Annotated in this window: 47 protein-coding genes, 1 tRNA gene, 2 rRNA genes and 2 pseudogenes (2 of these 52 cut by a window edge); 23 read left to right on the top strand and 29 right to left on the bottom strand. The window is 64.0% G+C overall.

Annotated features, from left to right (window positions below):
• Both I6L32_RS08895 and I6L32_RS08890 read right to left on the bottom strand, forming a co-directional pair.
• Positions 1-1,146, bottom strand: partial view of an ATP-binding protein gene (locus tag I6L32_RS08895; RefSeq protein ID WP_216944969.1) — the 5' portion only. The gene continues 240 nt to the left of window position 1, outside the view; 1,146 of the gene's 1,386 nt are visible here — the first part of the coding sequence; its start codon is at positions 1,144-1,146; its stop codon lies off the left edge, out of view.
• 7 nt (positions 1,147-1,153) lie between these two features.
• A complete protein-coding gene (locus tag I6L32_RS08890) occupies positions 1,154-1,876 on the bottom strand; it encodes a response regulator (RefSeq protein ID WP_010675899.1) in 723 nt (240 codons plus the stop codon).
• Between the two features lie 199 nt (positions 1,877-2,075).
• Between I6L32_RS08890 and I6L32_RS08885 the strand changes: the two genes are divergently transcribed.
• Entirely contained in the window at positions 2,076-2,432 is a 357-nt protein-coding gene (locus I6L32_RS08885) for a hypothetical protein (protein WP_010675900.1), read from the top strand.
• 369 nt (positions 2,433-2,801) lie between these two features.
• Positions 2,802-4,796 carry a methyl-accepting chemotaxis protein gene (locus I6L32_RS23505; RefSeq protein ID WP_216944968.1) on the top strand — a complete coding sequence of 665 codons (1,995 nt, stop codon included), beginning with the start codon at positions 2,802-2,804 and terminating at the stop codon, positions 4,794-4,796.
• Between the two features lie 62 nt (positions 4,797-4,858).
• On the opposite strand, the gene I6L32_RS08875 is transcribed toward I6L32_RS23505, so the two are convergent.
• A complete protein-coding gene (locus I6L32_RS08875) occupies positions 4,859-5,272 on the bottom strand; it encodes a hypothetical protein (protein WP_010675902.1) in 414 nt (137 codons plus the stop codon).
• A 132-nt stretch (positions 5,273-5,404) separates the two neighbouring features.
• The gene (locus I6L32_RS08870; RefSeq protein ID WP_216944967.1) at positions 5,405-6,406 is read right to left on the bottom strand and encodes a sensor domain-containing diguanylate cyclase; all 1,002 of its coding nucleotides are present in this window, start codon (positions 6,404-6,406) and stop codon (positions 5,405-5,407) included.
• Between the two features lie 386 nt (positions 6,407-6,792).
• On the opposite strand from I6L32_RS08870, the gene glnK reads away from it, so the two are divergent.
• The 3 genes and pseudogenes from glnK to I6L32_RS23655 all read left to right on the top strand — a co-directional run.
• Positions 6,793-7,131: a P-II family nitrogen regulator gene (gene glnK / locus I6L32_RS08865; RefSeq protein WP_010675904.1), complete on the top strand. Its 339-nt coding sequence runs from the start codon at positions 6,793-6,795 to the stop codon at positions 7,129-7,131.
• A 25-nt stretch (positions 7,132-7,156) separates the two neighbouring features.
• Entirely contained in the window at positions 7,157-8,398 is a 1,242-nt protein-coding gene (locus tag I6L32_RS08860; RefSeq protein ID WP_103859063.1) for an ammonium transporter, read from the top strand.
• 106 nt (positions 8,399-8,504) lie between these two features.
• A pseudogene (locus I6L32_RS23655) lies at positions 8,505-8,635 on the top strand (glyoxalase); the annotation flags it as partial.
• A gap of 303 nt (positions 8,636-8,938) precedes the next feature.
• On the opposite strand, the gene I6L32_RS08855 reads toward I6L32_RS23655, so the two are convergent.
• From I6L32_RS08855 to I6L32_RS08825, 7 genes are all read right to left on the bottom strand, one after another.
• Positions 8,939-9,718, bottom strand: a complete 780-nt coding sequence (locus I6L32_RS08855; protein ID WP_216944966.1) for a hypothetical protein — start codon at positions 9,716-9,718, stop codon at positions 8,939-8,941.
• 54 nt (positions 9,719-9,772) lie between these two features.
• Positions 9,773-11,842 (bottom strand): exodeoxyribonuclease V subunit alpha, encoded by a 2,070-nt coding sequence (gene recD / locus I6L32_RS08850; protein WP_216944965.1) that lies wholly within the window; start codon positions 11,840-11,842, stop codon positions 9,773-9,775.
• Positions 11,843-11,850: 8 nt separating this feature from the next.
• Positions 11,851-15,477, bottom strand: coding sequence for an exodeoxyribonuclease V subunit beta (recB, locus tag I6L32_RS08845; protein WP_216944964.1), 3,627 nt, complete (start codon positions 15,475-15,477; stop codon positions 11,851-11,853).
• Complete coding sequence (recC, locus tag I6L32_RS08840; protein ID WP_216944963.1) at positions 15,477-18,815, bottom strand: exodeoxyribonuclease V subunit gamma; 3,339 nt, start codon at positions 18,813-18,815, stop codon at positions 15,477-15,479. The genes recB and recC overlap by 1 nt, the downstream gene beginning before the upstream one ends.
• Before the next feature lie 232 nt (positions 18,816-19,047).
• On the bottom strand, positions 19,048-19,440 hold the full coding sequence (locus tag I6L32_RS08835) for a DoxX family protein (protein WP_010675909.1): 393 nt from the start codon (positions 19,438-19,440) through the stop codon (positions 19,048-19,050).
• An 83-nt stretch (positions 19,441-19,523) separates the two neighbouring features.
• Positions 19,524-20,210 carry a pirin family protein gene (locus I6L32_RS08830; protein ID WP_049636436.1) on the bottom strand — a complete coding sequence of 229 codons (687 nt, stop codon included), beginning with the start codon at positions 20,208-20,210 and terminating at the stop codon, positions 19,524-19,526.
• 30 nt (positions 20,211-20,240) lie between these two features.
• Positions 20,241-20,573, bottom strand: coding sequence for a hypothetical protein (locus I6L32_RS08825; protein ID WP_041211883.1), 333 nt, complete (start codon positions 20,571-20,573; stop codon positions 20,241-20,243).
• A 257-nt stretch (positions 20,574-20,830) separates the two neighbouring features.
• On the opposite strand from I6L32_RS08825, the gene I6L32_RS08820 reads away from it, so the two are divergent.
• Entirely contained in the window at positions 20,831-21,745 is a 915-nt protein-coding gene (locus tag I6L32_RS08820; protein WP_216944962.1) for a LysR family transcriptional regulator, read from the top strand.
• Between the two features lie 443 nt (positions 21,746-22,188).
• Entirely contained in the window at positions 22,189-22,953 is a 765-nt protein-coding gene (locus tag I6L32_RS08815; protein WP_010675913.1) for a helix-turn-helix transcriptional regulator, read from the top strand.
• 46 nt (positions 22,954-22,999) lie between these two features.
• On the opposite strand, the gene I6L32_RS08810 is transcribed toward I6L32_RS08815, so the two are convergent.
• A complete protein-coding gene (locus tag I6L32_RS08810; RefSeq protein WP_039040129.1) occupies positions 23,000-23,812 on the bottom strand; it encodes a UTRA domain-containing protein in 813 nt (270 codons plus the stop codon).
• A 183-nt stretch (positions 23,813-23,995) separates the two neighbouring features.
• On the opposite strand from I6L32_RS08810, the gene I6L32_RS08805 reads away from it, so the two are divergent.
• The 6 genes from I6L32_RS08805 to I6L32_RS08780 all read left to right on the top strand — a co-directional run bounded on the left by I6L32_RS08805 (position 23,996) and on the right by I6L32_RS08780 (position 29,290).
• Positions 23,996-25,042, top strand: coding sequence for an ABC transporter substrate-binding protein (locus I6L32_RS08805; protein ID WP_010675915.1), 1,047 nt, complete (start codon positions 23,996-23,998; stop codon positions 25,040-25,042).
• A gap of 10 nt (positions 25,043-25,052) precedes the next feature.
• Positions 25,053-25,886: an alkaline phosphatase family protein gene (locus I6L32_RS08800; RefSeq protein WP_216944961.1), complete on the top strand. Its 834-nt coding sequence runs from the start codon at positions 25,053-25,055 to the stop codon at positions 25,884-25,886.
• Complete coding sequence (locus I6L32_RS08795; protein ID WP_216944960.1) at positions 25,886-26,782, top strand: ABC transporter permease subunit; 897 nt, start codon at positions 25,886-25,888, stop codon at positions 26,780-26,782. The genes I6L32_RS08800 and I6L32_RS08795 overlap by 1 nt, the downstream gene beginning before the upstream one ends.
• Positions 26,775-27,551: an ABC transporter permease gene (locus I6L32_RS08790; protein WP_039040132.1), complete on the top strand. Its 777-nt coding sequence runs from the start codon at positions 26,775-26,777 to the stop codon at positions 27,549-27,551. The genes I6L32_RS08795 and I6L32_RS08790 overlap by 8 nt, the downstream gene beginning before the upstream one ends.
• 6 nt (positions 27,552-27,557) lie before the next feature.
• Entirely contained in the window at positions 27,558-28,565 is a 1,008-nt protein-coding gene (locus I6L32_RS08785; protein WP_216944959.1) for an ABC transporter ATP-binding protein, read from the top strand.
• 65 nt (positions 28,566-28,630) lie between these two features.
• Positions 28,631-29,290 (top strand): HAD family phosphatase, encoded by a 660-nt coding sequence (locus I6L32_RS08780; protein WP_041214057.1) that lies wholly within the window; start codon positions 28,631-28,633, stop codon positions 29,288-29,290.
• 23 nt (positions 29,291-29,313) lie between these two features.
• Here I6L32_RS08780 and I6L32_RS08775 read toward each other — a convergent pair whose 3' ends face one another.
• The gene (locus I6L32_RS08775; protein ID WP_161646899.1) at positions 29,314-30,918 is read right to left on the bottom strand and encodes a sensor domain-containing diguanylate cyclase; all 1,605 of its coding nucleotides are present in this window, start codon (positions 30,916-30,918) and stop codon (positions 29,314-29,316) included.
• Positions 30,919-31,028: 110 nt separating this feature from the next.
• Here I6L32_RS08775 and I6L32_RS08770 point away from each other — a divergent pair, with 110 nt between their 5' ends.
• A complete protein-coding gene (locus I6L32_RS08770; protein ID WP_039040139.1) occupies positions 31,029-31,469 on the top strand; it encodes a DUF2214 family protein in 441 nt (146 codons plus the stop codon).
• A gap of 109 nt (positions 31,470-31,578) precedes the next feature.
• Complete coding sequence (locus tag I6L32_RS08765) at positions 31,579-32,478, top strand: DMT family transporter (RefSeq protein WP_216944958.1); 900 nt, start codon at positions 31,579-31,581, stop codon at positions 32,476-32,478.
• Positions 32,479-32,547: 69 nt separating this feature from the next.
• Here I6L32_RS08765 and I6L32_RS08760 read toward each other — a convergent pair whose 3' ends face one another.
• A complete protein-coding gene (locus tag I6L32_RS08760) occupies positions 32,548-33,405 on the bottom strand; it encodes a GyrI-like domain-containing protein (protein WP_182956416.1) in 858 nt (285 codons plus the stop codon).
• Positions 33,402-33,890 (bottom strand): GNAT family N-acetyltransferase, encoded by a 489-nt coding sequence (locus I6L32_RS08755; protein ID WP_010675925.1) that lies wholly within the window; start codon positions 33,888-33,890, stop codon positions 33,402-33,404. Before I6L32_RS08755 ends, I6L32_RS08760 begins: the two co-directional genes overlap by 4 nt.
• Before the next feature lie 152 nt (positions 33,891-34,042).
• Here I6L32_RS08755 and I6L32_RS08750 point away from each other — a divergent pair, with 152 nt between their 5' ends.
• Positions 34,043-35,491 (top strand): catalase, encoded by a 1,449-nt coding sequence (locus tag I6L32_RS08750; RefSeq protein ID WP_216944957.1) that lies wholly within the window; start codon positions 34,043-34,045, stop codon positions 35,489-35,491.
• 901 nt (positions 35,492-36,392) lie between these two features.
• Here I6L32_RS08750 and I6L32_RS08745 read toward each other — a convergent pair.
• A complete protein-coding gene (locus I6L32_RS08745) occupies positions 36,393-36,710 on the bottom strand; it encodes a DUF1496 domain-containing protein (RefSeq protein WP_216944956.1) in 318 nt (105 codons plus the stop codon).
• A gap of 218 nt (positions 36,711-36,928) precedes the next feature.
• Here I6L32_RS08745 and I6L32_RS08740 point away from each other — a divergent pair.
• Positions 36,929-38,140, top strand: a pseudogene (locus I6L32_RS08740) (hypothetical protein); the annotation flags it as partial.
• 344 nt (positions 38,141-38,484) lie between these two features.
• Here I6L32_RS08740 and I6L32_RS08735 read toward each other — a convergent pair.
• Entirely contained in the window at positions 38,485-38,862 is a 378-nt protein-coding gene (locus I6L32_RS08735; protein WP_010675931.1) for a hypothetical protein, read from the bottom strand.
• A gap of 172 nt (positions 38,863-39,034) precedes the next feature.
• Here I6L32_RS08735 and I6L32_RS08730 point away from each other — a divergent pair, with 172 nt between their 5' ends.
• The 3 genes from I6L32_RS08730 to I6L32_RS08720 all read left to right on the top strand — a co-directional run bounded on the left by I6L32_RS08730 (position 39,035) and on the right by I6L32_RS08720 (position 42,577).
• Entirely contained in the window at positions 39,035-40,411 is a 1,377-nt protein-coding gene (locus I6L32_RS08730) for a phosphatase PAP2 family protein (protein ID WP_216944955.1), read from the top strand.
• 9 nt (positions 40,412-40,420) lie between these two features.
• Positions 40,421-41,506, top strand: a complete 1,086-nt coding sequence (ydiK, locus tag I6L32_RS08725; protein WP_201970231.1) for an AI-2E family transporter YdiK — start codon at positions 40,421-40,423, stop codon at positions 41,504-41,506.
• A 366-nt stretch (positions 41,507-41,872) separates the two neighbouring features.
• Positions 41,873-42,577, top strand: coding sequence for an SDR family oxidoreductase (locus tag I6L32_RS08720; RefSeq protein WP_216944954.1), 705 nt, complete (start codon positions 41,873-41,875; stop codon positions 42,575-42,577).
• A 90-nt stretch (positions 42,578-42,667) separates the two neighbouring features.
• On the opposite strand, the gene I6L32_RS08715 is transcribed toward I6L32_RS08720, so the two are convergent.
• The 5 genes from I6L32_RS08715 to I6L32_RS08695 all read right to left on the bottom strand — a co-directional run bounded on the left by I6L32_RS08715 (position 42,668) and on the right by I6L32_RS08695 (position 46,923).
• Positions 42,668-43,789: an agmatine/peptidylarginine deiminase gene (locus I6L32_RS08715; RefSeq protein WP_216944953.1), complete on the bottom strand. Its 1,122-nt coding sequence runs from the start codon at positions 43,787-43,789 to the stop codon at positions 42,668-42,670.
• Between the two features lie 16 nt (positions 43,790-43,805).
• Entirely contained in the window at positions 43,806-44,021 is a 216-nt protein-coding gene (locus I6L32_RS08710) for a hypothetical protein (RefSeq protein ID WP_216944952.1), read from the bottom strand.
• The gene (locus I6L32_RS08705) at positions 44,021-44,914 is read right to left on the bottom strand and encodes an extracellular solute-binding protein (RefSeq protein WP_216944951.1); all 894 of its coding nucleotides are present in this window, start codon (positions 44,912-44,914) and stop codon (positions 44,021-44,023) included. Before I6L32_RS08705 ends, I6L32_RS08710 begins: the two co-directional genes overlap by 1 nt.
• On the bottom strand, positions 44,911-45,810 hold the full coding sequence (gene aguB, locus I6L32_RS08700; protein ID WP_216944950.1) for an N-carbamoylputrescine amidase: 900 nt from the start codon (positions 45,808-45,810) through the stop codon (positions 44,911-44,913). Before aguB ends, I6L32_RS08705 begins: the two co-directional genes overlap by 4 nt.
• Before the next feature lie 132 nt (positions 45,811-45,942).
• Entirely contained in the window at positions 45,943-46,923 is a 981-nt protein-coding gene (locus I6L32_RS08695; protein WP_254203892.1) for an agmatine/peptidylarginine deiminase, read from the bottom strand.
• A gap of 188 nt (positions 46,924-47,111) precedes the next feature.
• Between I6L32_RS08695 and I6L32_RS08690 the strand changes: the two genes are divergently transcribed.
• Entirely contained in the window at positions 47,112-48,005 is an 894-nt protein-coding gene (locus I6L32_RS08690; protein WP_216944949.1) for a LysR family transcriptional regulator, read from the top strand.
• Between the two features lie 72 nt (positions 48,006-48,077).
• On the top strand, positions 48,078-49,979 hold the full coding sequence (gene dhaR / locus I6L32_RS08685) for a dihydroxyacetone kinase operon transcriptional regulator DhaR (RefSeq protein WP_216945139.1): 1,902 nt from the start codon (positions 48,078-48,080) through the stop codon (positions 49,977-49,979).
• A 60-nt stretch (positions 49,980-50,039) separates the two neighbouring features.
• Here dhaR and dhaM read toward each other — a convergent pair whose 3' ends face one another.
• The 4 genes from dhaM to I6L32_RS08665 form a co-directional block, all read right to left on the bottom strand.
• Positions 50,040-50,756: a dihydroxyacetone kinase phosphoryl donor subunit DhaM gene (dhaM, locus tag I6L32_RS08680; protein WP_216944948.1), complete on the bottom strand. Its 717-nt coding sequence runs from the start codon at positions 50,754-50,756 to the stop codon at positions 50,040-50,042.
• Between the two features lies 1 nt (position 50,757).
• Positions 50,758-51,387 (bottom strand): dihydroxyacetone kinase subunit DhaL, encoded by a 630-nt coding sequence (gene dhaL / locus I6L32_RS08675; RefSeq protein WP_005306235.1) that lies wholly within the window; start codon positions 51,385-51,387, stop codon positions 50,758-50,760.
• A 9-nt stretch (positions 51,388-51,396) separates the two neighbouring features.
• Positions 51,397-52,467 (bottom strand): dihydroxyacetone kinase subunit DhaK, encoded by a 1,071-nt coding sequence (dhaK, locus tag I6L32_RS08670; RefSeq protein WP_216944947.1) that lies wholly within the window; start codon positions 52,465-52,467, stop codon positions 51,397-51,399.
• 228 nt (positions 52,468-52,695) lie between these two features.
• On the bottom strand, positions 52,696-54,054 hold the full coding sequence (locus tag I6L32_RS08665) for an NCS2 family permease (RefSeq protein ID WP_010675944.1): 1,359 nt from the start codon (positions 54,052-54,054) through the stop codon (positions 52,696-52,698).
• Positions 54,055-54,260: 206 nt separating this feature from the next.
• On the opposite strand from I6L32_RS08665, the gene I6L32_RS08660 reads away from it, so the two are divergent.
• Positions 54,261-54,593: a cupin domain-containing protein gene (locus I6L32_RS08660; RefSeq protein WP_216944946.1), complete on the top strand. Its 333-nt coding sequence runs from the start codon at positions 54,261-54,263 to the stop codon at positions 54,591-54,593.
• Positions 54,594-54,870: 277 nt separating this feature from the next.
• On the opposite strand, the gene I6L32_RS08655 is transcribed toward I6L32_RS08660, so the two are convergent.
• The 3 genes from I6L32_RS08655 to I6L32_RS08645 form a co-directional block, all read right to left on the bottom strand.
• Positions 54,871-54,947 (bottom strand) — tRNA-Asp (locus I6L32_RS08655).
• Between the two features lie 98 nt (positions 54,948-55,045).
• Positions 55,046-55,160, bottom strand: a 5S ribosomal RNA gene (gene rrf / locus I6L32_RS08650).
• Between the two features lie 122 nt (positions 55,161-55,282).
• Positions 55,283-57,414, bottom strand: a 23S ribosomal RNA gene (locus tag I6L32_RS08645); it runs 757 nt beyond the window's last position.

Here is a 57,414-nt window from a genome sequence, read left to right as displayed (position 1 = left end):
CACCAGCGAGACCTCGGCCCCCCCTGCGTACTTGATGGCGTTGCCGATGAGGTTTTGCAGTACCCGGCGCAGAGTATTGGCCCGGCAGGCGTAGACCTGCTTGCCCTCGGCCAGGCAGGTGACGGGCTGGCCCATGTCGGCATAGTCGTCACACAGGCTCTCCAGCAGGCTGACCAGATCCAGCTCCCGGGTCGCCTCCTGCTGCCCCTCCTCCCGGGCAAAGCTCAGGGTCGCCGCCAGCATCTGCTCCATCTGCTGCAGGGTCTGCTGGAAGCGATCCTTGTCTTCCCCGTCCGCCAGAAACTCGCTGCGCAGCCGCAGGCTGGTGATGGGGGTGCGCAGGTCGTGGGAGATGGCGGCCAGCATCCGGGTTCTGTCCTGCACGAAGCGATCGAGCCGGGTGTGCATCCGGTTGAAGGCCTGGATGGACTCGCGGATCTCGGTGGGCCCCTCCTCGCGCAGGGGCTCGATGTCCTCACCACGCCCCAGCCTGTCGGCGTTGGCCGCCAGTTGCTTGAGGGGACGGGTCGCCCGGCGGAACAGCCAGATCATCAGGCCGATCACCAGGCTCGCCACCAGCAGCAGGTTGAGGGTGGTCTGCCAGGACCAGCTCGCCGTCTCCTTGTCCACCAGGGAGCTGAACTGGAGCCAGCCGCCGTTGGGCAGTTCGATGGAGCCGTAGAGCCGCATGTCCTGGGGCGGCGGCATGCCGTTGCGATCCTTCATCATGCGGTTGTGGTGCTGCCAGGCCCGGCTGCGCTGGATGTCCTGCTTCAGCTCGGCGCTGATCTCCACCGCCAGGGAGGATGGATAGCCGAGCTTGGCCCGCACCAGCTTCTCGAAGCGGGGGCTGCGGTTGTCCGGCTGCAACGGCTCGTCGGCCAGACGCAGCAGCAGGGTCTCGCTGCGGCTCGCCTTGAGGATCTCGTGATAGAGGGAAGGAGGAGAGAGGGAGAGCAGGCGCACCACGGAGATGATGCGCTGCATGGCGTTGCGGCTGTTGACGTAACCGAGGGCCTCCTCCCTGTCCGAGCGGTAGATCTGGATACTGAGCAGCTGGATCAGTACCAGCCCCGCCAGGGCCACCAGCACTATCTGGCCGGTCAACCCCTTGGGCTGCAGCCTGGCGAAGACGCGCTTGATCATGACGGCCTCACTCCTGGGTCACGTCGGCGGCGAACAGGTAACCGCCACCCCAGATGGTCTTGATGAGCTCGGGATTCTTGGGATCCCGCTCCAGCTTGCGCCGCAGTCGGCTCACCAGGGTATCGATGGCGCGATCGAAGGCCACCGCCTCCCGGCCACGGGCCAGATCCAGCAACTGATCCCGGCTCAGCACCCGCTGGGGCCGCTCCAGAAACACCTTGAGCAGATCGAACTCGGCGGTGGAGAGGCTCATCCCCACCCCCTCCTCGTCCACCAGCTCCCGGCGATTGACGTCGAGCAGCCAGCGATCGAAGCGCAGATCCCGGGTCAGGGTCTCCGGCACGGGCAGGCTCTCCGCCTGGGTACGGCGCATCACCGCCTTGATGCGGGCCAGCAGCTCCCGCGGGTTGAACGGCTTGGAGAGATAGTCGTCCGCCCCCATCTCCAGGCCGATGATGCGGTCCGTCTCCTCCCCCATGGCGGTAAGCATGATGATCGGCAGGCGGGATTTGACCCTGAGCTCGCGGCACAGGGTGAGGCCATCCTCCCCCGGCATCATCAGATCCAGCACCAGCAGGTCGAACTCCCGCTCATCCAGCAGCCGCTTCATCTCCTTGCCATCCCGGGCGCAACTGACGCGCATGCCATGCTGCTCCAGAAAGCGCTTGAGCAGATCGCGGATCTCGCTGTGGTCATCGACCACCAGAATATGAGGGCTGCCTTGGTTCATCATCATCTCTCCGTTATCGGGCTGGGGCGATTATACGAAAATCAACCGGGCGGGTTGTGTCAAAGTGTGCCAGCATGCCCCTGTGCCACACTCTGCTACAAAATAGGCTTCTACTGGCAAATTTCAGACACTTCCACGGTGTTTACTGGATACCAAGGCGAAAGAGCCTCTACCCGTACACATCCGACAGGAGTTACCCATGAAAAAGCTGACCAAGACCCTGCTGACCGCCACCCTGATCCTCGGCCTGCCGCTGGGCGCCTATGCCGCCAGCGAGGCGGTCTCCACCGCGCAACCGACCCAGGCCACGGCGACCGGTTGCCCCATGGACGGTACCGGCATGATGGGCGGCAAGCATCATGGCGGCCGCCACGACAAGATGGCCCGCATGAAGAACATGACCCCGGAACAGATCCAGGCCCATCTGCAACAGCGCTACGACAAGATTGAAGATCCGGCCAAGAAGGCGGAGTTCGTGAAGAACCTTGGTCTGCGTGCCGACGGCATGATCAAGCACGCCGAGGTGATGAAGCAGTTCGCAGAAGCAAATCAGTAAGTCGAAGTGATGAAGCAGTTCGCAGAAGCAAACCAGTAAATCGAAGTAATGAAGCCGTTTGCCGAAGCAGACCAGTAAGTCGAGATGATGAAGCAGTTCGCAGAAGCAAACCAGTAAGTCGACGTAATGAAGCGGTTTGCCGAAGCAGACCCGTGATCCGGCGGGGCCCTGCCCCGACACCGGCGAAAACGACAGGGTGGCGCAAGCCACCCTTTTTTTGTCTCCACCCCCCAGTTTTTTCACCTTTTCCTGCCTGGCCGCATCATGTTATGTGAGCGATAACAAACGTTTCACTTTCGAAATAAATCATAATGGTCCCTCACACAACAGACGCGGGCACGATCCCGGACACAGTGGACAGGAGTCGTTATGGGATGGAATCTGGGCACAATCAAGGGGCGCTATACCGCCGTTTTTCTGGGCTTCATGGCGCTGGTGTGCGCCCTGACGGTGATCGGCATCCAGATCTGGATCACCCCCGCCCTGCAAAAAGCGGGGGAGGAGAACGTGGCGCTGCGAGTCGGCGAGATAGCGACCGACATCCGTGACCAGCTCAACGGGGTGCAGACCCAGTCGCGCAGCATCACCCAGCTGGTGGCACAACTGCCGAGCGAGCAGATAGATGCCCAGCTCCCGGCCCTCATCGACCAGTACGGCAACGGCATGGTCTTCGGTGGCGGCATCTGGCCCCTGCCGGACAAGCGGGAGGCGGGACGCGCCAAGTTCAGCACCTTCTTCCACAGGGATGCGTCCAACGCCCTCATTCCCAACACCTACTGGAACTCGGCAGAGGCGCCCAACTATTTCGATCAGCCCTGGCACAAGGCCGGTCAGCAGGCGCCCCGTGGCGTCTGTGCCTGGGCCGCCGCCTACAAGGATGGCGCGAGCCAGCAGCCGAGAACCAACTGCGCCATGGGGATCTACCAGGATGGCGCCCTCTACGGGGTGTCGACCATAGACGTCACCCTGGGCTTCTTCAACGACCTGGTGGCCAAGAAAGAGCAGGAGATCGGCGGTCAGGTGATGATCATCGAGGCTGACGGCAAGATCCTGAGTCGCAACGCCCGTCTGACCGGGGATGTGGTGCTCGGCAACCTCTCCGCCCACGCCGACTATCCCTTCGCCCTCGCCATCAGCGGCCTGCTGGGCCAGGATGCGAGCAAGGGGCAGCTGCGCACCACCTTCCAGGATCAGGGTGAGGAACAGACCCTGCTGATGGAGGCCATCGAAGGGACCCCCTGGCTGCTGGCCGCCGCCCTGCCGACCCGCACCCTGACCCAGGACAGCCGGGATGTGCTCGCCACCCTGGCGAGCATCCAGCTCCCCCTGGCGGGGCTGCTGTTCGTGCTCATGGTGCTGGCCATCAGCCAGCTTGGCAGCCGCCTGCAGACCCTCAAGCTCAACATCGACGCCCTCAGCGCCGGCGACGCCGATCTGACCGCCCGCATCCAGGTCAAAGGGCATGACGAGCTGGACAACATCGCCCTGTCGGTCAACCGCTTCATCGCCTTCCTGCAACAGATGATGGTGCAGGTGACCGCCGCCACCGACCTCATCACCCGCGAGCTGGCACAGCTCGATCAGCAGACCGGGCAGGCCAGGCGGATCCTGGGAGAACACGCCAGCGAAACCGATCAGGTCGTCACCGCCCTCAACGAACTCAGCTCCACCGCCGACAGCGTTGCCCGCCACGCCAACGACTCCGCCAGCTTCACCGAGGCCGCCAACGGTCAGGCGGCCAGCTCCCGCAAGGTGGTGGGGTCAGCCTCCGCCAGCGTGATGGCCCTCATCGACGAGGTGGATCTCGCCGCCGCCAAGGTGCTGGAGATGCAGGAAGATGCCCAGCAGATCGGCAGCGTACTCGGGGTGATCGGCGGCATCGCCGCCCAGACCAACCTGCTGGCGCTCAACGCCGCCATCGAGGCGGCCCGGGCCGGTGAACAGGGCCGGGGCTTCGCGGTGGTGGCCGACGAGGTGCGTGCCCTCGCGGCACGCACCCAGAACAGCACCGCCGAAGTGGGCAGCATGTTGTCACGGCTCACCCAGGGGGTCGCCGAGGCCGTGGTCGCCATGGAGCAGACCAAGCGCAGTTGCCAGGCGGCGGCCGACACCACGGGGCAGGTCACCGGCGGGCTCGACACCATGGCCGACGCCGTGGTGCAGATCCACGATCTCAGCAGCCAGATCGCCACCGCTGCCGAGGAGCAGAGCCGGGTGACCGAGGAGATCAACCGCAACATGGTGAGCATTCGCGACATGCTGAACCTCCTGGTGGAGAACGGCGGCAACACGGAGCAAAGCGCCGCCACCCTGCTGGGGTCCAACCGCCAGTTGCTGGCCCTGGTACACCGCTTCAAGGTGTGAGCCTGAACACCAGACAGCAAAAAGGGGCCCGCGGGCCCCTTTTTCATTCACTTTGCCAGGACTCAGGCCTTGTTGGCCAGGTTCAGGGTCTTCACGGTCTCGCCTTCGAACTTGATGACCACGTTCTTCTGGGCCACTTCGGAGTCTTTCAGCAGGGACTTGGTGGTCTCGGCCAGCAGCGGGGAGGCCTTGTTCAGAGCGTCCAGGTCATAGGTCCACACTTCCAGACCGGCGTCGGTCTTGGTGCTGGCCGGGGCGCCCAGCTTGTCCTTGATGGCCTGCTTGTTGGAGCCGCCTTCCTTGATGTCCAGGGCCTTCTTGATCGCTTCGTTGGAAGCGGTGTCCATGGCGTTGCCAGCCATCTCTTTGGCGGTGCTGGTGACGCTGCTGGTCACGGTGTCGGTCAGGGAATCCATCAGGCCGGCGTGGGCAACCAGAGGCAGGGCGGTCAGGGCAATCAGCAAGGACTTTTTCATGAAGATACATCTCGCAAGAATGAAAAGAGCGCGCATGAAACCAGCGGGATGAATTGGAGTCAAGAAAATCCCTTGGTCAAGCCGTATTCGGGGGGGGGAAAAGCCCCGTAGCGGCTCCGACCAGTGCCCTTGTCAGCCGCTGAGCTGGTCCTTGCCCGCCAGCTTGGCCCGGTAGAGCGCCCTGTCGACCCGTGCCATCAGATGGGGCACCTGCTCGTCGGGGTCGGACTCCACCAACCCGAAACTCAAGGTCACGGGCTCGATCCCCTTGACCCTGGCATGGCTCAGGCGCTGCCTCAGTTTTTCGGCCACCACCCGGGCGTCGGGCAACCGGGTATTGGGAAGCACCAGCATGAACTCGTCCCCCCCCCAGCGGGCCAGCAGATCGATCTCGCGGATGCAGCCCCGGGTCAGCTGCACGATATCGATCAGGGTCTGGTCCCCCACCCCGTGGCCATGGCGATCGTTGATCTGCTTGAAGTCGTCCACGTCCATGGCGATCACGGCAAAGGGCTCCTTGAAGCGCTTGGCGCGCTCATGCTCCAGCCGCACCGCCTGCTCCAGCCGATAGCGGCTGGCCGCGCCGGTCAGGGAATCCGTCTCCGCCAGGCGGCGGTTCTCCTCCACCTGGAACTGCAATGCCTGGTTGAGCCGCTCCAGTTCGGCGGTACGCTGTGCCACCTGCTGCTCCAGGGTGCGGTTTTGCAGCTCCAGCCTGGCGTAGAGTTCCCGCTGGGCGTGGATGTTGCGGTGTGCCCCCACCATCCTGGCGACACTGCCGTCGGGGTTGCGTGCGACGATGCGGCCACAATCCGCCACCCAGAGGTAGTCACCGTTACGGCAACGGCAGCGGTATTCGGCCCGGTAGTCCGCCGCTCGCCCGCTCAGGCAGGCATCGAAGCTCTCCATGACCTGCGCCAGATCGTCCGGGTGGATCAGGTTCTCCCAGGTGAAGACGGTGTTGTCGAGGGAGTGGGGCTCATATCCCAGCATCTGATACCAGCCGGGATAGCGATGGACATAGCCGGTGTTGGCATTCCAGTCCCAGAGACCGTCGCTCACGACCTCCAGCATGCCGCTCATCACGGCCTCGTCGAGGGCCGGTAGCCTTGTCATCTCATTGTCATGCAGCATGAAAACCTTCCTTGTTCTGCTACTCGGCGCCACGGATCCGCTTGTTGACCTGGCGGGAAAACCGGGCCTGCCGGTCGAGCCTTCAAGGGGGCGACTGGCCTCGACACCCCGTCATGACGGGTTATCGGCCAAGTAGCCCTCTTGTTGAACAACAGTAGCAGCCCGCACACTTTCGAGTTTTGCGCGCCGTCACGCTCCCTTCCGTTCTTCTGCCGGCCAGATTGCACCACGGCGGTGCACACCTTTGGCGCAGCCCTGCCCATATTGGGCAAGCCTCGCTGACCAGGGTTGCGATTAATAAGTAAGTGCATGAATAAAAAGAAAAATACTTTTCTGGCGCAATATTTGCCTTTATCTGGGTGAACCACAAGGATTGGGGATATTGCATGAAATTAATCACCGCCATCATCAAGCCGTTCAAACTCGACGACGTGCGCGAAGCCATCGCCAACCTCGGCGTCGAGGGGCTGACGGTTTCCGAGGTCAAGGGGTTTGGCCGCCAGAAGGGGCACACCGAGCTGTACCGGGGTGCCGAATACCAGGTGGATTTCCTGCCCAAGGTAAAGCTGGAGATCGCCACCCTGGCCGACAACGTCGAGCAGATCATCGAAGCCATCAGCAAGGCTGCCCACACCGGCAAGATAGGTGACGGCAAGATCTTCGTTTATGACCTGCAGGCCGCCGTGCGCATCCGCACCGGCGAGACCGACGCAGACGCCCTTTGATACGACTGGAACTGAGGAATACGACATGGAAGAGTTGATCACATCCGTCAGCGAGCTGCGCTATGCACTCGACACCTTCTACCTGCTGATCTCCGGCGTGCTGGTCATGTGGATGGCCGCCGGGTTCGCCATGCTCGAAGCCGGCCTGGTCCGCGCCAAGAACACCACCGAGATCCTGACCAAGAACATCCTGCTCTATGCCATCGCCTGCATCATGTTCCTGCTGGTCGGCTACAACATCATGTACGTGGACAACAGCGCCGGCGGCTGGCTGCCGAGCTTTGGCAGCCTGATGGGCAGCCAGGCGGACGACGCGGGCCACTCCCTGCACGCCGACTTCTTCTTCCAGGTGGTGTTCGTCGCCACCGCCACCTCCATCATCTCAGGTGCGGTGGCAGAGCGGATGAAGCTCTGGTCCTTCCTGCTGTTCTGCGTGGTGATGACCGGCTTCATCTACCCCGTGGAAGGCTACTGGAGCTGGGGCGGCGGCTTCCTGAAGGAGGCGGGCTTCTCCGACTTCGCAGGCTCCGGCATCGTCCACATGGCGGGCGCTGCCGCTGCCCTGGCCGCCGTGCTGCTGCTCGGCCCCCGTCGCGGCAAATATGGCAAGCAAGGGGAGATCTACCCCATCCCCGGCTCCAACCTGCCGCTCGCGACCCTGGGCACCCTGATCCTCTGGATGGGCTGGTTCGGCTTCAACGGTGGCTCCCAACTGGCGCTCTCCAGCGCCGCTGATGCCACCGCCATCGGCACCGTGTTCGTCAACACCAACGCCGCCGCGGCCGCCGGTGTGGTCGGCGCCCTGCTGGTCAGCAAGCTCACCTGGGGCAAGGCGGATCTCACCATGATCCTCAACGGCGCCCTCGGCGGTCTGGTCGCCATCACCGCCGACCCGGCCTCCCCCAGCCCGCTGTTCGCCAGCCTGATCGGCGCCCTGGCCGGTGCCCTGGTGGTCTACGCCATCGTCGCCTTCGATCGCCTGAAGATCGATGATCCGGTCGGCGCCATCTCGGTACACGGCGTCTGCGGCCTGTTCGGCCTGATGGTGGTGCCTTTCTCCAACACGAGCGCCACCTTCGGTGCCCAGTTGCTGGGTGCTGCCACCATCTTCGGCTGGGTCTTTGTCGTCTCCCTCGTGGTCTGGAGCCTGCTCAAGGCCACCATGGGCCTGCGGGTCAGCGAAGAGGAAGAGATGATGGGTGTGGATGTCCACGAGTGCGGCATCGATGCCTACCCCGAGTTTGTCAGCGTCAAATCCAGCATCTGACGAGAGAGGTTGAGTGCGGGGCCGAAGGGAAACCTTCGGCCCCATTTTTTTTTGGCGGCTCAGCGCCCCGTGAAGGCAGGAGGGTTCGCCTGGCGGTAGTGGCTCGGTGCCAGCCCACCTCAAGCTGCTCAAGGGGGCCGAGGTCAAACACCTGGAGGCCCCCGCTGGACCGGCGACGGCTATTACGAAAGTACCTTCCTCGACCCGGAAGGCAACCGGCTGGAGCTGACCATCTAATCCCTGAGTGCTCCCCTCACCCTGCCCTCTCCCAACGGGAGAGGGGATAAAGCGGCACCGGGGATATGATCGCTCACCACACCGGTTCGGTTAACGGCAATACCATCAGCCACGTAGGTTCGATTAGCGAAGCGTAATCGGACGACGTGTTTTCTCCCTTCTCCCCTTGCGGGAGAAGGGTCGGGGATGAGGGGCGGAAAAAAGAGATTTCGCAGTAAACGTTGGGCTTCGCAGGCTCAGCCACAGCCTGCGTTACTGAGAAGAATCTGAAAGCATATGAAAATAAAACACATAAAATATTATCTAGGAAGTAGAGATGTGAAATAGAGATATAAAAATCATTTTCTCATAACATAGCCAAACAAGCAGAGCAATATTTAGTATAACTGGCGTCCAATAATCAAATGACCTCGGCTTACGAAAAAGGCAAGTAAAGTTAGACATAGCGATTATTAGATACATTGTAAATCTAATCTTCATTGATCTTATTCTATGGGATGAATATTGAATATAACCGGCTGATCTTTCATCATTGGATAGGTCATCTGAATTCTCATAAAACCCCCACATATCCTTTAATGATTTTACTATTGCTTTTGGTTGAGGTGAGGATGTTGGGCTTAATTTAATCCAACAGTGTTCCAATACAAATCCATCTAATTTAAACCCTATTATATATGCAATAAAACCTTGTTCCTCATACGATTTAATTCTCACGATATTATTCGATGCATCCATTTCCTCATCAATGACAATATAATTATCGTCGGTAAGTATTTTTGAAAATACCCATCGGGCAAGAAAATTGCCCACCCCCCAAGAGAACGACAATCGACATACTTCCGAGAATTGTTTCCCTGAGTTCAACACATAGCGATATGTTGCGTACAAAGTAAACATAATGTACGCAAATGTTAGGTTGCCAGGGGTTGATGCAACTACTTCCGGCAAACCTGGTATTGATATTTTCGCATCAATGAAGCTTATCCCCAACAAGTGATGAAGAAAACCGATGGAAAATATTATTAAAAGACCTCTTCTACTTTTCGTAAACTCATCATCAAATATTTCATTAATTAACATTACTCACCTTCTATTTATTCGTCTCGCCGATTAGCTAAGCACCACTGATAACTGTCATTCCATTCTATCGCTTCCCCCCAACCTCTCCGCCAATCCGGAATATCGCTCGGTCTTTTTCCGCACGGCCTGTGCCAGCAGGGCGCGATCGCCGTAGAGATCGAGGCGGGCCTTGGCGCGGGTGATGCCGGTGTAGACCAGCTCGCGGGTCAGCAGGGGGCTGGGGCTGTCGGGCAGCACCAGCACGGTATGGGCAAACTCCGAGCCCTGGGATTTGTGGATGGTCATGGCGTAGACGGTCTCGTGGGGGGGCAACCGGCTGGGCAGCAAAGCCCGCAGGGTACCGTCCGGCTGCTCGAACCACACCTTGAGGCGGCCGGTGTCATCGGGCAGACAGAGCCCCATGTCGCCGTTGTAGAGGCCGACCCCGTGGTCGTTGCGCACCACCATCACCGGGCGGCCCGCATACCAGTCGCCGTCACGCTGGATCAGCCCTGCCTTGGCGAGGGCCAGTTCGAGCCGCTCGTTGAGCCCCGTCACCCCGAAGGGGCCATCCCGCAGGGCGCAGAGGATCTGGAAGCCGTTGAACGCCTTGAACACCGCCGCCGGATCCTCTCCGGCCCGGGCCGCCTTGAGGTAGCTGCCGTAACCGGCGACCCCCTCGGCAATCAAGGCGTCGTAAGCCTCCCCCGCCCAGGGGTGCAGGCGGATGTCGCCAAATCCTGCGCCCCAGACCGCCTCCACCGCCGCCCCGTCGCCGCTGTTGCAGGCCCGCGCCAACTGGCCGATGCCAGAATGCTGGTCAAAGCGCCAGCTCTTGGAGAGCAAACAGAGGCTGTCGCGCACGCTGGCCCCCGCTGGCGTGCCTTGCAGGCGATAGCCGGTCTGGCGGGAGAGCCAGTGTGCCTGCGCGGGGCTGATGCCCTGTTCGATAAAGCTGCAGATATCCCCGAGCACGGCCCCCGCCTCCACCGAGGCGAGCTGATCCTTGTCGCCGAGCAGGATGAGGCGGGCGTGGCTCGGCAGCGCATCCAGCAGGCGCGCCATCATGGGCAGGTCCACCATGGAGGCCTCGTCCACCACCAGCAGGTCGAGGTGCAGCGGGTTGCCTCTGTGATGGCGGAACTGGCTGCGCCCCGGAATGACCCCAAGCAGCCGGTGCAGGGTGCCCGCCTCCGTGGGGATGGCCTCCACCCACTCGGGGGGCAGATCCAGGGCCTGCAGGGCAGCGCCGATACTCTCGGTCAGACGCGCCGCCGCCTTGCCGGTGGGGGCCACCAGCCGGATCGCCGGGGCCTTGCCCCCTTGCAGGCCGGTCTCCACCAGGATGGCGAGGAGCTTGGCCACCGTGGTGGTCTTGCCGGTGCCGGGGCCGCCGGAGATGACCGCGAAGGGGCGCGCCGCCGCCGTGGCCGCCGCCAGCTTCTGGCCGTTGCAGCAGAGCGCCTCGGGCACCAGGGTATCCAGCCGCTCCAGCTCGCTGGCCGCCTGGGCGCTTTTTAGCAGGGTCTCCACGGCCGGCCACTCCACCTCATGGGGGAAGACCAGATCCAGGTACTTCTCCACAAAGTGGCGGACGGAGAAATCCGGCGCGAGGCGGGCCTTGAGCAGGGCCCCGAACACCAGGCCGTAGTCGCGGGCAAAGAGGCGCGACAGGGCCGGGGCAATCTCCGGCCATTCGGCCCGTTCACTCAAGGCGCTCAGGTGGCGGGCCACCCCCAGCTCAAAGTCGTGGTAGCGGGTGAGGTAGAGGCGATCCCCCCAGAGCCGCAGGGGCCAGCGGGGGGGCTCTCCCTCCTCCTGTTCGCTCCCCACCAGGGGGCTGGCCGCAAAGAGGGCGGGCCAGCTCGCGGGATCCGCGAGATCCGCCAGCAGATCCCGGCTCTGATCCGGATCCAGCCCGAAGGGGCGCGAGGATCCCTGTCCGTCACCGCCCTGAGCGAGCATCGCCAGCGGCAGGCAGACATGGCCGCGCCCCAGCTCATGGCAGGCGAGCGCGGCCCCCAGCACCAGCTCGGGGCTGCCGCCAAGGTCGGCCACCAACCTGGCAAATTGCAGGTCAAGCTGGCGGATGCGCCCCGCCAGCGCCAAGGCTTTCAGCCGCTCTATCATGGTTTCGCCCTTCATCTCGCCCCTCATGCCTCTGCCTTGTTCGATTTTTCTAAACGATGATCGTCAGACGTCACACCTTTACTAAACAACTCGTCCAGCCCCAGCACCAGTTCCCGGCTGGGCCGGGCATGGAAAATGCCCCCCTGGGGCATGCCGCGCAGGAAGAGATAGAAGACCCCGCCAAAATGCCGGTCGAAATCGTAGCCCGGCAGCCGCAAGGCGAGCAGCCGGTGCAGGGCCAGCGAATAGAGCTGGTATTGCAGATCGTAGCGATGCTCCACCATGGCCCGCTCCAGGGCCGGGCGGCCGTAATCGGCGGGGCTCATGCCAAGGTGGTTCGATTTGTAGTCGAGCAGATACCAGCGCCCCTGCCACTCGAACACCAGGTCGATGAAGCCCTTGAGCATCCCCTGCACGGTGGCAAAACCGAGCGGCTTGCCGCCCCGCGACAGGGGGTCGTGCTGCTGGCAGAGTGCGGTGAGCGCCGGTGCCGTCACCCGCCCCATGGGCAGAAAAAACTCCAGCTCCACCTGTTTGCGCTCGGGGGCCAGATCCCGCAGCCGCACCGGATCCCCAAGGCCGGTCTCAAGGGGGGTATCCAGCACCGCCTCCACCTGCTGTTGCAGCACGGGGGCCCAGCCTTCGTCGAACCCCTCCTGGGTCAGCAGGGCGGCGATGTGCTGTGCCAGCGACTCGCCCTTCGCGTGCTCGAAGTCGATGGTCTCGAACAGGCTGTGGAGCAGGGTGCCGGGACGCGCCCCCTTGGGGAAGGTGAAGATGGAAGGAGCGGGCGCCTCCTCTTCCTGCACGGTGACGGCTGCCTCGGTGGCCACCTCGTCGTCGAAGCCGGGGTTGGCCAGCACCCCCTTGCCGTGGCCGTTGCCCTGGGCCGCGAGCCCGGAGTAGGAGCTGATCCACCAGTCCCGCTCAAGCTGCCCCTGGAACGTGCGCACGGTGGGCTCCCCCGGCTTCTCCGCCTCGGCGGGCAGCGGGGCCGGGCGGGTGAGCGAGGGCTCACCGACGGCCACCCCCGGCAGGGCCTGGGCCAGGTCGGTGAGGGCGGTCGCCAGTGTCCCGGCGTCCCCCTCCTCCCCCTTTTGCAGCAGGTAGCCGATGGCGGTGCGGTGCAGGTCGGTCTTCTCCGACTTGCCCGCCCCGGAGCGCACCGGCGCCAGCCCGAGCCAGGTGGCATAGACCCCCCGGGTCAGGGCCACGTAGAGCAGGCGCAAGTCTTCGGCGAGGCGCTCCTTGTCGGCCTCGGCCAGGGACTCTTCGGCGCCGGTGAGATCGAGCACGGTGCGATTGCCCGCCTCCCCCGTTTCGTGGAACAGGGGGGTGTCGGCGGCGCGGTGGCTGCAAATGAACGGCAGGAAGACCAGCGGGTACTCCAGCCCCTTGGATTTGTGGATGGTGACGATCTGCACCAGCTTGCGCTCGGATTCCAGGCGAAGTATCTGCTCCCCGTCCTGGCCGTTGGGCTGGCTCACCGCCTCCCCGAGCCAGCGCAGCAGGGCGTACTCCCCGTCCAGCTCGCCGCTCGCCTGTTGCAGCAGCTCGCCGAGATGGAGGAAGTTGGTCAGCCGCCGCTCCCCGTAGGGGCTCGCCAGCAGGGAGGCGGCGAGGTTGCGCCCGTGCATCAGGGCCCGCAGCATGGCCAGCACCCCGTGGCGATGCCAGACCGCGCGGTATCCCATGAACTCCTGCACCGCGCTCTCCCAGGCCCGCTCGTCCGAGGCCAGCGCGTCCAGGGCCCTGGCATCGAGATCGAACAGGCCGGTGGCGAGCGCCGCCCGCAGGCTTCGCTCATCGCTCGGGTTCTGGCAGGCGTGCAGGATCAGCAGGATCTCCCGCGCCTCCACCTGGGCCAGCACGCTCTCGCGGTTCGACAGATAGACGGAGGCGATGGCAAGGCGCGCCAGCTCCTGTTGCACCAGCTTGCCCTCGGCGCCGGTGCGCACCAGCACGGCGATATCCCCGGCCCTGACCGGCTCGCTGCCGAGCATCGCCTTGCCCTCCCGGGCCAGCGTGAGCAGGCGATGGATCTCCGCAGCCGTGGCGCGGGCCATCCTGCTCTGGTACTCCCCCTTGTTGAAGGTGGGCTGACCGGTGAGCTGCCAGCAGTGCAGCACGGGGGCGGTCTGCCCCTCGATCAGCAGCGCCCGGCTCTTGCCCTGCGCCTCCACCGGCAGGAAGGGGATGTCCGCCTCGTAGATGAAGGGATCCTTCGCCCGCTCGAACAGGCCGTTGACCGCCGCCACCAGGGCGCGGCTTGAGCGCCAGTTGCGCCCCAGGGTGTAGTGGGCGCTCACATTTCGCCGCGCCTGGATGTAGGTGAAGATGTCGGCGCCACGAAAGCCGTAGATGGCCTGCTTGGGGTCGCCGATCATCAGGAGCGCCGTGTCCTGGTGACCGCCGTAAAGCCGGTGGAAGATGCGGTACTGCTGGGGGTCGGTATCCTGGAATTCATCGATCATGGCGACCCGGTAGGTGGCGCGGATGCGCTCGCACAGCCGCTCCCCCAGGCCCGAGCCGAGCGCCCCGTCGAGATCCCGCAGCAGATCGTCGAAGGAGAGCTGATGGGCCTGGCGCTTGCTCTCCTGCATTCGGCTGCGCACCACCCTGGCCGCCCGCTGCAAGACGAGATCCCGGATGCCGGGTCGGCTCGCCAGCAGGGCGTCTATCTCGCCAAAGAGCGGCAGGGTGGGCACCGTTCCCCCCTTCTTGAGGTTCTCTTCCAGCGCCTGCTGGCCGAAGCGCTCCAGCTCCTTGGGGAGGACGTAGCCGCTGGTCTCGTCCTGCGCCCAGTCGCCAATCTTGGCAAGCCACCCCTCGTAGTTCTTACCGGTGTAACGGCTGATCTGCCCCTCGGTCTGGCGGCGGATCTCGTCCGTCTGCGCCAGCCACCCGGCTTTCACCGCCCCGATGCGGGCCATGGCGACGCTGTGCCGCGCCGCCAGGGTCTCGTCCCCCGCCACCGGGCGGATCTCCAGCTCGTCGTTGTCGAGCCAGCTCCCCATCTCCCGCAGCAGGGCGGCGGGGCTCGGCCAGAGCCTTCGCACCGCCCGGGCCAGGGGCTGATCCACCGGATAGAACTCGGCGCGCCAGTAGTCACTCACCGCCTGCAGCCGGAGCCGGCTGTCGTCGGTCAAAAATTCGGTTTCAAAGAGGGCGCCCGACTCGAAGGCGTTCTGCCTGAGCATCCGCTGGCAGAAGCCGTGGATGGTGAAAACCGCCGCCTCGTCCATCTGCCGCTCGGCGGCCAGCAGGCGACGGGCCGCCAGGTCGTGATCCTCCACCTCCTTGAGCAGCCCAGCTAACAATGGGTCTTTGTCTTCATCGACGACCTTACCTCGCATAAAGGCGAGACGCGCCTCGTGGATGCGGGCGCGGATCCGCCCCCTCAGTTCGGCGGTGGCCGCCTCGGTAAAGGTCACCACCAGGATCTCGGTCACCGACAGGGGCCGCTCGTGGGCACAGGGCTGACCGGCGTCTCCCCCCTCCTCGATTGCTTGTTCGATAACCGGGCCGTGGCCCAGCAAGAGGCGCAGATAGAGGCCCGCGATGGTATAGGTCTTGCCGGTCCCGGCGGAGGCCTCGATCAGCCGCTCGCCATAGAGGGGAAAACGCAGGGGATTGAGCGGGTTAGCCATTATTGCAACTCCTCCAGCGCCTGATGGAGCGGGGTCAGGTGTTCACGGGCCAGCCCCTGCAACTGGGCCAGCACCTCGTCATCGAGTTCCGGGAAGCAGCGGGCGACATAGACGTCCTGCCCCTCTCCCGTCACCATGTAGCCGCCGTTGAAGCGGGCAAGCGCCGCCTTGTCGGCCTCCTCCGGCTTTGCCGGATCCTTCTCGATCCCCTTGAGCCACTCCCAGGCGGTGCTCGGGAAGAAGGGCAGCGGCCGCTTCATCCCCTGGGTCCAGAGGGCTACCAGGGCCGCCAACCTGGGCCGCGCCTCGTCCGCCGCAAGCCTTGGCAGCCGCAGACTCTGTTTGGCATCGAACAGCAGGGTGTCGCCGGGAGCGCTGCTCAATGAGAGGCAAAGGTGCTGGATCCAGGCCAGCAGCAGATCTTTGCCGTTGAAGCTGCCGGGTTTGACCACCAGCGCTCGTCCCTTCTGGGTGTCTATCCAGCCCTGAAGCTGCCCCTGGGCCAGGGCGATGTCGATCTCCACCGCCTGTTTGTCTGCCTCATTGGCCGCCACCCAGGGACGCAGCCGCGCCGCCAGCTTGCCCATCTCGCCGTCCAGATCCTCCAGCAGCAGGCTGCCGAACCAGCCTTGCGGCAGCAGGCCGGTCAGCTGCAACCGTTCGCGCCGTATTTCACTGTCCCCCTCGGTCAGATGGGCGTCCAGCAGCAGCGCCTTGAGCTGGTAGTGCTGCAGGCCGTCCAGCTCGAAGGGCTCGCTGTCTTCGATGGCCGCCTCCTCCAGCTCGAACCACACCTTGAGACGGCGATTGAGGAAGTAACGGGCGGGTTGGCGATAGAAGCGCAGCAGTTCCGCCAGCTCCAGCCCCTGCTCCCTGCCCCATTCGGGAGGCAGCGGCAGCTCGCCGCTCTGGAAGTTGGCGGCCCCCCGCTCCGGGCTCAGGGCCGGCAGCCAGTCGGCGGCATAGGTGAAGAGGCCGGAGCCGGGCTCGGGGTGGAAGTAGGCCGGGCTGTAGGGGGTGAGCGGATGCCGGGTGATGAGGTGCGCCAGCAGTCTGCGCCCCGAGCTCTCGTCGTCGAGCTCCTCGTCCCCCGCCAACACGAAGCCCTGGCGCACATAGTCGATGAGCTCCGCCAGCAGCACAGAGGGCACCTTCTCGCTGTTGTCCTGGGCGCTGAACCCCTGATAGCTGATGTAGAGCCCCTGCTGGGCGCTGAGCAGCGCCTCGAGGAAGAGGTAGCGGTCGTCATCCCGGCGGGATCTGTCCCCGCGCCGACCGGCCACCGCCATCAGATCGAAGCCCATGGGGGGCAGGGTGCGCGGGTAGACGCCGTCGTTCATGCCGAGCAGGCAGACCTGACGGAAGGGGATGGAGCGCATCGGCATCAGGGTGCAGAAGTTGACCTGACCGGCGAGGAAACGCTGGCTGGAGCGGGACTCCCCCAACACGCTGCCGAGGTAGTCCTGCAACAGGTCGGCACTGATGGCCTGCTCGAAGCGGGCCTCGCCGAGCTGGGCCTGCCAGTCGGTGAGCTGGCTGCGGATCAGCTGGAGCTGGCGCTCCTCATCCTCGTCGGCCAGATAGAAGCGATCCAGCAGCGCGTTGAGGCAGGCGTGCCACTCGGGCAGCGGCTGCGCCTGTTGCAGCCGGGGCAAAAACTCGGCCAACGAGTCGACAAACCAGGCGAGCTTGCCCAGCGCCAGCCCCTGCTGCCCCTCGATGTCCGCATAGGGCAGGATCCCGGCCACCGGTTCCCCGTCCCCCATGGCGAAGCCGAGCAGCATGCGGCGCAGGCCGAACAGCCAGCTGTTGCCGGACAGACGCGGCAGATCGAAGCGCTCCGGGTAGCCGTCGTCCAGCCCCCAGCGGATGCCGGTCTCCTGCACCCAGCGCCGCAGCTGGTTGAACTCGTCGTCGTCCAGCTCGAAGCGGCGCAGCACGGCGGGCACCTCGAGAATGGCGAGCAGCTCCCCCGCCCCGAAGCGGGCGTTCGGCAGCCTGAGCAGGGCAAGGAAGCTCTGCAGCAGCGGGCTCTCCTGGCTCGCCGCCCGGTCGGAGATCGCGAAGGGGATCCGGCCGCGGGCGCCGCCGCTTTCCTTGCCAAAGACGGCCTGGATGTAGGGGCCGTAGCTGTTCACGTCCGGCATCATCACCACCACGTCCTTGGGGGTGAGGGTGGGATCCTGCTCGAACAGCGCCAGCAGGCGGTCGTGCAGCACCTCGAGCTCCCGCATGGGGCCGTGGCAGGCGTGGATCTGCAGGGAGCCGTCATCCAGGCTGACGGGGCTCTTGTGGTGGCTGGCATCGAGGCTGAACTCGCCTGCCCCCCGTTCGGCCAGCTCCAGCACGTCCTTCTGGATGGCGCGCAGCAAGTTGGTGTCATCGATATCGACGAAGGCGTCTATTTGAGGCACCTCCAATTCCATCAGCTGGTGCAGGTAGTCGCGCCCCAGCTTGCCCATGGAGGCGAGCAGCGGGTTGGCGGGGCCCTGCAGGGTCTCGAGATCCGTGCCGGGCTTGAGCCTGTTTTCCAGCCGCGCCAGGGTCTTTCTGTCCAGCAGATCCCCCCAGTAGTAGCGGCAGGGGTTGGTCACAAACAGGTGCACCTCCACCTCGGCGCGGCTGCCGAGGGCCAGCAGGGCCTCCACGTAGCGCGGCGGCAGGGCCGAGATGCCGAACACGAACACCCGTCGGGGCAGCTTGCCCGGCAGTTCGGCGCTGCGCGCCAACTCGTGGATAAACTCCTCGTAGAGGTTGGCGCGGTGGTAGCCACTCGGGGAGAGCGCCAGGGTGCGGGCCACCAGCTCGCGCCACAACTCGGGCTGCCAATCCTGGCCGCTGACCCCGGCCAATTCGAGCCCCAGCCCTTCCCCCTGTTCCCAGCGGGCGATCCAGTCCGGCCGGTAGACCAGATACTGGTCGAACAGATCCGCCACCTTCTGGCAGAGCTGCCAGAGGCGCACCTGTTCCGGCGCCTCCCCGTCACTGCCCCCCAGATAGGCCGCGAGGGGCGCAAAGGCGGGTCTGCCGAGCAGGGTGGGCAGAATGGTCATCAGGTGCCAGCTCATGGCTCCCTTGTTGTAGGGGCTCTGGCGCGGCACGTCCGCCAGCACCCGGGTGAACATCTCCCAGATGAAACTCGCGGGCAGGGGAAAGTCGATGTTGGCGGCGATGCCGAACGCCTTGGCCAGCTCCAGCTTGAGCCACTGGGCCATGCCGGGACTCTGCACCAGGATCTGCTCCCGATCGAAGGGGTGGGAGAGCGGAGCCTGCCGGATGCGGCTCACCAGCAGCTCCTTGAGCAGATCCAGCTGATTGGAGTGGTAGAGGGTAAACATGGACGACTCCCGCCAATTTCATGAAGAGGGGGTGCGCGGGGGGACACTCTCTGGCATTCCCGTCACGGCACGCGAATCGGGATTGTCAGGGATCGGGGGATAAGATGCAAAAGGCACTTGTGGCGTCCGGACTGCGCGCCGTCACACCGATGACATCCCCGGGAAGCGGGCACAAAAAAGCCGGTGCGGGGCACCGGCCAAAAGGCGTTGGAAAACTTGAAACGTCAGGGTATTACCAGTGCTTGCCGAGGCGGGCATCCAGGCTGAAAGCCCCTGCACCGGCCGCCGCCAGGGCCAGGAAACCACCGGCCACGGAGACGTTCTTCATGAACATCAGCATCTGCATCTGCTCGGCAGGCTGATAGTGGAAGATGAAGGCGGCCATCAGGGTGAAACCGGCCAGCAGCACGGAGAGGCTGCGGGTAAACAGGCCCAGCATGATGGCAAGACCGCCACCCAGCTCCAGCAGGATCACCAGGGGCAGCATGAACCCGGGCACGCCCATGGCTTCCATGTAACCCTGGGTACCGGCGTAACCGCCGATCTTGCCCCAGCCAGCCATCACGAACATCAGCGCCAGCAGTACACGACCCACCAGCAGTGCCACATCTTTCATCTTGTCCATCGTCATATTCCTTTGCTTACCATCATGGTATTTACAGTGTAAAAGCTAATTGTTAACTCATTCATTTCGCCAAGATTTTTCTATCAAGGCAGGTCAAACAGCAGGGCTTCACTCCCCCTGGAGGCGATGAGCACCCAGCTCGACTCGTCGCGGCTGAGCAGCCCGTCGCCGGGTCGGGCAGCCAGACCGTTGCCGGTCAGCTCCCCTGAAATCATGTGCAGGTAACCATGACGCCCTTGCAATGCCCACTCGAGGGTCTCCCCTTCGGCAAGCTGCAGCCGCCATACGCGGGCCTGCTGGCGGATCCTGAAGGATCCCGCCTCGCCGTCCGGTGACGCCACCAGCGTCATCCCGGGCTTGTTTTCAATCTTCTTCTGCTGATAACCCGGGGTCGTGCCGTGTTCATTCGGCTCGATCCAGATTTGCAACAGGGAGAGCGGCTCGGTCTGCGAGGGGTTGTACTCGCTGTGCCGGATGCCGGACCCTGCGCTCATCAGCTGGAAATCCCCCGCCGGGATCTGCTCGGCGTGGCCGAGGCTGTCCTTGTGCTCTATGGTGCCTTGCAGCACGCAGGTGAGGATCTCCATGTTGGCGTGAGGGTGGGTCGCGAAACCGCCACCCGGCGCCACCCGATCCTGATTGATGACCCGCAGGGCAGAGTGTCCCATCCATTCCGGGTCATAGTAGTGACCGAAGGAGAAGCTGTGACGGGCATCCAGCCAGCCAAAGTTGGCCTTGCCCCGTGCTTCTGCGGCTCTCAATTTCATCATGGTGTGCTCCTCACTGACCAAGTTGGTTCATTAACGCTGGCGACCGTCACCCAGACCGAAGGGGATGCGGTAGCTGCTGCTTTCGTTGCCCAGGCTCACCGTCAGCTTGCCCTGGGTACGGCTCGGGATGGCGACCTGCTGGGTGCCCATCAGGTTGGCGTGGACGGAAGCCAGCAGATCACCGGACTCGTCGCGCACCTCCAGCATGGGGTTGGCCTTGCCGTCCATCGCGGCGGTGGCGCTCCAGTTGACGAACAGCACGCCCGGGGCGGCATTGAAGTCAGCGGGAACGGAAGCCTGGGCGGCACCTGCGGTCATCAGGCCTGCAACGGCCAGCATCTTGATTACGTTTTTCATGTTCATTCACTCTCTTGGGTTTTATGTCATTGCCAAGGCCCCTTGGGCCCGAATCAATGCATCCATGCAAGAGATCATTCAAATACTATGTTGTTCTTTTGCTGACATCAGACATCGTGTTTGGGGATGTCTCAGCCCGGAACTACCTTTTATTTGGCTGCCAGGCGTTCCTGCCTAAGCGTTGATTGAATATTAAAGTGACTTCCCCTAAGTTGTTAGCGAGATAATCTGGTAAACACATTCAAAAAAATTGAAGGTTTGATATGGCCAAGGAATCGAACAAGGAGCGGGCGTTGACCCTGGAGGCGATCCGGGTGCTGGACGCCATCGACCGTCGTGGCAGCTTCGCGGCGGCGGCCGACGAGTTGGGCAAGGTGCCTTCGGCGCTGAGCTACACGGTACAAAAGCTGGAAGACGAGCTGGACGCCATGCTGTTCGACCGCAGCGGCCACAGGACCAAGTTCACCCCGGCGGGCCGCATGCTGCTGGAGCGGGGCCGGGTGCTGCTGGAGGCGGCCGAGCACCTGGTGGGGGAGACCCGGGCCCTCTCCCGTGGCTGGGAGACCGACATCACCATCGCCGTCGATGCCTTGATGCCGGTACAGGCTCTCTACCCCCTGGTGGATCGGCTGGCAGAACAGACCGATACCCGGCTGAGGTTTCGCGCCGAGGTGCTGGCGGGCAGTTGGGAGTGCCTGGAGGATGGTCGCGCCGACCTGTTCATCTCCTCCCTCAATGCCGATATCGCCATGACCGGCATCAAGCACCAGGTGCTCAGGGAGGAGGTGATGCTCTACGTCGCCCACCCCGATCACCCCCTGCATCAGGAACCCGAGCCCCTGGCGGACGAGACCCTGCGCCGCTATCGCGCCATCGCGGTGGCCGACACGGCGCTGCGCAAGCCGGTGCTCACCTACCGCCTGCTCGACAAGCAGCCGCGCCTGACCGTCAGCACCATGGGGGAGAAGCGGGACGCCCTGCTGGCGGGGCTCGGCATCGGCACCATGCCGCAACGCTGGATTGAAGAGGACATCAAGGCGGGCAGACTCAAGGTGATCAGTCCCGAATATCGCCACCAGATCCAGGTCGTGCTGGCCTGGCGGCGAGACACCATGGGCAAGGCCAAGAGCTGGCTGGTGCGGGAGATCCCCAAGCTGTTTGCCGGTCAGGGGGAATAAAGGACTGCCTTCCGGGGTCGGTGGCGCAGGAAGTACCAAAACTGCGCCCCATTCTTGACGACGGGCTCAGATTCGGAGAAAAGAAAAAAAGCGGACCTCTTGCGAGTTCCGCTCAATGCCAGGAAAGAATAAAACCTTGCGGTTAAAAAAACCCTTAAATTGGAAGCAAACAATCGTTTTCTCAACCAGGAAGGTATTGAATCCGATTCGTGTTGAATTATGTGCGATGTAATATGCATCACCAGCAAAATGTTGAAAGGTTGAAGGATATGCACCACCGAGTGTCATTTTCTGCCACCTTGCACCACAACTGGTCAGGCCATTTCCGCCATTATCACCGGGTTACCCTCCTCTGGTTTTTCTAGGTGTCAAAATTTGAGCCCGATACAGACAAACCACTCAATTTCTGACACGACTAAAAATGCAGATAAAGGAATAGTTGCATGACCTACAGCCAGACACTGGCCAATCACATCCTCGACACCCTGAAGAAAACCCTGACCGACAAGGGGATCCGCTATCAGACCCTGGCAGAAGCCATGGGGGTTTCCATCGCCACCGTGAAGCGCATGATGAACAAGCCCTCCCTGCCGTTCGACACTCTGCTGGAGATCTGCCATCTGGTGGGACTCTCCTTCGAAGAGCTGCTGGACCGGACCCAGGATGCCCAGAGCCGCCGGGCCGTCTTTACCCAGGAGCAGGACGAGGCGTTTCACAAGGAGCCGGGGCTCTATGCCTTCCTCGCCAACATCTTCTGGCGCGACAAGACCCTTATCGATCTCAAGCGGGAGTACGGCCTGACCGATGCCTCCTGCTACCTCTATCTGCGCAAGCTGGAGAAGCTCGGCATCCTGCAGCTTGGCATCGACAACAGCTACCACTTCCTCATCAGCGAGCGCATCAGCTTCGAGCAGCACAGCCGCTTCGCCCGCCAGCAGGCGCGCCAGGCCATGTCGGTGCTGGGGGACTATCTGGTGGAGAACATGCACAGGCCCAACAACTACATGGCGCTGTGCCAGCTCCATCTGGGGGAAAGCGAGGCCATGGCACTGATCGATCGCATGAAGGAGTACTGGCATCAGGAGCTCAAGCTCAACCGCCCCGCCATCGGCCAGCGGGAGGGCAGCAAGACCTACACCATGTCCCTGCAACTGGCGGACTGCGGCTACCAGAGCTTCGACGATCTGATCCCCAACATCGACAACTGATCCCGGTGGATCCTGCGGGATCCGCCATGTCAGTGCTAGAACGCCGCTACTCTGCCAGTTGCACCTGCCGCGCGCCGGTGGCGAGCGGTTGCAGTGCCCGGGTATCCAGGCAGATGCGGATGGCGTCCGGTCGCCAGTGCTCGATGTCGCAATCCACCAGCTTCCCCTCCTCGTCATGATTGACCCGCACCAAGCGCAGCACGGCGCTCCCCTGGGCCAGGTTGAGGGCGCGGGCTATCTCTCCCCGGGCCGCCGACGGGGTGATCTCGAGGCTCGCCCAGCCCTGGCCTATGCCATAGCGCTGCCGGTAAAGCTCGGTGAGGGAGCTGGCCAGAGGAGCGCTGGCGATGCCGGGGAAACGGCTCGCCAGCAGGTGATGGCTGACGTGCAGCACAGGGCGACCGTCGATCAGCCGCTGGCGGCGGATCTCGTAGAGCGGCGTAAAGGGTTCCAGACCCATCCAGCGGCACAGTTCACTGCTGGCAAGCTGGTTGCCATGGGCCAGCACCCGGGTCTCGGCGGTGCGCTGCTGCTCGCCAATCCACTGGTGAAAGTGGGTGTGGATGGCGGGATCGTAGGTGAGGCGAGGCGGCGCCACGAACCAGCCGCGCCGCTCGGCCCGGTAGATGAGGCCGTCCGCCTCGAGGCTGGAGAGTGCCTCCTTGATGGTGATGCGGGTGGTGGCGAAGCGCTCGCTCAGCGCCCGTTCGGCGGGCAGCTGCTGCCCCGCCGCCAGGTGTCCGCTGCCGATATAGCGGCGCAGGGTCCGGCAAATCTGTTCGCACTTGGAGGGTGTGCGGCCATCGGCCATCCCCTGTTCACTCAATCGCTCTGTCACTGTCACATCCCTGTCGGTCATTCGGGTTTGCACACCACTGGAGTAGACCAGAGGTTGTCGACCCCGAGTTGTAACCGCCCCTGATGACAGCGCCATGACAGGGCGATTGTCACGAAACTGCCATCAAAGCGCCCCGCCACCGTCATATTTCCCCTCTAGCATCCCTCTCGAACCTTAACTGACCTAGTCCAGAGGGATGGGATGATGAAAAGCGTGATCGCAAGTGCACTGGCCCTGGTGGCCATCAGTCAACCGCTGTTTGCCGCCGAGAACATCGCGGATCTCGAAAAAGCCGCCCGCGGTGAAGGCCAGCTCCAGAGCGTCGGCATGCCGGACAGCTGGGCCAACTGGAAGGATACCTGGCAGCAGCTCGGCAGCATCTACGGCATCAAGCATCAGGATACCGACATGAGCTCCGCCCAGGAGATCGCCAAGTTCGCCGCCGAGAAGGCCAATGCCACCGCCGACATCGGTGACGTGGGCGGCGCCTTCGGCCCGGTGGCGGTCAAGCAGGGGGTCACCCAGCCCTACAAACCCTCCACCTGGGCCGACATTCCCAACTGGGCCAAGGATGCGGACGGCCACTGGATGCTGGCCTATACCGGCACCATCGCCTTCCTGATCAACAAGGATCTGGTCAAGGCCGCCCCCACCAGCTGGCAATCCCTGCTGGGTGGCGACTACAAGGTGACCCTGGGTGACGTGGGCGTCGCCTCCCAGGCCAACAACGGCGTGCTGGCGGCGGCCTATGCCACCGGCGGCAGCGAGAAAAATCTGAAACCCGCCCTGGATCTGTTCGGCAAGCTGGCCAAGCAGGGCCGTCTGTCGCTGAACGACCCGACCATCGCCAACATCGAGAAAGGCGAAGTGGAAGTGGGGGTGCTGTGGGACTTCAACGCCCTCAACTACCGCGACCAGATCGACCCCAAGAAGTTTGATGTGGTGATCCCGAGCGACGGCTCCGTCATCGCCGGCTACACCACCATCATCAACAAGTGGGCCAAGAACCCCAACGCCGCCAAGCTGGCGCGGGAATACATCCTCTCCGATGCAGGTCAAATCAACCTGGCCCGTGGCTACGCCCGCCCCATCCGCAGCAACGTGACCCTGCCGGATGACGTGAAAGCCAAGCTGCTGCCGGCCGAGCAGTATGCCAATGCCAAGCCGGTGCAGGATCACGCCGCCTGGGAGCAGAGCTCCAAGGCCCTGCCGCGCCAGTGGCAGGAAACCGTCATGATCAACATGCAGTAAGGAGTGGCCAGTGCAACACAAGGTGATAGTGGTACTTGTGGATGGCCTGGCAGCAGAGGTAGCCCATTGCATGGGCTACCTCTGTGGCATGGTGGAGGCAGAGCGCGGCCTGCATACGACCCTGAGTGCCGCCCTGCCCTCCCTCTCCCGCCCTCTCTACGAGTGCATCCTGACCGGCGTGCCGCCGGTGGCGAGCGGCATCACCCACAACGGGGTGACGCGCCTGAGCCAACACGACTCCATCTTCCATCTGGCCCGGGCCGCGGGTAAACGCACCGCTGCGGCGGCCTACCACTGGGTGAGCGAGCTCTACAACCAGAGCCCCTGGCTGGCGGTCCGCGATCGCTTTACTCACGATGAACAGTTGCCCATCCAGCACGGCTGCTTCTACTGGGATGACGGCTACCCCGACAGCCACCTGCTGATGGACGGCGAGTGGCTGCGCAGCCAGTACGACCCCGATTTCCTGCTGATCCACCCCATGGGGGTGGACGATGCGGGCCACCAGTTCGGCCTCCATTCCCGCCAGTACCGCAATCAGGCGCGCCGCATGGACAGCCTCTTGGCCGAGCTGCTGCCCCAGTGGCTGGCGGAGGGGTATCAGGTGGTGATCACCTCGGATCACGGCATGAACAACGATCTCAGCCATGGCGGCACCCTGGCCGAGGAGCGCACCGTGCCGCTCTGGCTGTTTGGCGATGCCTTCGTCGAGCGCTGGCCGGATGGGGTGGCGATCGCCCAGACCCAGCTCTGCGCCCTGATGGCGGATCTGTTGGGAGTTCCCCACGACAAGCCGGCAGCCCCCCCGCTGCTCAAGGCGGCCTTTATGCGCGAGGTGCACTGATGATGCCTGCCACCACCGAGATCCTCGCGGATCAACAGGTGAAGCCACGCCGGGTGCGCCGCCACTGGCTGCCCGTGCTGGTGCTGCTGCCCTTTGTCCTCTTGATGATCCTGTTCCAGCTCGCCCCCATGGTGTGGGTGCTGGTGGGCAGCGTCCAGACCCCTGATGGCTGGGGTTTCGACCACTACCGGGAGATTTTGAGCTCCCCCTTCTACCTGCAATCCTTCGGCAACTCGTTGCGCATCGCCGGCATCGCCAGCCTGGCGGGGCTCGCCATCGGCACCCTCGGGGCCGCGGCGCTGCGCCACAGCGGCGAGCGGGTCAAGCGGGTGCTGCTGGCCTTCGTCACCATGACGGGCAACTTCAGCGGCGTGCCGCTGGCGTTCGCCTTCATCATCGTGCTCGGCATCAATGGTGCAGTGACCCTGCTGCTCAAATCCTGGGGCCTCATCGATGGCTTCAACCTCTACTCGGGCAGCGGCCTTATCCTGATTTACACCTACTTCCAGATCCCCCTCGCCCTGCTGCTGCTCTACCCGGCATTCGACGCCCTGCAGGATGAGTGGCCCCAGGCCGCCGCCCTGCTTGGCGCCAGCAAGGGCCAGTATGTGTGGCACGTGGCGCTGCCGGTTCTGACGCCCGCCTTGCTCGGCACCCTGATCATCCTGTTTGCCAACGCGGTGGGAGCCTATGCCTCCGCCTACGCCCTCACCACCGGCAACTTCAACCTGGTGACCATCCGGGTGGCCAGTCTGGTCTCCGGCGACATCTTCCTCGAGCCGAATCTCGCGGCGGCGCTGGCGGTGATCCTGATGGTGCTGCTGGGGGTGGTGACAGCCGCCAACCAGTGGCTGCTGAAAAAGAGCTATGTGAACAAGGGGCAATCCCATGCATGATTTGACGCCGCGCTGGCCCAGATGGGTGCTGGGGGCGCTGGTCGCCACCCTGCTGCTGCCGCTGCTGGCTACCTTTCTCTACTCCATCTCCACCCGCTGGGGGGCGACCCTGCTGCCGGATGGCTTCACCCTCGACTGGTATCTCAAGCTGTGGGGCGATCCGCGCTTTCTGGCGGCCTTTGGCCGCAGCCTCCTGGTCTGCTTCGCCACCCTGTTGCTGGGGACCCTGGTGCTGGTGCCTACCGTGCTGGTGGTGGCCTACTACTTCCCCAGGCTGGATCCCTGGATGAACCTCTTGATCCTGCTCCCCTTCGCGGTGCCGCCCGTGGTCTCGTCGGTGGGGCTGCTGCAGATCTACGCTGACGGCGTGCTGCCCATCATCGGCACGCCGTGGATCCTGATCGGGACCTGGTTCACCGTGGTGCTCCCCTTCATGTACCGGGCGCTGGCCAACAGCCTGCAAGGGGTGCCGCTCAAGGATCTGATGGATGCCGCCCATCTGCTGGGGGCGAGCAGTGCCCGCGCCTTCCTGCTGGTGGTGATCCCCTGCCTGCGCAAGGGGCTGCTGGCGGCACTGTTTCTCTCGCTCTCCTTCCTGCTCGGCGAGTTCGTGTTTGCCAACATGCTGGTGGGCACCCGTTACGAAACCCTGCAGGTCTACCTCTACAACATGCGTGCCACCTCGGGCCACTTCACCAGCGCACTGGTGATGAGCTACTTCCTGCTGACCCTGCTGCTCACCTGGGCAGCCAACAGATTTCATCGGTGAATCAACATGTTCCATCTAGAAGTGAATCAACTGCACAAATCCTACGGTGACACCAAGGTGTTCGAGGGGATTGAATTCGGCATCCGCAAGGGGGAGCTGGTGACCCTGCTCGGCCCCTCCGGCTGCGGCAAATCCACCCTGCTGCGGGCGCTGGCCGGGCTCACCCCGGTGGATGGCGGTCAGGTGCGGGTAGCCGGTGAGGAGATCACCTGGCAGGCACCCCAGAAGCGGGGCATCGGCATGGTGTTCCAGAGCTATGCGCTCTTCCCCAACATGACGGTGTGGGACAACGTCGCCTTCGGCCTCAAGATGAAGCCCCAGCCGGGGCGGGATCTCGCCGCCAGCGTGCAGGAGGCGCTAGAGCTGGTGGAGCTGACTGGCTTCGAGCGCCGCTATCCGGCCGAGCTCTCCGGCGGCCAGCGCCAGCGGGTGGCCCTGGCCCGGGCTCTGGTGGTGCAACCGCGGATCCTGCTGCTGGATGAGCCGCTCTCGGCGCTGGATGCCCGCATCCGCCGCAGCCTGCGCCAGCAGATCCGCGAGATCCAGCAGCGCCTCGAGCTCACCACCATCTTCGTGACCCACGATCAGGAGGAGGCGTTGACCCTGTCGGATCGGATCTTCCTGATGAACAAGGGCTCCATCGTCCAGAGCGGCACGCCGGAGCAGATCTATACCCGTCCCGCCAGCGAGTTCGTGGCGGGCTTTATCGGCAACTACAACCTGCTGGGTGGCGAGCAGGCCAAATCCCTGTTCGGCCCGCGCTTTCGCGGCAAGCTGGCGCTGCGGCCGGAGTCCATCACCCTGCTGCCCGCAGGGGCGGTCAGCCACGAGCCCAGCCTGCCCGGCATCGTTCGCCAGCAGCAGCTGCTCGGCAACGTCATCCGCTATCAGGTGGAGTGCGAGGCAGGGCTGTTGACGGTGGATTGCCTCAACCGCCGTGCCGGCGATCTGCTGCCGGTAGGCAGCGCCGTGACCCTGGTGGTGGCCCGGGATCAACTCTGTGAGGTAGCATAACGCCATGAATCCCATTCATTTTTCAGCCAGTACCCCGATGCTGGCAGCCAACCCGAGGAGCAGCCATGGCCCTGGCACTGTTTGATCTGGACGAGACCCTGATAGCGGGGGATTCCGCCAGCCTCTGGCTGGAGTACATGGTGGCCCAGGAGCTGGCCCCGGCGGGCATGGTGGCCGAGGAGCAGGCCATGATGTCCCTCTACCACCAGGGCAAGATGGACATGCACCAGTACATGGCCTTCACCCTGCAACCGCTGGCAGGCAGGACGCGCCAGTGGCTCGACTCCCTCTGCACCCGCTTTGCCGAACAGGTGCTGCGGGAGCGCCTCTACCCGGAGGGGCTGGCCCGCATCGAGTGGCATCGCCAGCGTGGCGACGAGCTGGTGCTCATCTCCGCCTCCGGCGAGCATCTGGTGGCCCCCATGGCGCAGATGCTGGGGATGGATCACTGCGTGGCCATCCTGCTCGACGAGGAAGCCGGCATGTTGACCGGCCAGACCCGCGGCACCCTGAGTTTTCGCGAGGGCAAGGTGGCCCGCATCAACCAGCTCTTTGCCGGAAAGGAACACCTCTGGCAGGGGAGCTTCGGCTACAGCGACTCCCACAACGATCTGCCCATGCTGCGGGCGGTGAGCCATCCCCATGCGGTCAATCCGGCCCCCGCCCTGCGCCAGTGCGCCGAGGAGCTTGGCTGGCCCCTCTGGACCTGGCAGTTGCACCCTTGATCCGCGCAATGAAGAAGAGGCCCTCAGGCCTCTTCTTTGCTCAACATGCCATCCCCTGAGGGCGAGTCGTCCCGGGGAGCCAGGGGATCCACCATGTAGATGCGATTCTTGCCGTCACCCTTGGCGCGATAGACCTCGGCATCGACCATGGTCAACAGGCTCCTGGCCCCAAGCCCGGGGGCACTCGCCACCAGGCCGCCGCTGAAGGTGATCCCAAGACCGGGTTCACGCCAGTGCAGGGAGGCCACCCCAATCCTGTACTGCTCCAGCAGCATCTGGCAGAAGTGGATGTCCGGATTGGCGAACAGCACCACCAGCTCTTCCCCGCCATAGCGGCATACCCAGCCATGATCCCCCAGCAGCTTGGCGCCAAAACTGGCCACCCGCTTGAGCACCACGTCCCCGGTCTGGTGGCCATAGGTGTCATTGATCCGCTTGAAACCGTCCAGATCGATCATGGCCAGGCAGAAGCTGTCCTGATCGAGCAGCAGCCGATTCAACCGCTCGTCGAAGAAGCGCCGGTTGTAAAGGCCGGTCAGCTTGTCGAGGTTCGCCTGCTGGCGCACCTCGTGATAATCCTTGCTCACCTCCGCCAGTTCGGCATAGACGTGCCTGAGCTCGCGCATCCCCCCCTGGTGCACCTCGTCAGGCTGGGTCCGGCTGGCCCGGATCACGGTGGAGATCTCGTCCAGCATCCGCCTGAAATAACGGGACCAGATCAGTGCCAGCACCATGTAGAGCACGCTGGCCAGCACGATGATCCCGAGCACGTTGAGGGAGGCACTCGCCACCACCGCCTGAATGCTGGAGGCGGGCAACACGCTGATCAGCACCCAGTTGTGGTCCGGCAGGCGGCTGTAGGCCACGAACTGGCGAGACGCCTGATCCAGGAAGATGCCGTCCTCCCCGCTGAAGCGGGAGAGCCAGGTCGGGTGCGTCATGGGCTTGAGCAGTTGTGAGGGATCGGGGTGGGCCAGCACCTTGCCCGACTGGTTGACGATCATCTGGTAACCGCTGTTCCACTGCCGGTTCAGCTGGGCGGAGAAGGGGGCCAGGATGGCATCCACCGCGAAGACCCCCCGCACCTTGCCCTCCTTGTCGGTGATGGCCCGCGCCAGGGCGATCACCAGCGTGCCGTTGGTGTAGTCGTAGTAGGGTTCGGTCCAGACCATCTTGCCCACATGCTGGCTGGCCAGCTGATACCAGGGGCGCACCCTGGGATCGAAGTCCGCATCCGCCTGCCATTCGGGGTAGATCAGCATCTGGCGCTCGGCGGTGCCCACATAGATGTAGATGAGATCCGCCATCACCCCCTTGTAGAGGCGCCACTCCCTGAGATAGGAGTCGGTGTTGCGCAGACGGGGGCCGCTGATGTCCTCCACCTTGACCTGGTCGTAGATGAGGGAGAACTGACGCTCCATCTCGTTCAGGTAGGGCTCGATGAAGACGTGGCGCAACTGGTGATTGGTGGCGAGCAGGCGCTGTTGCAGCTCTCGCTGCAGGCTGCGCTCCATGTGCAGGTAGTAGATGGCGCCCAGCATCAGGACGGGAATGAAGAGCAGAAGCAGGCCCAGGCGCATCCGTGCCACCAGGGACCAGGTCTTTTTGGAGACTGCTCGCTTATCCAACCCTGACTCCATGCTATCCCCTGACATCGTGTAGTGTCAGAATATCAGCCCCACCTGATGGCGTCCAAAGGGAAGCGCATCATGTGGCCAACGAGAAGGAACTGGCCTGGATGTTGAAACCGGAACTGCTGACTGCCCTCCATTACTGCGCCGTGATCACCCTGACCGGTGCCATCACCTCGGAGTATTTCCTGTTCCGGCGCGGCATGTCCATCGAGCAGGTGCGCAAGCTGCTGCTGGCTGACAGCCTGGCCGCCCTGGCCCTGCTGCTCATCTTCATCACGGGCGTGCTGCTGGTGGTCGCCCATCCCCAGCCACCGGCCATCCTGCTTGCCAATCCGGGTTACCGCACCAAGCTGCTGATGTTCTTCGCCATGGCCATCAGCTTTGGCTACCCCAGCCGGCTGTTCCACCACTGGCGCCGATCCTTGCGCCAGGGACGGGCTCCCCTTGTCTCCACCCAGCAGCAGTTCTGGGTGATCTGGATCCTTAGGGGCAACCTGCTGCTGCTCGCCCTGCTGCCCCTGCTCGCCAAGCTGGCCAGCCGCTGATCCTGCCCTCGCCCGGCAACAAATGGCTGACGACAAACGCCCCTTCTCGCAGGTATCGTAATGGCGGGGCCCGAGTGCCGCCGAGACTCTTTCTCAGGGATGATTCCGTATGCGTTCAAACATGATGTTATTGATGGCCGCCGCCATCTGGGGGCTGGGCTTCGTCGCCCAGCGTCTGGGGATGGATCACATGGGGCCCTTCACCTTCAACGGCCTGCGCTTCCTGCTGGGCGCCCTCTCCCTGCTGCCGCTCTTGTGGTGGCTCAAGTCACGCCAGCCGCCCCAGCCTGCCGGTGATCACCGCCTGCTGCTGACCGGGGGTCTCATCGCCGGCACCGTGCTCTTCTCCGCCGCCTCCCTGCAACAGGTGGGACTGCTCTACACCACGGCCGCCAAGGCGGGCTTCATCACCGGTCTCTACATCATCCTGGTCCCCGTCATCGGCCTGGCCCTGCGCCACAAGACCGGGGCCAACACCTGGATTGGCGCCCTCATCGCCATGGCCGGGCTCTACTACCTCAGCGTCACCGAGGAGTTCACCATCGGCTACGGCGATCTGCTGCAAGTGATCGGGGCCCTGTTCTGGGCCGTGCACCTGCTGGTGCTGGATCACTACTCGAACCGGGTCGCCCCCATTCGTCTTGCCGGGGTGCAGTTCGTGGTGTGCGGCCTGCTCAGCCTGGCCACGGCCTTCGTCATCGAGACCCCGACGGCGAGTGGTGCCGTGGCGGGCTGGCAGGCGCTGCTCTACGCCGGTCTGGTCTCGGTCGGCATCGGCTATACCCTGCAGGTGGTGGGGCAGCGCGGTGCCCATCCGGCCCACGCCGCCATCATCCTCAGCCTGGAGACGGTGTTCGCCGCCATCGGCGGTGTCCTGCTGCTGGGGGAATATCTGGACGAACGGGCCGTGGTCGGCTGCGCCCTGATGCTGGCGGGGATGCTCATCTCCCAGATCCGCCTGCGCTGGTGGTGGAAGTCCCGCCGCAACAAGGTGCCCAGCCAGTCCTGATATCTGCGGTGGTCATTGACCCCAAATAAAACGAGGCGCCCTTGGGCGCCTCGTTTTATTGCCGCCTGCCTAGCGCACGCTGGAGCAGAAGCTCACGTCATCCCGCAGGGGGTCATTGCTCACGCTGTGATAGAGCTCGAAGCAGGGGCCGTCCCCAAAGGCGAGCCCAGCCGCAACGATCTCGCCAATGTGCTCCTGCCAGCGCTCCCCGTACTGGCTGCGATCCGTGATGAGGTAGCGGGACTGGGCGTAGCGTCCGGCGGGGATGTGCTGGATCTCCACCTCCCCCGCCCCCAGGGTGCCCACCGGCACGCTGATGCCGATGTCGGTGCGGCACTGGGCCGGCGGCGTCACCTCGGGGTTGTCGTGGTAGATGAAGATCCACTCTCCTCCTTCCAGGCCACGGGGCGCGGCCCACTGGTGAAGGCGATGGCAGACGGCGTCATACCCTTCGCCATAGGGGCCGGTCACGCGGACATAGGCCAGGGTGCGGGCGTCCATCTCGACGGTGTTCATGGTGTTGCTCCTTGCTGATGAGTGGCCTTCAGCATAAGGGAGTACCCCTTGCCATGCGTGTCCTTCCTTGCGATCCAGGTGTCCATTCTTGCCCTTGTCGCGGCGAAACGCCCCTGGGGTGCAACCATAGTGGCGGCGAAACGCCTTGGCAAAAGCCTGGGAGCTGCCAAGCCCCGCCCCCAGGGCGATGGCGGTGACGCTGGCATCGGTGTAGCAGAGCTGCCAGGCCGCCCGCTGCATCCGCAGGCGGCGGCACATCTCGCCGGGGGCCTCCCCCACCACGGCGGTGAACACCCGGTGGAAGTGGTAGAGGGAGAGGCAGGCGCGACTCGCCAGCGCCTCGATGGAGAGATCCGGATCCTGCTCCAGTGCCCTCAGCACCGGCGTCAGGCGCTCGCGATAGTCGATCATCGGCGCACCCTGGCCATGTAGAGGGCATCCACCAGCACCCCATGACGCAGGCCGTAATCCCGGGCTACGCCCTCCTCCACAAAGCCCGCCTTGCGATAGAGGGCCAGGGCCGCCTGATTGTCGGCCCAGACCGTCAGCTCCACCCGCGTCAAGCCGAGCCAGTTGTCCGCCAGATCCAGCGCAGCCTGCATCAGGGCGGTGCCCACCCCGCGCCCGGCCCAGTCATCGTGTACCGCCATGCCGATGCTCGCCACGTGGCGGCGGCGGGGGGCAGGCTCCACCATCAGGACCAGCGCGCCCGCCACCTCCCCCTCCCACTCCGCCAGCAGGCTGTAGATGCCATCCCGCGGGGTCAGCTTCTGCTCCCACTGCTGCAGGGAGGGGAAGGGAAGTTGCAGGGTGCCCGCCTGGGCATGGGGCATGGCGTGAAGATCCCGCAGGGCGGCGGCATCTTCCGGCCCGGCGCGGCGAATGGTGATGGACATGAGACCTCCTGATTGGCTGAATCCCATCTTGCCGCAAGGCTGGCGTCTGTTTCCACCCCCATCAGCGAAACCAATCAAAGGGTTAGGCACACTCCATTGGAGCCGCTCCCCCACTTCCCCTAGTCTGGCGACTCATCACAAGGAGACCCGCCATGACCGACAAGACCCTGCGCAGCGCCAACGGCGCCCCCGTCGTCGACAACAACAACAGCCTCACCGCCGGCCCCCGCGGCCCCGTCCTGATGCAAGACATCTGGTTGATGGAGAAACTCGCCCACTTCGACCGCGAGCGCATTCCCGAGCGGGTGGTGCACGCCAAGGGCTCGGGCGCCTACGGCACCTTCACCGTGACCCACGACATCAGCGCCTTCAGCAAGGCCGACCTGTTCAACGCCGTCGGCAAGCAGACCCCGGTGTTCCTGCGCTTCTCCACCGTGGCCGGCGAGAAGGGGGCCGCCGACGCCGAGCGTGACGTGCGCGGCTTCGCCCTCAAGTTCTACACCGAGCAGGGCAACTGGGATCTGGTGGGCAACAACACCCCGGTGTTCTTCATTCGCGATCCCCTGAAATTCCCCGACTTCATCCACACCCAGAAGCGGGATCCCCGCACCAACCTGCGCAGCGCCACCGCCGCCTGGGACTTCTGGTCCCGCCACCCGGAATCCCTGCATCAGGTCACCATCCTCTTCAGCGATCGCGGCATCCCCAGGAGCCTGCGGGAGATGAACGGCTACGGCAGCCACACCTTCAGCTTCATCAACTCGGCCAACGAGCGCTTCTGGGTCAAGTTCCACTTCAAGACCGAGCAGGGCCACAGCTTCTACACCGATGAAGAGGCGGCCACCGCCGTCGGTCAGGACAGAGAGACCAGCCAGGCAGATCTGTTCAACGCCATCGAGCAGGGCGACTTCCCGCGCTGGAAGGTCTATGTGCAGGTGATGCCAGAGGCCGAAGCCCAGACCTACTCGATCCACCCGTTCGACCTCACCAAGGTGTGGCCCCACAAGGACTACCCGCTCATCCCGGTGGGCGTGCTGGAGCTCAACCAGAACCCGGACAATTACTTCGCCCACGTGGAGCAGGCCGCCTTCACCCCGGCCAACGTGGTGCCCGGCATCGGCTTCTCGCCGGATCGCATGTTGCAGGGGCGGCTCTTCTCCTACGGTGACACCCAGCGCTATCGCCTCGGCGTCAACCACGGCCTGCTGCCGGTCAACGCCCCGCGCTGCCCGTTCCACCACGGCGCCCACCGCGACGGCGCCATGCGGGCGGACAGCAACGGTGGCGCCAGCCCCAACTACCAGCCAAACCGCTTCGGCACCCAGCAGCCGAGCGAGCAGCACGAACCGGCCCTGAGTCTGGAAGGGGCTGCCCTGCACTACGATTTTCGTGACCATGACAGCGACTACTACAGCCAGCCGGGGGATCTCTTCCGCCTGATGGGCGAGGGGCAGCGCGCCCGCCTCGCCGCCAACCTGGCCCGCTCCCTCATCAATGTGGAGGATGACGCCATCGTCACGGCCCAGCTCAGGCACTTCGAGCAGGCCGACCCCGAGTACGCCAAGCGGGTCGAGCTGGCCCTGGCCGCCCTGCAGCGCTGAGTCGCAGGCAGCCAACCTCTGCAAAAGCAAAACGGGGGCCTGATGGCCCCCGTTCTCGCATGACGGTCTTGATGAATGAAAAACGCAGCCCAGGGCTCCGTTTTTCCATGCCGTATCCATCCCGGAAGCAGCGCCCTCGCGCTTCCCTCCCTTGCCAACAAGGGTTTGTACCGCCAGCTCACGGCGGCAACGACGTTGTGCACTGGCAGAGCGGCACCATTATCCACCTGTGGTAATAAACCTGCCTGCGGTAATGCACTTCTAGTCAGCAATAAAAACGGAGCCCGAGGCTCCGCTTTTCAATGCCGTATCCATCCCGGCCGCTGCGCCCTCACGCGCTTCCCGTACCCTTGCCAACAAGGGTTTGTACCGCCAGCTCACGGCGGCAACGACGTTGTGCACTGGCAGAGCGGCACCATTATCCACCTGTGGTAATAAACCTGCCTGCGGTAATGCACTTTTAGTCACCAATAAAAACGGAGCCCGAGGCTCCGTTTTTCAATGCAGTATCAATCCCGGACGGAACGCGCTTCGCGCTCTTCCCGCTCCCTTGCCAACAAGCGTTTGTACCGCCAGCTCACGGCGGCAACGACGTTGTGCACTGGCAGAGCGGCACCATTGTCCACCTGTGGTAATAAACCTGTCTGTAGTAATGCACTTTTAGTCACCAATAAAAACGGAGCCCGAGGCTCCGTTGTTCAATGCAGTATCAATCCCGGACGGAACGCGCTTCGCGCTCTTCCCGCTCCCTTGCCAACAAGCGTTTGTACCACCAGCTACTGCGACGACGTTGTGCATTGGAAGAGCGACGAGCCATTGCTTAGATCCCAGTCAAGAGAAGAAAGAGCCGCATTATGCGATAGAGATCACGCCCGTGTCTGTAGCTGGATCAAGAAAAGGCTCACTGGCCCACCCGGATCGTCCGCTGGTTGCCCTCCGGTTCACCACTCTGTGACGGCGTCGTCACCTCTCGCCAGATCAGGGGACCATTGGTCTCCATCGCCTGTTGCGGCGCGCACTCCAGCCAGAGCTCCCCCTGCTGGATACGGGCCCCCTGGGAGTATTTCTGATCCTGATACCAGCACACCCGCTCGGGCAGCGAACCAAGGGGCAGCACCAGCTCGGTGCCCACCGAGTGGCTGAGGGAGTTGGACGCCGGGGCGGCCAACGCGGGGAAGAGCCAGCCAAGGGCCAGCAGACAACCTGCACAACGGATCATGGGAATTCCTGTCACGGGGGAGTGAAAGTGTAGAGCGACCAGCAGAGCCCTCGACTTGACCAATAAATGTCGGCTCATCTGGCATTCCGGAAGCAATATGATAGCCTGCCTGCGCCCGCAAAGGCCTGTCAGGGCTCTGCCGTGGGCCCCCACCGGCATCGCCGGGTGCGGTAATGAATAACCCTTAATAATCAGGTAATTAACTGGATATGTTGTCAATGCGTATCATGCTGTTGCTCAAGGCTGCCTGCCTGAGCCTGATGTTGTCCGCCTGTGTCGCCCCCCTGCTGATGATGAGCCCCACCAGCCAGCTGATGTGGGCCCTGCTCAAGCCGCTGGTCGGTTTCGATCCGAACGAGGCCAACCTGTTCGAGCAGCCGCTGATCAAGGACAGAATGACCGCCATGCTGGGGCCCAACTACGAGAGCACCATGCAGCTGCTCAAGACCGCCGACGAGCTGCAACAGGAGGGGCCGCTCTTTTACGTGGTCTCCCGCTACGCCCCGGTGCCGGACGTGGCCAAGCAGGCCGGCATGGTCTGGAACGCCGACACCAACCAGCTCGCCGTCATGGTGCAAAAAGGTGACGGGGCGACCCAGGTCTTCGGGGAAAACCTGACGGCCGCCACCCCGACCTGGCCCAGCGCCATGCAGGGCTGGCAGTCCCAGGCCACCCCGGCCGCCACGGCCCTGACCGGTGCCGGTCAGGGGCTCACGGGCGCTGGCAGTTCTCTGCTGGGCACCATGATGGGGGGACTGCAACAGAGCGCCAGCAAGGCCCTGTCCGACTCCACCAGACAGGTGATCGGCAGTGCCGCCACCACGGCGCAGCAACAAGCCACCAAGGCGGCGAGCGACAGCGCCAAGCAAGCTGCCAGCAGTGCCGCCACCACGGCGCAGCAGCAAGCCGCCAAGGCGGCGAGCGACTCGGCCAAGCAGGCCGTCAGCAGCGCCGCCACCACGGCGCAGCAACAAGCCGCCAAGGCAGTGAGCGACAGTGCCAAGCAGGCCGTCAGCAGCGCAGCGACCATCAGTGCCGCAACCACGGCGCAGCAACAAGCCGCCAAGGCAGTGAGCGACACCACCAAGCAGGCCGTCAGCAGTGCAGCGACCATCAGTGCCGCCACCACGGCGCAGCAGCAAGCCGCCAAGGCGGTAAGCGACAGCGCCAAGCAGGCCGTCAGCAGCGCAGCGACCATCAGTGCCGCAACCACGGCGCAGCAGCAAGCCGCCAAGGCAGTGAGCGACAGCGCCAAGCAGGCCGTCAGCAGCGCCGCAACCACGGCACAGCAGCAAACCGCCAAGGCAGCGAGTGAGAGCGTCAAGCAGGCCGCCAGCAGCGCAGCGACCATCAGTGCCGCAACCACGGCGCAGCAGCAAGCCGCCAAGGCGGTGAGCGACAGCGCCAAACAGGCCGCCAGCAGTGCCGCAACCATCAGTGCCGCGACCAGTGCGCAGCAGCAAGCCGCCAAGGCGGTGAGCGACAGCGCCAAGCAGGCCGTCAGCAGCGCCACCACTACAGTGCAGCAACAAGCCGCCAGCAGCGCAGCGACCATCAGTGCCGCGACCAGTGCACAGCAGCAAGCAGCCAAGGCGGTGCAGCAACAGGGCGAGAAGCGGGAAGCGACCTCCGGCACCCTGAGCGATCAGGCCAGGGCGGATGCCGAAGCGGAGCTGGAAAAACTGCTTAACTGACTTTTTTAAGCGTCATGCCACCATAAAAACAGGCCATCACATGATGGCCTGTTGTTTATCTGACCCGTGGCAGGGGAAGATCAGAAATGGCGGTCCTGCTCGGTGGGCTTGGCACCCTTCTCTTCGCTGTGCTCGATGGCGGTGCGGATAAGGTCGACGCCGGCCCGGATGATCAGCACCCCCATGTTGACCAGCTTGACGCAGACCCACATGAAGGTGATGAGCAGGATCAGCTTGAGCACCGTCTGGAATGCCTCCAGGAAGTTCTGCTCCAGCTGGGCGGTGAGCCCGTTGGCGCTGCTCATCAGCCAGGTGTACACCTCACGCACGAAGGGGATCCGGCTCGGCATCTCCAGCACGTCCAGCGCCGCAGGCAGGGCCTGGAAGATGACGATGCTGCCAAACAGTATCAGGATGACGCCGATGGCAATCCCCAGAAAGAAACCGAACTGTCGCATGAAGAGCCCCACAATGTAGTGAATGAGAAGAACAATAGCCGCCAATACTAGGGACTGCCCGCGCAGACGGCAATCCTTGCGTCCCCGACAGGGTCGGTGCCCCCTGCAAGCCATTGCCCGGCCGTCTGATTTCTGTGACCCTTGTCCCCACTCCTTGCCCCTGGGTGTCATCATGTTTCGAGTCGTCTTCTGCCTGCTGCTGTTGCTGGGCGGTGCCCTGCCCGCCTCCCGCGCCGAATCCCCTCCCTCTGCGGCCGCCTGCGTGATCCGCCACCAGCAAGGGATCCTGCTGGTGCAGGACAGGCTCTCCTCGCGCTACAGCCTGAGCGGCGGTTACATCGACAGGGGGGAGACTCCGGAGCAGGCGGCCCTGCGCGAGCTGTTCGAGGAGACCGGCCTCCAGGGTCGCGTCACCGGCGAGCTGGGGCGCTGGCAACGGGCAAGGGTGTTCGCCTGCCAGACCCTGGAGCCCCTGCGGGTCCAGCGGGGGACGGGGTTTGTCTCCCTGCTCCAGGCCCCGGATCTCGGTGGAGAGATCCTGAACGCCAGGCTGATCGCGGCCGCCGACCTTCCCCCTGACCAGCGTCGCTTCCCGGCGCAGCTCGACTGGATAGCCCCGAGGCTGGTCGAGGTGCCCGAGAGCCAGGTGCTGAGGGTGACGGATTTCAGCGACGCGGCCAGTGCGCTGCACCGCGCCGAGTTGCCGCTGATCCAGCGCCTGCAACGGTGGTTAGGGCCGGATGCGCTCTGGCCAAGGGCGGGCAATCTGCTGGGCTCGGCCCCCTTCCAGCTGGCGCTGCTGCCCTTGCTGCTGCCCCTGCTCGGCTGGTCCAGGCTGCGCCACCTGCTGTTTGCCATGGTGCTGCTCACCCTGGTGGTGAACCTGCTCAAGGCGGGCATCGGCTGGCCCAGGCCCTTCCACCTGCAACCCGAGCTGTCCCGCCAGAGTGCCCAGGGCTTCGGCATGCCGAGCGGTCACGCCGCCTCGACCCTCCTCTACTGGGGCCTGCTGCTTGGCTGGCTGCCGGCGCTGCGGGCCTGGCAGGGGGCCCTGCTGGCCCTGTTGCTGGCCGGCGTGGCCGGGCTGGCCCGGGTCTGGCTGGGGGTCCACTTCCTCTCGGATGTGGTGGCCGGCCTTGCTCTGGGGGCCCTGCTGCTGGCACTGCGCGCCCCGCTGGCGAAGCTGGCGGCACGCCCGCTCCCCTGGGCCGGGCTGCTCATCGCCAGCGCCCTCTCGGCCTGGCTCACCCAGTCCACCGCCCTGGCCGGGCTTGCCATGTTCACCCTGGGGCTGGTATCGGGTAATCTGCTATCACTCGAACGGAGCCCCACCCCCGCCCTGCCCGCCGCGCTGCTGACCCTGGCAGGGGGACTGGTCGTGGCAGGGCTCCTGTTCCTGGTGCCCGCGCTCACCAGCAGCTCTCTGCTGATCCTCGCGGGACAAGGGTGGCTCTTTGGCTGCCTGGGGTTCTGGCTCAGCGCCGGGCTCTGGTGGTCGTTGTCCGCTATCCGTCACGGTGCCCGAACCGGGCGCTCAACCCCTCGTTAAGGGAATGCCATGAATATGAAAAAAGTGGATTTGGCCAAGATCACCCTGGGCTTGCTGTTCCTCAGCCTGCTCATCATCTCGTGCTTCATGGTCTTGCGCCCCTTCCTGCCCGCCCTGGTGTGGTCGACCATGATCACCATCGCCACCTGGCCCCTGATGCAGATGGCCCAGCGCCTGCTGTGGGGCAAGCGCACCCTGGCGGCGTTGCTGATGACCAGCATCTTGCTGCTCATCTTCGTCATTCCCCTCTTCATGACGCTGGCCAACGTGGCGGAGAAGGCCCCCATGCTCATCGAGCTGGGCACCGAGCTCAGCCAATCCCCGCCCCCCGAGCTGCTCTGGTTGCAGCAAGTGCCCCTGGTGGGCGACAAGCTCTATGAGTTTTGGCAGCAGATCCTCGCGAGCGGCGGCCAGGTGCTGTTCACCAAGCTGGCCCCCTACTTCGGCCAGACCGCTCGCTGGCTGGCGGCCCAGGCGGGCAACCTCGGCCTGCTGTTCGTCCACTTCCTGCTGACCGTGGCCATCTGCGGCCTGCTCTACCACTCGGGGGAGAAGGCGGCAGAAGGCATTCGCCGCTTCGCCCACCGTCTGGCGGGCCAGCGCGGTGACAATGCGGTGGTGCTCGCCTCCCAGGCCATCCGTGCCGTCGCCATGGGGGTGGTGGTGACCGCCCTGGTGCAATCCTCGGTGGCGGGCCTGGGCCTGCTCATCGCCGGCATTCCCTATGTCATGGTGCTGGTGGTGCTGATGTTCCTGCTGATCGTCGCCCAGATAGGCCCCTTCCCGGTGCTGCTGGCCAGCGTCGGCTACCTCTACTGGAGCGGGGACACCACCTGGGGCACCTTCCTGCTGGTCTGGTCCCTGCTGGCGGGCACCATGGACAACTTCCTGCGCCCCTTCCTCATCAAGCGCGGGGCCGACCTCCCCCTCATCCTCATTCTGGTGGGGGTCATCGGCGGCTTGCTGGCCATGGGGATCATCGGTCTCTTCATCGGTCCCGTGGTGCTGGCGGTGGGCTACACCCTGCTGGATGCCTGGATCAAGGAAGATGACCAACCGGCGACCGCTCTGGTGGAGCAGCCCAAGGCGCCGTGACGATTCATTGATCCCCGATGCAAAGAGCCGCCCCAGGGCGGCTCTTTTGTTTATTACCGTCCCATGCAGGTTCGATGAGCGAAGCGTAATCGGACGATCGAGATGCCGCTGTCCGGTGTGTCCATGAATCAGCGGCATCTGTCTGCAGGGAAATATGGATGGCTGTTATAGCGGGAGAATTGATTTACGCGAACGTCCGATTACGCCTTATGGCTAATCGAACTTAAAGCTGGTCGCGGCGTTTAGAACCAAAGTTCGAACCGGAACGCCAAAACACGAACCAGGGTTCGAATCACTCCTTCCCCTCCCCTGTTCCCTGCCGAAGGCGCCCGCCACAATGCCTGCACCATTGGAGGAGAAGACAAGATGAACGAACTGAGAGCAACACGGGCCCTCATCAGCGGCGGCGCCAGCGGCATCGGACTGGCCATCGCCGAGGCCCTGGCCAGCCAGGGGGTGGAGCTGATCCTGGCTTCCCGCCGCCTGGGGCTGCTGGAGCAGGAAGCGGCCAGACTGGAGGCACGATACGGGGTGCGAGTCATGGCACTGGCGCTGGATGTGTGCGACGGCGATCAGGTGCGGGACGGCCATGCCCGGATCCGGGGGCGGCTCGGCCCCATCGATCTGCTGATCAACAACAGCGGGGTCGGCAGCGACCACCTGGTGCAGGATCTGCCGGAATCGGAGTGGGACAGGGTGATGGATACCTGTGCCAAGGGCACCTTCCTGCTGACCCGGGCCTGCCTGCCGGACATGCTGGCAAACCGCCACGGCACCGTCATCAACATCGCCTCCCAGGCCGCCAGGCACGGCTATGCCAGGGCCAGCGTCTACTGCGCCGCCAAGTTTGCGGTGCTGGGGTTCGCCCGGGCACTGCGGGAAGAGGTGCAACACCAGGGCATCCGGGTCCACACCCTCTGTCCCGGACTGGTGCAGGTGCCGCCCCCGGCCTGTCCGGGCGATCGCAAGCCCGGCTGGCTGCAGGTAGAGGATCTGGCCGAGGCCGTGCTCTACACCCTGCGCCAACCGGCCCACGTGCAGCTCGACGAGATCGGCATGACGGGGATCTGAGCGAGGCGCCATGGAACGCCAGCAAGGACAAGGGGCGCCGAGGCGCCCCTTGTCCTGCGTCACACCGCCAGAGGCGGCCTGCGCGTAAGATCAGGCAGGTTGATGGAGGGTGATGCAGTGGATGCCGCCGCCCCCGGCCGCCACCGGGTCTATGTCTATCTGCACTATCTTGCGCCCCGGATAGAGGCGGGCCAGCAGATCCCGGCAATGGCGGTCGGCCCTGGCATCCCCGAACTGGGGAGCGATGACGGCGCCGTTGATGGGCAGGTAGTTGATGTAACCGGCGGCAAAGTCCGGGCTGCGGCTGAACTTGTTGTCCCGCCCGCCCAGGGGCGGCGGCAGCGGATGCAGCTCCAGCTTGTTGCCGTCGGCGTCCGTCGCCTGCTGCAGGATGGCGAGGTGCTGGCGGGTCACCTTGTAGTCGTAGGAGTCGGGATCGTTGTCCATGTTGATCACCACCACCCCGGGGCGCACGAAGCGGGCGTAGAAGTCCACGTGGGCATCCGTGATGTCACGGCCCTTGATCCCCGGCAGCCAGATGATCTTGCGCAGCCCCAGGTTGGCCTTGAGCTCCGCCTCCACCTGCGCCTTGGTGAGGCCGGGGTTGCGGTTGCTGTTGATCCAGCTGCTCTCGGTCATGATGGCGGTGCCGTTGCCATCCACCTCGATGCCGCCCCCCTCACCGATGAGCTCGCTCTGCAGGTAATAGGCATCGGTCTGCCGGCCCACCAGGGCGGCGACCCTGGCGTCATGGCTGTGCTCCTGCTTGTCACCCCAGCCGTTGAAGTTGAAGTCCACCAGCCCGAGCCCTCCCTGCTCGTCCTGCACGAAGACGCCGCCGGTATCCCGCAGCCAGATGTCATCCATCTCGGCGTGGACGAAGTGGGTGTTGCGCTCGCCGCACAACTGGCGCGCCAGCGCCTCGTCATCCTCATGGCAGAGCACGTTGACCCGGGTGTAGGGCACCATGGCCTGCACCAGCCGCCCTATGGTGGCCTGCACCTCCTTGTAGTGGCGACCCCAGATCTCGCTGGTGGCCCCGAAGGCCACCCACACCAGGGCCTGGGGGGAGGACTCCTCCGGCATGTGGTAGCGAGCGGCGGCGCCGGGTTCGCCGGCGGCGAAGGCCGCGCGGGCACCGGGCAGGCTGCCAAACCCGGCAATGGCGCCAAGGGCAACCAGCTGTTTCAATACGTGGCGTCGGGAAAACATCGTTCTACTCCTGGGTTCAGAGGCTGCTCTTGAAGCGAGTCCAGGCTCGCATGCGGGCACGCATCTGGGATTGTGCTATATCCTGACCCGGAATGAGCCGCTGGTAGCTGGCCTCGTCCAGGTAGATATCCGGGTTGGCCGTCATGGTGGCATCCACCATGGGTCTGGCCTTGGCACTGGCAGTCGGATAACCGGTGCTGTTGGTGATGGCTGCCATGTTGGCCGGGCGCATCACGAAGTTGATAAAGGCATAGGCATAGTCAGGATGGGGGCATCCGCCGGGATCGCCATGGTGTCCATCCAGATGGTGCTCCCCTCCTTCGGCAATCGGTATTCGAAGTCGACCCGCTTGCCCGCCTCGGCGGCGGCGCGCCTGGCCTGGGTCATGTCGCCGCTGTAGCCCAGGGAGAGGCAGAGATCCCCGTTCACCAACTGGGTCACCGGCTGGGACTGGAACTTGCGGATATAGGGCTTGATCCCCTTGAGCAGGGCCAGGGCCGCCTCCAGATCGTCCGCCTTGCCGCTGCGGGGATCCCGCCCAAGATAGTGCAGCACCACCGCCAGCACCTCGTCCGGGGAGTCGATGACCGAGATGCCGCAATCTGCAAATTTCGCCGCCAGCTCGGGCTTGAACAGCATGTCCAGGCTGTTCACCGGGGCATCCGGCATCCGCTGCTTGATAGCGTCCGCATTGTAGGTGAGCCCTATGGTGCCCCAGGTGTAGGGCACCACGGCCTCCTTCGCATGGGGGTAGGCCTGCTGCAACCGCGCCAGGCCGGGGTCTATGTCCCCCAGGTGTTGCAGCTTGCCCTTGTCGAGGGGCTGCAGGCTGCCCGCCCGCATCAGCCGCTCCGCCACCGTGTCCCCCGGGAAGATGAGGTCATACCCGCTGCGACCCGCCATCAGCTTGGCCTCCAGGGTCTCGCTGCTGTCCATCACGTCGTAGATGACCCGGATCCCGGTCTCCCGGGTGAATTCGCTCAGGGTATCGGCGGCGAAATAATCGGACCAGTTGTAGAGGCGCAGCACCTTCTCCTCTGTCGCCTCCCCCGCCCCTTCTGCGGCCTGGGCCCCCAGACCCAGCAGCAGGGCCAGCCCCATGGCTATCTTGGTCAAGGCGCTCATGATGGACGCCCTCCCCGATGGCCCTGCCCATCCAGGCTCAGCAAGGCGCCATACATCTCGGGGCGACGATCCCGGTAGATGCCCCAGGTCAGCCGCTCCTCGGCCATGGCGGCGAGATCCAGCTCCCGCACCAGCACGCCCGGGGTATCCCTGTCCGCCTCGGCCAGCAGGGCCCCCTTGTGATCCGTGATGAAGGAGGAGCCATAGAAGCGCATCTGCAACGCGGGATCCCGGGTCGCCACCTCGCGTCCGATGCGGTTGGCGGCGATCACCGGCATGATGTTGGCGGCGGCGTGGCCGCGCTGGGTCAGCTGCCAGTGATCCCGGGAATCGAGCCCCTCTGCCCCCGGCTCCGAGCCGATGGCGGTGGGGTAGAGCAGCAGCTCGGCCCCTTGCAGCGCCATGGCGCGGGCCGCCTCCGGGAACCACTGATCCCAGCAGATGCCGACCCCGATGCGGCCAGCGGCCGTGTCCCAGACCCGAAACCCCGTGTCCCCCGGGCTGAAATACTCCTTCTCCTGATAGCCGATGGCGTTCGGGATATGGGTCTTGCGATAGACCCCGAGCAGGCGACCATCCGCATCCGCCATCGCCAGGGAGTTGAAGCAGGCGTTGCCCGCGCGCTCGAACCAGCTGATGGGCAGCACCACCCCCAGCTCCCGCGCCAGGGCCGAGAAGCGGCGCAGCACCCGGCTCTGCTCGAACGACTCCGCCAGCGCCAGATGGCCGTGGTATTGCTCGATGCAGAAATAGGGGGTGGCGAAGAGCTCCTGCAACAGCACCAGGTTGGCCCCCCTGGCGGCAGCGTCCCGTACCAGGCTCTCCGCTGTGTCCAGATTGCGCTCCAGCTCCCAGCTGCAAGCGAATTGTGTGGTGGCGACAACGATCTTGCTCATCCGGATACCCTCCCTGACACGCGTTCCCGCTGACAGGCGAACTGCATGGTTGCGACGACCTTGTTCATGAATCTCTCCTCCCTGATCCCGTCATGAGGCCTCGCAGACGCCTGACGAGGCCGCTCCAAACGCTTACCCCTGCACCGGCCAGGCCGGCTGCTGCTGGGTGATGCAGTGAATGCCGCCCCCGCCGTGGGCCAACTGGTTGATGCGCACCGGCACCAGCTGCCTGTTCGGGAAGGCGCGCCTCAGCACCTCCCCCGCCGCCTCGTCCGCGCTTACGCCGTAGGCGGGCGTGATGATGGCGCCGTTGGCGAGGTAGAAGTTGGTGTAGGAGGCGCAGAACACCTCCGCCTCGGCGTCCACCGCCTCGCTCGCCTCGAACAGCTCGAGGCACTCGAAGGAGCGACCTCTCGCATCGGTGGCCAGGGCCAGGGCTCGGCGGTTCTCCCGCACCACGCGGCCATAGGTGGAGTGCCCGTCCAGGGTGGCGTCCACCAGCAGGTGGCCGGGGCGGCTGAAGGCGCAGACCCCGTCCACATGACCGTCCGTCATGTCGCCGGTGACGTGGTCCGGATCCCCCGGCAGCCAGATAGTCTTCTCGATGCCGAGCAGGCGGCTGAAGATCCGTTCGATCTCCACTTTGGTCATGCCGGGGTTGCGGTTGCTGTTGAGCAGCACCGACTCCGTGGTGATCAGGGTGCCCTCCCCATCCACATGGATGGCGCCCCCTTCGTTGGCGAGGAAGCTGCCGATGCACTCCAGCTCCAGGCTGTTGAGAACGCGCCGCGCCAGCCCCTCGTCCAGACCGTGGGCCGACTTGCCGCCCCAGGCGTTGAAACGCCAGCTGATCCCGGCGGTGCCAAGCTCGGGATGGCAGATGAAGGTGGGGCCGGAGTCACGGCACCAGCTGTCATCCACCGGCAGGGGAATGAAGCGCACCCCGTCGCCGCACAGGGCGCGAGCCTCCGCCTGTGCGGCGGGATCCACCACCAGGTTCACCGGTTCGAAGCGGGCGATGGCATTGACCACCCGGGCGAAGTCCTGCTGGACCTGGGACAGGGTTACGCCCCAGCCGTTTTCCCACAGCGCCTTGTTGTGCGGCCAGACCATCCAGGTTGCCGCGTGCCGGCACCACTCCGCTGGCATGAACCAGCCCACAGCCCTCATTCCCTGCTCGCGCATCTCAGCCTCTCTGATTAGGTACTATTAAGGTTACTGACGATGGGAATAGACTATTCTCCCCGTTGACGGGTAACAAACGATCTATTTTCGATAAAAGTGATAAGCGGAGCTAATCAATGATGTTCAAACACTGGCCCCCTCTCAACGTGCTGCGCGGCTTCGAGGCGGCGGCCAGGCTCGGCAGCTTTCATCAGGCGGCCCAGGAGCTGCACCTCACCCAGTCTGCCATCAGTCAGCAGATCCGCTCGCTGGAGGAGCTGCTTGGCCAGCCTCTGTTTCACCGCCAGGGACGTTCCGTCGCCCTGACCGACGCGGGCCAGGATCTGCTGGAGACGACCCAGCAGGTGCTGCTGCAACTGGCGGTGGGAATACAGCGCCTCGAGCAGTACCGCAAGCCGAACCAGCTGGTGCTCAACACCAGCACCGCCATCGCCCGCCTCTGGCTGCTGCCCCGGCTGGCCGACCTTCACCGCCAGCATCCGGGCATCGATCTCTGGCTGTTCACCAGCGACGACACGCCGAACATGGCCGAGCAGACCATCGACATCTCGCTGCGCTGGGGGCTGGCTCCCCAGGCGGAATGCCGCCATCAGCCGCTGCTGGTGGATCGGCTGCTGCCGGTGGCGAGCCCGACCGTGCTGGCACAGCCCGCGCAGGAGCGCACCACCCTGCACGGGGAGCGGGAGATGGACTGGCACCACTGGACCCTCAAGGGCGGCGACGATCTGCACCTGCAGACCCAGGGGCTCAACTTCTCCGATCCCGGCTTGTTGCAGGATGCGGCCAGCGCCGGGCTCGGGGTGGCGCTGGCGAGCGAGCTGCTCTCTCGCGACGCACGCCGACAGGGGTGGCTGCTGCCCCTCTCGTCCCACCGGGTGGCCGGGCCGAACTGGAACATGCTGATCCATCAGGAGAGCGAAGGCAGTCCCCAGTGCCGGGCGGTGAGCCAATGGCTCCAGCAGCAGTTTGCTGCAGAGGCTGCCACCCGGGGCAAGGACGCGACACTCTGAGAGCGGTCACTGAATCGGGGCGGCAAGGGTGATTAAATGGCCTCTTCCCTTTTGCCGGATATCGCCGTGACCATGCCATCCGTCCCCCAGCCCCTCTCGTCCTGGCCCGAGCACCTGCAGGCCTCCTGGCTGCGCTGTGCCCACCAGACCAGCGCGTCCCTCTGGCATCCTCCCCACTGCGCCAGAGGGCAGACCCTGGAGAGCCTGCGCCAGCGCAAACGGGACCTGCTCACCACCGGCGAGATGGCGCTGGAGGATCTCTACGAGTTCATGGAGGGGCGCCCCTGCGCCCTGCTGCTCACCGACGAGAGCGGTTGCCTGCTGGCCCGGACCGGCCACCCCGATACCCTGCAGGCGCTGGCGGTACTCGGTTTTGGCCCAGGCGCGTTTTTCAGCGAGGGACGCATCGGCACCAATGCCGTCAACCTGGCGGCCCTGGAGGGGGTGCCGCTCTGCGTCAGCGGTCCCCAGCACTTCAACCAGCGTCTCCACCCCTGGCACTGCTGTGCCAGCCCCGTTTACAACAGCACCGGTCGCCAGGTGGCGATCGTGGCCCTGATCTGCCGGGTGGAAGAGGCCGCGCCGGGGGATCTCGCGCTCACCGTCAGCGCCGGCCGTGAGCTGGCCAATCTGCTGCAGATGGAGCGCCTGATGCAGGAGTCCCAGCACCATTTAAGCGAGCTCTATGCCCTGCTGGATGGCATGGAAGACGGCGTACTGGCCTGGGATCCCCAGGGGCGGCTGCGCTACCTCAACGCCCTGGCGGCCAGTCGGCTGCAACTCGACCCGGCTGTCTGCCTGGGCCAGCCCCTCGATCACCATCTGCTGATGCCCCAGCGCCTGCGTCTGGCCATCGCGGAGATGACCCCCCTGAGCCATGTGGAGGTGACGCTGGAGCGACGGGAGACCCGGGGCGAGGCCTTCATCGACGCCCTGGTGAGCCTCAAGCCCCTCCCGGGACCGGACGGGGTCAGCTTCATCGTCCTGCTCCATCCCACCGATCGATTGCGCGCCATTCATCAACTGCGCCAGACGGTGCCCGAGCTCTCCGCCCTGGTGGGGGAGTCGAGCGCCATGCGCAAACTGCTGCGCCACGCCCGCCAGGCGGCCAGGGGACAGGGCCCCGTCCTGCTGCGAGGGGAAGAGGAGGTGGGCAAGGCCCAACTGGCGGAGGCCATCCACTTTGGCAGCGAGCGAGCCGCCGGCCCCCTGGTCATCTTCAACTGCCAGGCATGGCCGAGGGAGCGGATGGCGCTGGAACTCATGGGGTCCGACGAGGCGGGGCAGGAGCGGGCCGGCAAGTTCGAGCTGGCTCACGGTGGCACCCTGGTGCTGGAGCAGGTGGAGTGCCTGCCCGCCCCCATGCAGGCCGCCCTGCTGCAACTGCTCAAGACGGGGCGCATCCAGCGCTTCGACTCCGCCCGCATCCTGCCCCTCAGGGTGAGGATCATCGCGACCAGCAGCGCCCCGCTGGAGCAGCGGGTGCAGGAGGGGGGATTCGGCCGCCAGCTGCTCTATGCGCTGCAAGGGTGCGAACTCTGGCTGCCGAGCCTGCGGGAGCGCAGCGCCGATCTGCCCGGCCTCATCCGCCAGCACCTGGCGGTGCAGGGGGGCGAGCCGGGGCGCCAGTTCACCCCTGACGCCCTCGACTGCCTGCTGGCCTACCCCTGGCCCGGCAACCTAGGGGAGCTGCGCAGCGCCATCGAGTACGCCCAGCTTCATTGCAGTGAGGCACAGATCCCGCCCCGGGCGCTCCCGGCCGCCATCCGCCAGGGTCATTGCCTGCTGGCGGACGAGGTGGTGGGACAGCCGCTGCTCACACTGGCGGAGCTGGAGCATCAGGCGATCCTGCGGGCCGCCCGTGCCAGCAAGGGCCAGGTCAGCCAGATGGCGCGCCAGCTCGGGATCAGCCGCACCACCCTCTGGCGGCGGCTCAAACTGCTCGACATCGATCCCGCCGACTACCACCACTGACCAGAACGCCCCTCAAAAAAAGCGGGCCCCGTCGTGACGGGGCCCGGATGGGGGAATGTTTCAGTCGCCGAAGCGATCCCGCGCCAGTTGCTGGAAGCAGCTCAGCGCCGCCCCGGCATCCTCCCCTCGCGCCAGCAGGATGAGCCTGTCCCCCTGGCGCACATCGAGCATGGCGAGTCGGCTCAGGCTGCGGGGATTCGCCTCTTTCTCCCCCTTTTGCAGCCTGAGTTCGGCGGCAAAGGGCTTGAGGGCGGCCACCAGTCGGGCGGCGGGGCGCACATGCAGGCCGTGGGGATTCTCCACCACCACCTCGCAGCGCAGCCAGCCGTCATCGGCAACAGGGGCTGCCTCGGTGGTGACCTGCGCCGCACTGGCAGGCAGCATTCCCTGTTTCGGGCCCAGGGCGCCAAGCGCCTCGGCGGCGACCTCGTCCAGCGTCAGGCCTGCGCCAGCGGCCACCACCGCGGCCAGAGTGCCCTCGACCAGCGGGGCGGGGCTGAGCCGCACCCGGGCGCTCAGCTCGGAGGGCAGCAGCTCGAGGGCGGTCTCCGCGCTCAGCAGAGCGCTGCCCAAGTCCATCAGCACCAGCACCCCGCTGCCGTCATCCGCCTCTTCCATCGCACTCATTACGGCGATGGCGTCGGTACCGATGGGATGGGCGGGGTCATCGACCCCGGCCGCCAGCAACAGTTTCGCCGGGCTGCCGAGCTGATCGGCCAGGGCTTTCAAACCGGCCGCAAGCATGGCGCTGTGAGAGACCACTACGATGCCGATCATGTCACAACCTCGCTCTGTCACGCAGGGCGGTCAGCAGCAGCAGGGTCGAGGTGGCCCCCGCATCCTGATGGCCGATGCTGCGCTCACCAAGATAGCTGGCGCGCCCCTTGCGAGCCTGCATCTGGATGGTGGCCTCGGTGCCGGCTGCGGCGGCAGCCACCGCCTTGTCCAGCGCCTCGGGGAGCGGCAGGCCCTGTTGTTCCGCCTGCTGCAGGGCGGCCAGAGCGGGCCACCAGGCATCGCACATGGTCTTGTCACCCGGCTCGGCACGGCCGCGGGAGACTATCCCCTCCACCCCGTCGCTCAGCATCTTGCCGAGCTGGCCGAGGGTCAGGCTCTGGCAGGCATCGCTGCTGGCCGCCGCCCGGATGAAGAAGGTGCCGTAGAGGGGTCCGCTGGCGCCGCCGACCGAGGAGAGCAATGTCATGCCGGTGGTTTTGAGCACCTGGCCGATGTCCTTGTCCGCCACCGCGGGCAGCTTCTCCGCCACCTTGGCAAAGCCGCGCTGCATGTTGAGGCCGTGGTCGCCGTCGCCGATGTCGGTATCCAGCGCCGTGAGGTAGTCACGCTGCTCGGTGAAGATGTGCTCGCAATCGAGCAGCCAGTTGACGATCTGATGCTTGCTTAACATGAATATTCCTCAGCAGCCGCGCCGCATGGCGGGGGTGTGAACGGGGGCATCCCACAGGGTCATCAGCTCGTCATCCACCTTGAGCAGGGTGATGGAGATGCCGGTCATGTCGAGAGAGGTACAGTAGGGGCCGATGAGGTTGCGCACCAGATGAATGCCCGCCTCTTCGCACAGGGTGGCGAGGCGACCATAGACGCCGTAGAGCTCGGAGACAGGGGTGCCGCCGAGGCTGTTGACCAGGACGATGACCCGGTCACCCCCATTGAGCGGTTCGATAAAGGTGTGTTCTTCCTGCCAGCTGCCGGTGGCTCTGTCCCAGTGGCGCAGAGTGCGGCCATAGGGGCTGTTGTCGGTCAGCTCCTTGAACATGTCATCCACCAGGGCGTTGAGGTCGGTGAAGGGACGGCGCTCGATACCGGGTTCGCCGTGAATGCCCACGCCGAACTCCACCTCGTTGTCAGCCAGGGTGAAGGAGGGCTTGCCCGCAGCAGGGACGGTGCAGGCGTGCATGGCCACGCCTATGGTGCGGCTTTGGTTGTTGATCCGGCGGGCCAGCGCCTCACAACGCGCCAGATCGTAGCCCGCCTCGGCGGCGGCACCGACCAGCTTCTCGCACAGCACTGTCGTGGCAACCCCACGGCGGCCAGCGGTGTAGAGGCTGTCCTTCACCGCCACGTCGTCATCGATGAGGGCGAAGCCCACCTTGACCCCGTCGCCGTGCAGCAGCTCGACCGCGGTCTCGAAGTTGAGCACGTCGCCGGTGTAGTTCTTCACCAGAAACAGCACGCCCGCGCCGCCGTCGACGGCCTGACCGCACTCGTACATCTGATCCGGGGTCGGGGACGTGAAGATCTCGCCGGGGCAGGCACCATCCAGCATTCCTTTGCCCACCAGGCCACCGTGCATGGGCTCGTGGCCGCTGCCGCCGCCGGAGACCAGCGCCACCTTGCCCGCCACGGGGGCGTCGGCGCGGGTGATGTAGTGGGGTTCGATTCGCACCTTGAGCTCGGGGTGGGCAGCAGCCATCCCCATCAGTTGTTCACGGACCACGGCATCGACAGCATTGATCAGCTTCTTCATGGCTCACTCCTTGGCTTGCCACCATACGGGTGGACAGATGGTTGATGCAGCCAGTCTAGCGAGCCATAGGGGGATAAACATGACAGGGGTTTCGGTTCGGATCTGAAACAACAAACGAAGCCTGACGTTTCAATCTGAAACGAGCGGATGGGGAAGATCCGGGAAAGTGTTAGCCGCCTCACAGCCATGAAAAAGGGCCCCGCAGGGCCCTTCTCGATAGCGTGAGGATTAGATGGCCCAGCCACCGGCGTAGAAGATCACCAGGGCCACAGCGATGATGACGGTGCCGATGTTGAGCTTCTTCCACTCGGCGGCAAACAGGCGGCCGACCACCAGGGCCACGAAGCCCAGCATGATGCCGGTGACGATGTTGCAGGTGAGCACGATGAAGACGGCGCACAGCATGCCGGAAAGGGCATCGACCGAGTCGTTGAAGTCCAGCTTGGTGACGTTGCCCAGCATCAGCAGGCCCACATACATCAGGGCCGGTGCGGTGGCGTAGGCCGGTACCAGATAGCTCAGCGGGGAGAGGAAGATCATCAGCAGGAAGAGCACGCCGACCAGGGTGGCGGTCAGACCTGTCTTGCCGCCGGCAGCGGTCCCTGCGGCGGATTCGATGTAGACGGCTGCCGGAGCACCACCCACCACGCCCGCCACCATGCTGCTGACGGAGTCCGCAGTCAGGGCCTTGCCACCGCTGATGATGTGACCACGCTCGTTGATGAGGCCAGCCTGACCGGCCACGGCACGGATGGTGCCGGTGGCGTCAAACACGGCGGTCATCACCAGCGCCAACACGGTCGGAATCACCACCGGATTGAGGGCGCCCAGCAGATCCATGCTGCCCACCAGGGAGCCATTCTCGCCACTCAGGCTCGGCATGGCGAAGAAGCCCTGCCAGGTCACTTTCGGATCGAAGATGAGGCCGAGGATAGAGATGGCGATGATCACCATCAGGATGCCGCCCGGCACCTTGCGGCGCTCCAGGCCGAAGATGGCAGCCAGACCCAGCACCGTCATGATGACCGGGAAGGCAGTGATCTCGCCGAGCTGCACCGGCAGGCCAGCCCCTTCATTCTTGATCACCATGCCGACCCCGTTGGTGGCGATCAGCAGCAGGAACAGGCCGATACCGATGCCGGTACCGTGGGCGATGCCGGAGGGAAGGTTGTCCAGGATCCACTGGCGCACGCCGGTGACGCTGATCAGGGTGAACAGCACCCCCATCAGGAAGATGGCACCCAGCGCGACCGGAATGCTCAGCCCCTGCCCCAGCACCAGGCTGAAGGCGGTAAAGGCGGTGAGAGAGATGGCACAACCGATGGCCATCGGCAGCTTGGCCCAGAGCCCCATCAGCAGGGAACCGAAGGCGGCGATCAGGCAGGTCGCCACAAACACCGGGCCCTGCTCAAAACCCGCTGCGCCCAGCATGTTCGGCACGACGATGATGCTGTAGACCATCGCCAGGAAGGTGGTCAACCCGGCCAGCAGCTCCTGTCGCACCGTGCTGCCACGCTGGCTGATGGAGAAATAGGAATCCAGAAACCCGCCATTGCCGGCGCGGGCCGTCGTTTGTTGCGTTGCCATAGTTCATCCTGAAAGTGTGAAGGAAATCGTTTGCTTGCTGGCGCGCAAAATAGCAAGAATTTGGCGAGATTGCAGCGGATAAGCCTCCATTTCCCCGAAGTTTTTCATAAAAGGGCTCGTTAGAGGCCTCACTTTCCATGAGAGAGGCCCATCCCAAGCTTCTACACTCTTAGCTAGCCACGTTCCCATCTACCGGAGAGAAGCCCATGCACACAGGCAACCTGCTTGGCCAGATCCCCTCCCCCCTGCCCAGTGAAGTGTTCGCGGATCTGGTCAGTACCAACAATGTTCGTATCGAGCGCATTCTCTCCCAGGGGCAGCAGACCCCTACCGGAGAGTGGTTCGATCAGGATGAACACGAATGGGTATTGCTGGTGCAGGGAGAGGCCATCCTGGTCTTCATCACACCGGATACCGGGCTACAGGAACGCGTCCATCTGGGGCCGGGGGATTACATCAACATCCCGGCGCACCTTCAGCACCGGGTGGAGTGGACCCATCCGACCGAGACAACCGTCTGGCTCTGCGTCTATTACTAGCAAGCTCACGGCTCAAGAAGGCAATGCTTCTGCTGCGAAGATCGAAGAGGAGACCGTGGAGACGAAAAAAAGCCCAGTCTGTCGACTGGGCTTCTTGTTAGTGGCATAACGGACGCAGAGACGGACAAAGTCCGGCTCAAGCACAAAGGACAACAGAGCGGGATCGAGTTGTCAGTGGCAAGTCGCAGCCCTGGTGGTAGCCTCTTGTTCCCTGAGCCCTTATCCAGACGCCAGAAAGCAAAAAGGCCTTCCCGATAGGGAAGGCCTTTCAATTTAGTGGCGGAGCGGACGGGACTCGAACCCGCGACCCCCGGCGTGACAGGCCGGTATTCTAACCGACTGAACTACCGCTCCGCATTCGGTTAGCTTTCGCTAAATCTTTTGCTGCTTGTTTGTGAGGTGTCATCCTCGCAGCCAGCCATGTGATTCTTCACATCACCGTTTAATTGGGTGCCTGGCAGTGTCCTACTCTCGCATGGCGAATGCCACACTACCATCGGCGCTACAGCGTTTCACTTCTGAGTTCGGCATGGGGTCAGGTGGTTCCACTGCGCTATTGCCGCCAGGCAAATTCTTCAATCTCGGAAAGCTGACGTGAATAACGACTTTGCTAGCTGCTTGTCATTATCACTGAATTTGAGTAGTTCGTTCTATTTGCTACAAGCCTTAGAACACTTCTTGGGTGTTGTATGGTTAAGCCTCACGGGTAATTAGTATGGGTTAGCTCAACGTATCGCTACGCTTACACACCCCACCTATCAACGTTGTGGTCTCCAACGGCCCTTTAGGACCCTCAAGGGGTCAGGGATGACTCATCTCAGGGCTCGCTTCCCGCTTAGATGCTTTCAGCGGTTATCGATTCCGAACTTAGCTACCGGGCAGTGCCACTGGCGTGACAACCCGAACACCAGAGGTTCGTTCACTCCGGTCCTCTCGTACTAGGAGCAACTCCCTTCAATCATCCAACGCCCACGGCAGATAGGGACCGAACTGTCTCACGACGTTCTGAACCCAGCTCGCGTACCACTTTAAATGGCGAACAGCCATACCCTTGGGACCGACTTCAGCCCCAGGATGTGATGAGCCGACATCGAGGTGCCAAACACCGCCGTCGATATGAACTCTTGGGCGGTATCAGCCTGTTATCCCCGGAGTACCTTTTATCCGTTGAGCGATGGCCCTTCCATTCAGAACCACCGGATCACTATGACCTACTTTCGTACCTGCTCGACCTGTCCGTCTCGCAGTTAAGCTGGCTTATGCCATTGCACTAACCTCCTGATGTCCGACCAGGATTAGCCAACCTTCGTGCTCCTCCGTTACTCTTTGGGAGGAGACCGCCCCAGTCAAACTACCCACCAGGCACTGTCCGCGAGCCCGATTCAGGGCCCTGCGTTAGAACATCAAACATACAAGGGTGGTATTTCAAGGACGGCTCCAGCGCAACTGGCGTCACGCCTTCAAAGCCTCCCACCTATCCTACACATGTAGGTTCAATGTTCAGTGCCAAGCTGTAGTAAAGGTTCACGGGGTCTTTCCGTCTAGCCGCGGGTACACCGCATCTTCACGGCGAATTCGATTTCACTGAGTCTCGGGTGGAGACAGCATGGCCATGGTTACACCATTCGTGCAGGTCGGAACTTACCCGACAAGGAATTTCGCTACCTTAGGACCGTTATAGTTACGGCCGCCGTTTACCGGGGCTTCGATCAAGAGCTTCGCTTGCGCTAACCCCATCAATTAACCTTCCGGCACCGGGCAGGTGTCACACCCTATACGTCCACTTTCGTGTTTGCAGAGTGCTGTGTTTTTGATAAACAGTCCCAGCCATCTGGTCACTGCGACTCCCGACAGCTCCATCCGCAAGGGACTTCACCATCAAGAGCGAACCTTCTCCCGAAGTTACGGTTCTATTTTGCCTAGTTCCTTCACCCGAGTTCTCTCAAGCGCCTTGGTATTCTCTACCCGACCACCTGTGTCGGTTTGGGGTACGATGACTTGTAATCTGAAGCTTAGAGGCTTTTCCTGGAAGCAGGGCATCAATGGCTTCCGCACCGTGGTGCGTTCGTCTCGTGTCTCAGTGTTGTGTCTCCGGATTTGCCTAGAAACACCACCTACGCACTTTCACCAGGACAACCGTCGCCTGGCCCACCTAGCCTTCTCCGTCCCCCCATCGCAATTACAAGTCGTGCAGGAATATTAACCTGCTTCCCATCGATTACGCCTTTCGGCCTCACCTTAGGGGTCGACTCACCCTGCCCCGATTAACGTTGGACAGGAACCCTTGGTCTTCCGGCGAGGAGGCTTTTCACCCCCTTTATCGTTACTTACGTCAGCATTCGCACTTCTGATATCTCCAGCATACCTCTCGATACACCTTCGCAGACTTACAGAACGCTCCCCTACCACTCACGCTTAGCGTGAATCCGCGGCTTCGGTGCCTGGTTTGAGCCCCGTTACATCTTCCGCGCAGGCCGACTCGACTAGTGAGCTATTACGCTTTCTTTAAATGATGGCTGCTTCTAAGCCAACATCCTAGCTGTCTGAGCCTTCCCACATCGTTTCCCACTTAACCAGAACTTTGGGACCTTAGCCGGCGGTCTGGGTTGTTTCCCTCTTCACGACGGACGTTAGCACCCGCCGTGTGTCTCCCGGATAGTACTTACTGGTATTCGGAGTTTGCATGGGGTTGGTAAGTCGGGATGACCCCCTAGCCCAAACAGTGCTCTACCCCCAGTAGTATTCGTCCGAGGCGCTACCTAAATAGCTTTCGGGGAGAACCAGCTATCTCCGAGTTTGATTGGCCTTTCACCCCCAGCCA

Source organism: Aeromonas sp. FDAARGOS 1402 (assembly GCF_019046925.1).
In the GTDB taxonomy this organism is placed as follows: domain Bacteria; phylum Pseudomonadota; class Gammaproteobacteria; order Enterobacterales; family Aeromonadaceae; genus Aeromonas; species Aeromonas caviae.
This window is presented reverse-complemented; position numbering and strand designations above follow the sequence as displayed.

Coding starts and splice junctions, on each gene's coding strand:
- I6L32_RS08765 (WP_216944958.1), top strand. CDS start 31,579: ATGCGTTCAAACATGATGTTATTGATGGCCGCCGCCATCTGGGGGCTG.
- I6L32_RS08780 (WP_041214057.1), top strand. CDS start 28,631: ATGGCCCTGGCACTGTTTGATCTGGACGAGACCCTGATAGCGGGGGAT.
- I6L32_RS08885 (WP_010675900.1), top strand. CDS start 2,076: ATGAAAAAGCTGACCAAGACCCTGCTGACCGCCACCCTGATCCTCGGC.
- I6L32_RS08735 (WP_010675931.1), bottom strand. CDS start 38,862: ATGCGACAGTTCGGTTTCTTTCTGGGGATTGCCATCGGCGTCATCCTG.
- I6L32_RS08805 (WP_010675915.1), top strand. CDS start 23,996: ATGAAAAGCGTGATCGCAAGTGCACTGGCCCTGGTGGCCATCAGTCAA.
- I6L32_RS08720 (WP_216944954.1), top strand. CDS start 41,873: ATGAACGAACTGAGAGCAACACGGGCCCTCATCAGCGGCGGCGCCAGC.
- I6L32_RS08795 (WP_216944960.1), top strand. CDS start 25,886: ATGATGCCTGCCACCACCGAGATCCTCGCGGATCAACAGGTGAAGCCA.
- I6L32_RS08665 (WP_010675944.1), bottom strand. CDS start 54,054: ATGGCAACGCAACAAACGACGGCCCGCGCCGGCAATGGCGGGTTTCTG.
- ydiK (WP_201970231.1), top strand. CDS start 40,421: ATGAATATGAAAAAAGTGGATTTGGCCAAGATCACCCTGGGCTTGCTG.
- aguB (WP_216944950.1), bottom strand. CDS start 45,810: ATGAGCAAGATCGTTGTCGCCACCACACAATTCGCTTGCAGCTGGGAG.
- I6L32_RS08870 (WP_216944967.1), bottom strand. CDS start 6,406: ATGCTGCATGACAATGAGATGACAAGGCTACCGGCCCTCGACGAGGCC.
- I6L32_RS23505 (WP_216944968.1), top strand. CDS start 2,802: ATGGGATGGAATCTGGGCACAATCAAGGGGCGCTATACCGCCGTTTTT.
- dhaL (WP_005306235.1), bottom strand. CDS start 51,387: ATGTTAAGCAAGCATCAGATCGTCAACTGGCTGCTCGATTGCGAGCAC.
- I6L32_RS08875 (WP_010675902.1), bottom strand. CDS start 5,272: ATGAAAAAGTCCTTGCTGATTGCCCTGACCGCCCTGCCTCTGGTTGCC.
- I6L32_RS08890 (WP_010675899.1), bottom strand. CDS start 1,876: ATGAACCAAGGCAGCCCTCATATTCTGGTGGTCGATGACCACAGCGAG.
- I6L32_RS08860 (WP_103859063.1), top strand. CDS start 7,157: ATGGAAGAGTTGATCACATCCGTCAGCGAGCTGCGCTATGCACTCGAC.
- I6L32_RS08715 (WP_216944953.1), bottom strand. CDS start 43,789: ATGTTTTCCCGACGCCACGTATTGAAACAGCTGGTTGCCCTTGGCGCC.
- I6L32_RS08705 (WP_216944951.1), bottom strand. CDS start 44,914: ATGAGCGCCTTGACCAAGATAGCCATGGGGCTGGCCCTGCTGCTGGGT.
- I6L32_RS08695 (WP_254203892.1), bottom strand. CDS start 46,923: ATGGTCTGGCCGCACAACAAGGCGCTGTGGGAAAACGGCTGGGGCGTA.
- I6L32_RS08815 (WP_010675913.1), top strand. CDS start 22,189: ATGACCTACAGCCAGACACTGGCCAATCACATCCTCGACACCCTGAAG.
- I6L32_RS08710 (WP_216944952.1), bottom strand. CDS start 44,021: ATGCGCCCGGCCAACATGGCAGCCATCACCAACAGCACCGGTTATCCG.
- dhaR (WP_216945139.1), top strand. CDS start 48,078: ATGCCATCCGTCCCCCAGCCCCTCTCGTCCTGGCCCGAGCACCTGCAG.
- I6L32_RS08855 (WP_216944966.1), bottom strand. CDS start 9,718: ATGTTAATTAATGAAATATTTGATGATGAGTTTACGAAAAGTAGAAGA.
- dhaK (WP_216944947.1), bottom strand. CDS start 52,467: ATGAAGAAGCTGATCAATGCTGTCGATGCCGTGGTCCGTGAACAACTG.
- recD (WP_216944965.1), bottom strand. CDS start 11,842: ATGAAGGGCGAAACCATGATAGAGCGGCTGAAAGCCTTGGCGCTGGCG.
- dhaM (WP_216944948.1), bottom strand. CDS start 50,756: ATGATCGGCATCGTAGTGGTCTCTCACAGCGCCATGCTTGCGGCCGGT.
- I6L32_RS08785 (WP_216944959.1), top strand. CDS start 27,558: ATGTTCCATCTAGAAGTGAATCAACTGCACAAATCCTACGGTGACACC.
- I6L32_RS08810 (WP_039040129.1), bottom strand. CDS start 23,812: ATGACCGACAGGGATGTGACAGTGACAGAGCGATTGAGTGAACAGGGG.
- I6L32_RS08660 (WP_216944946.1), top strand. CDS start 54,261: ATGCACACAGGCAACCTGCTTGGCCAGATCCCCTCCCCCCTGCCCAGT.
- I6L32_RS08790 (WP_039040132.1), top strand. CDS start 26,775: ATGCATGATTTGACGCCGCGCTGGCCCAGATGGGTGCTGGGGGCGCTG.
- glnK (WP_010675904.1), top strand. CDS start 6,793: ATGAAATTAATCACCGCCATCATCAAGCCGTTCAAACTCGACGACGTG.
- I6L32_RS08730 (WP_216944955.1), top strand. CDS start 39,035: ATGTTTCGAGTCGTCTTCTGCCTGCTGCTGTTGCTGGGCGGTGCCCTG.
- I6L32_RS08835 (WP_010675909.1), bottom strand. CDS start 19,440: ATGGACAAGATGAAAGATGTGGCACTGCTGGTGGGTCGTGTACTGCTG.
- recC (WP_216944963.1), bottom strand. CDS start 18,815: ATGTTTACCCTCTACCACTCCAATCAGCTGGATCTGCTCAAGGAGCTG.
- I6L32_RS08825 (WP_041211883.1), bottom strand. CDS start 20,573: ATGAACATGAAAAACGTAATCAAGATGCTGGCCGTTGCAGGCCTGATG.
- I6L32_RS08745 (WP_216944956.1), bottom strand. CDS start 36,710: ATGATCCGTTGTGCAGGTTGTCTGCTGGCCCTTGGCTGGCTCTTCCCC.
- I6L32_RS08760 (WP_182956416.1), bottom strand. CDS start 33,405: ATGATCGACTATCGCGAGCGCCTGACGCCGGTGCTGAGGGCACTGGAG.
- I6L32_RS08690 (WP_216944949.1), top strand. CDS start 47,112: ATGATGTTCAAACACTGGCCCCCTCTCAACGTGCTGCGCGGCTTCGAG.
- I6L32_RS08750 (WP_216944957.1), top strand. CDS start 34,043: ATGACCGACAAGACCCTGCGCAGCGCCAACGGCGCCCCCGTCGTCGAC.
- I6L32_RS08820 (WP_216944962.1), top strand. CDS start 20,831: ATGGCCAAGGAATCGAACAAGGAGCGGGCGTTGACCCTGGAGGCGATC.
- I6L32_RS08755 (WP_010675925.1), bottom strand. CDS start 33,890: ATGTCCATCACCATTCGCCGCGCCGGGCCGGAAGATGCCGCCGCCCTG.
- I6L32_RS08830 (WP_049636436.1), bottom strand. CDS start 20,210: ATGATGAAATTGAGAGCCGCAGAAGCACGGGGCAAGGCCAACTTTGGC.
- I6L32_RS08770 (WP_039040139.1), top strand. CDS start 31,029: ATGTTGAAACCGGAACTGCTGACTGCCCTCCATTACTGCGCCGTGATC.
- recB (WP_216944964.1), bottom strand. CDS start 15,477: ATGGCTAACCCGCTCAATCCCCTGCGTTTTCCCCTCTATGGCGAGCGG.